Source organism: Sulfitobacter sp. M368 (assembly GCF_025141875.1).
Taxonomy (GTDB): Bacteria; Pseudomonadota; Alphaproteobacteria; order Rhodobacterales; family Rhodobacteraceae; genus Sulfitobacter; species Sulfitobacter mediterraneus_A.
The window spans coordinates 734,865-792,535 of the sequence record NZ_CP081113.1 but is presented as its reverse complement, the minus strand read 5'-3'; the positions used below and the strand labels follow the sequence as shown (position 1 = coordinate 792,535).

The following is a 57,671-nucleotide window of genomic DNA, read 5'->3' as shown; positions in this document are numbered from 1 at the left end:
ATGCCAATTCAATGACCTGGGCCGAAGTGCAGGCGGACGGGCTGCAAGTCACGCTTTCGGGTATTGCCCCAACAGAGGCGATCCGCTTTCACGCGCTGACCACAGCGGGATCCATTGTCGATGCAGCACGCGTCATCGACGAGATGGAGGTCGAAGCGCAAGCCGCCATCGCGCCTCCGCGCTTTTCTGCCGAAGTCCTGCGCAACGACAGCGGTATTTCAATCATCGGCCTGGTGCCCACAAGCACGGACCGCGCCGCCACGGTCAAGCGGTTTACCAAAGTGGCCGGGGACGCCGAAGTCACCGATCTGCTTGAGGCGGCTGATTACCCTGCCCCGCCCGGTTGGGAAGAGGCATTGGCCTTTGCGATCAACGCCATTGCCCAATTGCCCCGCGCCAAGGCGTCAGTAGAGGCCGGTCATGTGTCGATCACCGCCATTTCCGACAGCCCGGAGGCCAAAGCCGCAATCGAGGCCAAGCTGCGCCGTGCCGCGCCGCCAAGTTTGACCCTGGTCTTGGACATCGCCGCGCCGCGCCCGGTGATCACGCCTTTTGCCCTGCGCTTTGGCATTGACGAAAACGGCGCCCGTTTTGATGCCTGTTCTGCCGACACCGAAGAGGCCCGGATCCGCATTCTGGCGGCAGGCACCCGCGCGGGTGTCAGCGGCACCGCCCGTTGCACCGTTGGCCTTGGCGTGCCGAGCCCCAATTGGGCCAAGGCCGTTACGCAGGCCATCGACGCCGTGCAGCGGCTTGAGGGCGGCTCAGTCACATTTGCCGACGCTGACATCACACTTGTTGCCTTGCCCGGCTCCGATCAGGCCCAATTCGACCGCGTGGTCGGAGAGCTTGAAAACAGCCTGCCAGAAGTATTTGCCTTGCGGGCCAAACTGCCCAAATTGGAAGACCCCAATGCCGGCCCGCCCGAATTCACCGCGACCCTCAGCCCCGAGGGCCAAGTACAACTGCGCGGCCGGGTCAGCGATCAAACCCTGCGTGAACTGGCCGACAGCTATGCCAAGGCGCGGTTCGGCTCTGACAAAGTTTACACAGCGGCCCGGATCGCCGAAAACCTGCCTGGCGATTGGACGCCGCGCGTCCTGACCGGCCTTGAGGCGCTTGCCGCGCTTAACAACGGTGCAGTGACGGTCACGCCGGATAGCCTTTCGGTGACGGGCAATACCGGCAACCCGGATGCAAGCACCGAGATTGCCTCGCTCTTGTCGGACAAACTTGGCGAAGGGGCGGATTACAAGATTGACGTGACCTATCAGGAAAAACTTGACCCGGTGCTGGGCCTGCCCACTCCGGATGAGTGCGAGGCCGAGATTGGCGAAGTGCTGAAGGTTGGTAAGATCAACTTTGAGCCTGGCAGCGCGACCATTGACGCCTCCGCCCTTGGCACGATGGATGATATCGCAGAAATTCTGAAACGCTGCGGCGATCTGCCATTGGAAATCCAAGGACACACGGACAGCCAGGGCCGCGAAAGCATGAACCTCGCCCTGAGCCAAAGCCGGGCGGAATCGGTCCTGAACGAATTGCGCGCGCGCCGTGTTTTGACCGGCTCTTTCACCGCCAAGGGCTATGGTGAGGCCACTCCCATCGCCGACAACAAGACCGAGGCGGGCCGTGAAGAGAACCGGCGCATTGAATTCAAGCTGATCCGCCCCGATACCGTCGCCATTCCCGAAGAAACAACGCTGGAAAGTGTCGCGGAATCGGGCGATACACCGGAAGCATCCGACGCAGAAGGCACATCCGATGAGCAGAACTGAATTTGTCCTCGCCACCGCGATTATTCTTTTTGTTGCGTTTTGTCTGGGCTGGTTTGCCAATTGGCTTTTGCACCGCTTCACCCGCGTGGCCGCCGGTGATGTCGAACAGCTAGACCGGATGAGCCAGGAACTGCACGAAGCCGAAGAGACCCGCGATCAGGCGATCACGTATCTGCAGCAACGTGAGGCAGAACTGACCAACCAACTGTCACAGACAGAGGCCGAATTGCGGGCCGCAATGGACGGATTGCGCGATGCCCGGCACGAAGCAGAAGAAATGCGCGCCTATATAGATCGCCAGAAGGGCGCCTGAGCGCAGCACCGCTGACGCGCACCACAGCCATCCGATCAGAGCAGTTTCACTTGATCAGTCTTTTCTGCACTTCCGGGTCAGGAACAAAACACAGGTTCGCCGTTCCGAACCAGCGATACCGGTTGCGCGCTACAAATCGGTAAAGGACGTTCCGCACTGGACGGGGAAGAATCAGAACAACGCTTAAGCTGCGCCAAATACCACCGAGTCGCCGTCCAACACGCGCCAGCGCTTCCAACGAGGAATAGGCGCGCCCGTCTTCCAGAAAAAGCCATGAATTTGGATCTTCCGGGTCGAGGCCATAATGCCGCATCAATGCAGCGCCCAGATCCGATTGCAGAGGGATAATGCGAAATGCGCCTTGATGATCATTGTGCGCAATCCACATAGCACCACGTGCGCAAAGGGCACAGTTTGCGTCCATGACACAGACTGGCCCCTCATCAGAAAACGCCGGGATTTCCGGCGCATCCCGATAGGAAATTTGAGTGTTTCTTAATGTCATGGCCGCACATGTGCCGTGCATGATCGCAAAAATCAACAACTTTTGGTTGTTTTCTATTTGACAACTGCAAGACTAACGGTTGGCGGGCTCAAGCGACCGTCAAACAGGCACATTTCGCATGATGTGCCACATGGGCCGATGTGCTGCCCATCATCAGAGCGGTCAAATTGCCCAAGCCGCGGCGCCCAGTCACAATCAGGTCTGCGCCAACCGCATTGGCGCAATCCAGCATATCATGGGCCGGATCACCGCCGCCCACATGTGGCGTCAGCTTGGGACCACCCGCCGCGTCAGCAACGGCTTGCGCCTGCGCGAACACTTTGTCAGAGGCTTCTTTGATCTCTTCGGGTTTGGGCATGGTCGTCGCCACATGATAGCCCGCCACAGCACCCAGTGCGAAAGCAACCGTTTCATGTACCGGCGTATGCGACAGATGCACTACTGAGCCGTATTTCTGCGCGAGGTCGCAGGCCACTTTCAATGCATTTTTCGACGGCTCGGACCCGTCAAAACCGACTACGATATTGCTAAACATATCTCATCTCCCTTTTGATCTGTTGTCATAAGTATGCCGCAAGAAAGGCCGCATCACCTTGATCCACATCAACAGAGATTTACCATATATATTTCAGGTACTTGCGCCTTACCAACGACCAAGTGCGTCCTCGTCTTCATCCTTTGACGCAACCCAATCAGCCCCCTGCGCGGTGACTTCACGCTTCCAGAACGGGGCGCGCGATTTGAGGTAATCCATCAAGAACTCCGCCGCCTCAAATGCATCCTTGCGATGCCGCGCGGCGGTTGCAACCATCATGATCATTTCACCGGGGTACAGTGGCCCGTAGCGGTGGATCACCAGAACATCCCCCAGCGAAAACCGTTCAACAGCCGTCTGGGCCATCTCGCGCAGGGCGCTTTCGGTCATTCCGGGGTAATGTTCGATTTCCATGACCTTGAGCGGATCATCCGGCAGGTCACGCACAACACCGGTAAAGGTCACAATCGCGCCCATATCGGTGCGGCCCTGCGCAAAGTCCGTGCTTTCCTTGCCCAGATCAAACGGCGCTTCCTGAACCGAGATACGCATCCGTCAGCCGCCTGTCATCGGCGGGAAAAAGGCCACTTCGCGCACACCATCCAGCGGGGCGTCAAAATCTGCCAAGGTCTGATCGACCGCAACGCGCAGCGCGGTCAGATCAGAGAACGCCAGATCATATCGGTCTTCACGGGCCCGCAGTTCGGCGACGAGATCCGCAACCGTCCGGGCCTCGGTTTCGATCTTTTCGCGCGGCAGGCCAATGCGTTCGCGGACCCATGCGAAATACAAAACGTCCATTATTGCCCCTCCCGAAGATGCGGCAGCGCCTTACGCAGATAGTCAAATCCAGTGATCGCCGTCAGCGCCGCAGCGATCCACAGCAGCCAAAGACCAAGCCATCCGGCCCACTCCATGCCTTCCAGCTTCCAGCGCAGGCCGAGTACATCCTCTTCTTCACCGTTCAGCACCGCATCTATCATCGTTTCATCCATGCCAAATACGGACATGCCGAGGTAATGCTCAAACACCCCTTGGGCAAAGAGCACGGTGATCGCGGTCATCTGAAAGGTCGTCTTCCATTTGGCCAACTGCGTGACCTTCAGCGTCCCCGCCACATCGCCAAGGAATTCGCGCAGGCCCGAGACAAAAACCTCCCTAAACAAGATCACGGTGGAGGGCAGGATCAGCCAGGGCGACCAGCTTGAGAATGCAATGATCACCATCAGCGCGATGACCACCATCGCTTTGTCCGCGATCGGGTCAAGCATTGCGCCCAGTTTGGTTTCCTGTTTCCACGCCCGCGCCAGATAGCCGTCAAACCAATCTGTGATCGCCGCAGACAGGAACAGGATCAGCGCGAACCAATCCGCATAGGGCCGGGTGAAATACAAAAACATCACCGCGACGCCGGGCGCAGCGACCAGACGCAAGACAGTCAGGATATTGGGCAGATTCCACTTCATGTCGGCACCCTACAGTGACCTTTCGGGACGTAAAAGCATCAAGATTGCCGCAAAGGCAGCCAATGGCCCCGCGCCGCTACCCGCGTTCATGGAAATAGGCGTAAATCGTTTCGGCCAAAGCGTCAGAAACACCATCAACGGCCTTGAGATCGCTTAACGCTGCGCGGCCAACCGCCTTGGCAGAGCCAAAATGCGCAAGCAGCGCCCGTTTGCGGGCCGCACCCACGCCGGGCACATCATCAAGCGGTGTCGCGCCAACGGCCTTGGCCCGTTTGGCGCGGTGCGTGCCAATAGCGAAACGGTGCGCTTCATCCCGCATCCGCTGCACAAAGTACAACACCGGATCATTATGGCGCAGGGCCATCGGGCGTTTGCCGACACGGTGGAATTCTTCCTTGCCTGCGTCCCGGTCCACACCTTTCGCCACGCCCACCATCGGAATATCCTCAACCCCGTATTCACGCATGATCGAGGCAACCGCACTGACCTGTCCGGCGCCGCCATCAATCAAAAGCAGATCCGGCCACATGCCCTGACTGCGATCGGGGTCTTCCTTGATCAGCCGCTTGAACCGGCGGGTCAGAACCTCTTTCATCATGCCAAAATCATCACCGGGGGTCAGTTCATCACCGCGAATGTTGAATTTGCGGTATTGGTTTTTCATGAAGCCGTCCGGCCCCGCCACGATCATGCCGCCGACCGCATTGGTCCCTTGGATGTGCGAGTTATCATAGACCTCAATCCGCTGTGGCGGCTCGGGCAGATCAAAGGCATCCATCAATCCTTGCAAGAGTTTCGTTTGCGTCGCTGTCTCCGCCATCTTGCGGGCCAGCGATTCTCGCGCGTTGCGCAATGCACCATCAACCAGCTCTGCCTTTTCCCCGCGTTTGGGCACGAGCAACTCAACCTTGCGGCCAAGCTTACCTGTCAGGGCATCCGCCATGAGATCGGGATTCTCAATTTCGTTGCTGAGGATCAATTGGCGCGGTGGCTCGCGGGTGTCGTAAAACTGACCAATGAATGCTTCCAACACCTCAGCTGCATCGACATCAGCGCCAACGCGCGGATAATAATCACGGTTGCCCCAGTTTTGATTGGCGCGAATGAAAAACACCTGAACACAGGCCTGTCCGCTGTCCATATGCAGCGCAATGATATCAGCCTCAGACACACCTTTGGGGTTGATGCCCTGCGCAGTCTGCACCTGCGTCAACGCTTTGATCCGGTCCCGGAGCGCGGCCGCCCGTTCAAACTCCATTGCCTCGGAGGCCGCGGACATCTCTGAAGCCAGCCGCGCCTGAATATCGGTGGTCTTGCCGGACAGAAACCTTTCTGCATCCCGCACCGTCTGGCGGTATTCCTCTGGGCTGATCTTACCCACGCACGGGGCCGAACACCGCTTGATCTGATGTTGCAGGCAGGGGCGTGTCCGGCTTTCAAACATCGCGTTGGAACAATCGCGCAGCAAGAATACCCGCTGCAACTGGTTCAGGGTACGATTGACCGCGCCGGCGCTGGCAAAGGGACCATAATAACTGCCCTTCTCCTTTTTCGCACCCCGATGCTTTTTGATCTGCGGATAGTCGTGATCCGCTGTTACCAGAATATTGGGGAAGCTTTTGTCATCGCGCAACAGCACGTTGAATTTCGGTTTAAGCTGTTTGATCAGGTTCTGCTCAAGCAGCAGCGCTTCGGTTTCTGTCTTGGTGGTCAGAAACATCATCGAGGCGGTATTGGCGATCATCCGCGAAATGCGCCCCGAATGGCCAGTGGGCCGGGCATAACTGCTGACCCGCGCCCGCAGATTTCGGGCTTTGCCAACATAAAGAACACGGCTTTCGCTATCGAGCATGCGGTAAACGCCGGGCGATGCGTCGATGGTCTTCAGATACCCCTGAATGACCTCATTTCCAGTTTTTGGAATGTCCGATTCGCTGTTCATTGGTTCCGCCTGATTCTTAGCCTTTGCTGCAACACGGAGCCACAGTTAACAAGTGTGAACATACCCACGGAACTTGTGGATAAGTCTGATGATAACTTCTGATCAACGTGGTTTTCTCTTTGTTTTCGGCACGGTTCGTTGATTTGCCTAAAAAATAGGCACTATAATAAAGCACTGTTTTTATTGATTATTTTTTTGACCACTCGTCCAAATTATTGAAATCGCTTGATTTTCGCAACAAAACTGCAATCTTTGCGTGTCCGGTGCAGAACTTTGCCGCCGCTGCGGTCACTCGACCCCAAGAACATCCGGCGTTTTCCAGCCCAGATGCTGCCCGCCATCCACACAAAGCAGCTGACCGGTGACCGCAGGCGCGTTCAAGAAGTAGCTCAGCGCCGACGTGATTCCTTGGGCATCCGCGCCGCGCTGCAAAACCGTATTGCGCCGCTGCGCCGCGAAATGCGCGTCGCTTTGGCGGCTGCCTTGCAAGGTTGGTCCCGGCCCGATGGCATTGACCCGGATCGCAGGGGCAAGCGCCTGCGCCGTGGTCTGGGTCATCGCCCAGAGGCCCATCTTGGCCAGCGTATAGGTCATGAATTCAGGGGTCAGCTTGCGCACCCGTTGATCCACCATATTGACGATCAGGCCGGTTGCCTGCGGCTCTCCATTCTCATCTGTTTCCGGGGCGAGCCCCTGCGCAGCCATGGCCTGTGTCAGGACAAAAGGTGCCCGCAGGTTGCTGTCCAGATGTCGGTTCCAGCTCTCGCGCGTGGCAGATTGCACGGTGTCATACTCAAAGATCGAGGCATTGTTGATCAGGCAAGTGATGGGTCCCCCCAAAGCCTCAAGCGCCTGTGGAAACAGCGATTGCGTCTGCTCCTCCTCCAGCAAATCGGCCTGCAGCGCCACGGCCCGCCCGCCTGCTGCCTCGATCATGCGAACGGTTTCATTGGCACCATCGGCAGAACTGGCAAAATGCACGGCGACATCAAAGCCTTGCCCGGCAAGTTCCAGCGCCATAGCGCGGCCCAAACGATGCCCCGCCCCTGTTACCAATGCGCCTTTCATGGCGGCCTCCTCAGATCAATACAACAATCAGGTAGAGGGCATATAGGGCGCTTAGAATAATTCCCCAGATCCGGGTGATATCCATTTTCAGATAGACAAAGGGGATCAACAGCAACGACGCGCCCAGCATCACCCACAGATCAAATCGCAGGAACTCAGGATCAACCGAGATCGGCCCGACCAGCGAGGCAATCCCGATAATGGCCAGCAGGTTGAACATGTTCGATCCGATGACGTTGCCCAGCGCCACATCTGCCTGACGGCGCAGGGCCGCCATCACGGTTGTGGCAAGCTCCGGCAGGGAAGTACCGATGGCAACCAGCGTGAGGCCAATGACCGTATCGCTCACGCCGTAGGCCTGCGCAATCACGGTGGCATTGTCCACCAACAGCCCGGCTCCGACCGGCAGGCCAATCAGGCCAAGCACCAGAAAAACCGCAATTTGCCAGCCCGGCATATCCGGATCTGCGCCTTCAGGCTCTTCTTCCTCGTCCGGCTCTCCCTTGCAGGCATTGCGGTGCGCCTTGGCATCGCGGAACGCATCGACCAGCACATAGGCCAGCCCCCCAAGCAGCACCAAACCGGCCAACCAGTCAAAAACCCCGCGAAACGCCAATGCGATAAACAGGATCGAAGCGGCGATCATGAAATTGTAGGTCTTTCGTGTCCGGCATTCGGACGTGTGCATCGTCGCCAAAAGCGCAGGAATACCCAGGACCAGCAGGATATTAGCAGTGTTCGATCCCACCACATTGCCCAGCGCGATACCGGGGGCATTATCCAGAACGGCCTTGATGGAGATCAGCAATTCAGGCGCAGAGGTGCCAAAGGCCACAATCGTCAAGCTGACGATCAAGGCGGGGACGCCCAAACGCAGTGACAGGTTCACCGCGCCTTTAACAAGCGCATCGCCTGCAAGCAGAAGGATCAGCAGACCCAAACCGGACAGCAGCCATGGCATCACCATCAGCTTTTCCCTCCGCAGCTACAGGCGCCTTTGCCGATGCGATAACGCCCGCAAGACCGGCATTTGGTCTGCGAGAACCGCTTGCCACCAATCCAGTGCATTTTGCCAAACCACGCCAGCACGCCCATGAAGACGAGAAAGAGAAGGACGATTTTGAAAACCATGAATTACAGTCCAAACCGCGCAAATGCGGCGCGTTCCTCAATGCCGTGAACGGCGTCCTGCACCATCTGCATGCCGAACCGTGACATTAAACCGCGCCGAACGCCATAGCGGCGCAGCTTTACCTTGTCACCAAAGCGGTCTTTCAGGACGGGGAGCAGATGACCGATGCCATCAAGCAAACCCAACTCCTGTGCCCGCCGCGCCAGCCAGATCTCACCGGTGAACAGATCAAGATCCTCAGGCAGCTTATCGCCGCGGCGGTCTTTGATGTGGTCAATGAAATTGGTGTGAATGTCCTCAAGCAGCGTTTTCAGCCGCGCGACATCTTCGGGGTTTTCAGGGCGGAAAGGGTCCAGCATGGATTTGGATTTGCCAGCGGTATAAACGCGCCGCTCAACCCCGTGTTCCTTGATAAACTCATGCACACCGAACGAGGCAGAAATCACCCCGATGGAGCCGACAACGGAACTGGCATCGGCGTAAATCTCATCAGCCGCCGCCGCCAGCCAATATCCGCCAGAGGCCGCGACATCTTCGACGAAGGCTATGACGGGAATGTCTTTTTCCGCCGCCAGCCGCCGGATGCGCGCGCCGATCAGTGACGATTGGACCGGACTGCCGCCTGGCGAATTCAGCTCAAGCGCAACCGCGGCAGGCTTGCCCTTGGCAAAAGCTTTTTCAATGACAGGCCCAAGTGTTGCATCGTTCAATGCACCACGGCCCTGTGTGCCAATCACGCCAGAGAGGCGGATCACGGCAACAGTCGGATCAGATTTAAGGAAAGGCAGCCATCGTTTCATGTCACCTCATGTAGAGCGGCCAGCCGCCGCAAACAAGGCGGCTGGCAAAAGGTTTATTGCCGGATGCGCCAACCGGTGCGGAATATCCACCAAATCACGGTCAAACAAACCCCGGTGAAAAACCCGATCGCCAGCAGAGAAGTCAGGATGGGAACGTCCGCACTGCCGTAAAACGACCAGCGGAATCCCGAGATCAGGTAAACCACCGGATTGAACATCGAGACCGATTGCCAAACCGGCGGCAGCATCGAGATCGAATAGAAGGATCCACCCAGAAAGATCAACGGCGTGATCACCAGCAATGGCACAATCTGCAACTGTTCAAAGTTACCTGCCCAGACACCGAGGATAAAACCAAACAGCGAAAAGCTCACACTGGTCAGCACCAGAAACGCGATCATCGCCAATGGGTTCTGGATGGTGAAATCCACAAAGAAGAACGCGGTGACAAGGATGATCGTGCCAATGATCAGCGCCTTGGTCGCGGCCGCGCCAACATAGCCAAGAACAATCTCGATAAAGCTGATCGGGGCGGACAGAATTTCGGAAAACGTACCCAAGAACTTGGGGAAGTATATCCCGAAAGAGGCGTTTGAAATAGACTGTGTGATCACTGTCAGCATGATCAGACCCGGCACGATAAAGGCTGCATAGGTGATCCCGTCCACCTCTTGAATGCGGCTGCCGATGGCCCCGCCAAACACGACAAAATACAGTGAGGTAGAGATCACCGGCGCGAGGAAGCTTTGCGCGATTGTGCGGAAAAAGCGATACATCTCAAAGACGTAAATGGATTTGATCGCGGTCCAGTTCATGCCGCATCCTCCTTGACCAGACCCACAAAGATATCTTCAAGGCTGGATTGCCGGGTTTGTACATCGCGCAGAACAAGACCCGCCGCCGCGACATCGGCCAGCAGTTTGGTGATGCCCGTGCGTTCGGATCTGGTGTCGTAGGTGTAGATCAAGGTTGTGCCATCCTCTGACAGCTCAAGCGCATCTGATTGCAACGCCTTTGGTATCTCCGAAATCGGATCGGTCAACAGCACATCAAGCTGTTTCTGCCCCATCCGCGCCATCAGCGTGTCTTTCTCCTCCACCAGCATCAATTCACCATTTGCAATCACGCCCACACGGTCGGCAATGGCTTCGGCCTCTTCGATGTAATGGGTGGTCAGGATGATGGTCACGCCGTCTGCCTTGAGCTTGGCCACGATGTCCCACATGTCTTTGCGCAACTCGACATCGACCCCGGCTGTGGGTTCGTCCAGAAACAACACGCGCGGATCATGGGCCAAGGCCTTGGCGATCAGCACCCGGCGTTTCATCCCGCCGGACAATTCCCGCACCTGGTTGTCTTTCTTGTCCCAGAGCGACAGCTGGCGAAGCACTTTTTCGATGGCGGCATCGTCGCTTGGCTTGCCAAACAAACCACGTGAGAATCGCACGGTATTGATCACCCGCTCAAAGGGTTCCAGATTGATCTCTTGTGGCACCAGACCAATGATCGACCGCGCGGCGCGGTAATCGGTGACAATGTCATGCCCGGCAACTGTGACAGACCCGGACGTTGCAGTTGTGATTCCGCAAATCGTTGAAATCAGGGTTGTTTTACCCGCACCATTCGGGCCGAGCAGCGCCAGAATTTCCCCCCTGCGAATGGCAAGGTCGATGCCCTTCAAGGCCTGAAAGCCACCCTTGTAGGATTTGCGCAAATCCTTGATCTGGACAATGTCCGTCATGCTCTTCTCCGCTTGTTGTGGCGGGGAACCTAGACCGGATAAATTAAAGTGAACAGACCTGTTTAGTTTTTCTTCAGCCCGAACCAGCCTTTTTTGCCGCCCTCTTCCGCATCTGGCGCGTCGGTCTCTTCTGCCGGCCCCTCCAATGCGATCTGAAGATTGTCAAAAAACTGATCGGCCATCTTCTTGGCAAAGCCGTCGATGATCCGGCTGCCAAGCTGCGCCAGCTTGCCGCCCACCTTGGCGTCCACATCATAGCTCAGCTCTGTGCCGCCATCCTTGGCCGCAAACCGCACATCGGCGCCGCCCTTGGCAAACCCTGCCGCGCCCCCTTTGCCCGATCCGTCGATTTTCATCGCCTCGCCCGGCACCATGTCCGAAATGGTCACTTCGCCTTTAAAGGTCGCCTTTACGGGGCCAACTTTCTGCACAACGGTCGCCTGGAACCCGTCTTCTACAGTACCAGTTACCTCTTGTGCGCCGGGCACGCATTGCTTGAGCACCTCAGGGTCAAGCAACGCGGCATAAACCTCGGCCGGAGGGACAGCGATCTGGCGGGTGTCGGACATATGCATGAGGCGGCTCCTTTTGGTGTTGGTCTCACGCTACGCATTTCTCTGGACAGGGGCAACGGGGCTGATAGGTCAAACCTATGACAGCAGGATTTCAGAACCGGGCCGGACTGGCCATTGCATTCGTATTGGGCGGGGTCGCGGCGATCTCGATCAATGATATGCTGATCAAACAATTGTCAGGCGGCTATCCCCTGCACCAGATCGTGTTTTCCCGTTCTGCAATCGGCATTCTGTTCAGTTTGATTTTCGTCAAGATCGAAGGCGGCTGGCATCTGCTCAAGACCGATCAACCTGCCTTGCATATTCTGCGGGGGCTTCTGGTGGTCGTGGCCAATATGACTTTCTTTGTGGCGCTGGCCGCCCTGCCACTTGCGGATGCGACCGCCCTGTTCTTTGCCGCACCTTTGTTCATCACCCTTCTGTCCATTCCGATGCTGGGCGAAAAGGTTGGCCCGATACGGATGGCGGCGGTGTTTGTCGGCTTCATTGGCGTGGTGATCATGCAGCGGCCCTGGGCAGGCACAGAGACGCTGCAAGCCTCGCGGCTGGTGCTGCTAATGCCGATCATTGCCGCACTCACCTATGCATTGAACCAGCTTCTGACCCGCAAGTTGGGCGTCAAAGCCAAGGCCTCCGTGCTGTCGGTTTACATTCAAGCGGTGTTTATCGTGGTCTCTGTAGGATTTTTTGTCGTGGCCGGGGATGGTCGGTTTGCCGCCGAAACCGCCAATCCTTCTGTGCAATTTCTTCTACGGGCCTGGGTCTGGCCCCCGCAGGAGGACTGGCTGATTTTTGGCGGGCTCGGCTTCAACGCCGCAATCATCGGGTATGCGCTGAGCCAGGCCTACAGGCTGGCCGACGCTGCCACTGTCGCTCCGTTTGAATATGTTGGCCTGCCTCTGGCCGTATTCTGGGGCTTGGTGATCTTTGGCGATTTGCCCGAATGGGAGGTCTGGGTCGGCATATCCCTGATCATGGGATCGGGCCTGTTTGTTTTCCTGCGCGAGCGACAAAAGGCGCGGCAGGTCGAAGGGCGGGTGCGAGGCCGGTTCTGAGCGCTAGGCCACCTGCACCACAACTTTTCCCGTGGCCTTGCGACTGCGCAACAATTCCAACGCCTCATTGGCCTGCTCCAAAGGCGCGACATGGCTGACATGAGGTTTCAACTTGCCCGCCACATACCAACCAAACAGGGTTTTGAAACTGTCGGTTAGCACCGCAGGATTGATCCGCGCATAGCCGCCCCAATAAAACCCAAGCACAGTTAGGTTTTTCACCAGCAGGATGTTGGCCGGAATCTGCGGCACTTCGCCAGAGGCAAAGCCAAGCGGCAGGATACGCGCCTCAGGGTTACAGGCCCGCATCGCCGCCTTGAATTGATCGCCGCCGATGGGGTCATAAACCACATCCGCGCCGCCCAGTGATTTCACGATTTCACGAATGTCACCGGTCTCCGAGTTGATAAGATGATCCGCACCGGCTTTGCGGCAAATCTCAAGCTTGGCTTCTCCACGCGCACAGGCGATCACCTCCGCCCCCATAAGCTTGCCCAGTTCCACCGCCGTAAGGCCAACGCCGCCCGATGCCCCCAGAACCAACAAGCGTTCTCCCGGCTTCAGGTGCGCCTTGTAGTCCAGACCCACGTGGCTGGTGCCATAGGCAATGAGGAAAGCCGCCGCATCAACCGCGTTCATCTCATCGGGGATCGGCACGCAAATCTCGGCGGGGATCGCCACATATTCCCCCAGACCGCCCTGCCCGGTGTAGGCCGCAATCCGTTGCCCCACCGCCAGATGGTCCACCCCCGCGCCCAATGCGGTGATCTCACCGGCCAGTTCCATACCCGGCGCATAGGGCAGCTCGGGCTTTTCCTGATAAGTGCCCTTGATCGACAGCAGATCAGCAAAATTCAATCCGCAGGTTTCAACCTTGACCAAGACCTCGCCCGCCTTTGGTTGAGGGACAGGCACGTTCTGAAGGCTAAGCGGGGCGTTATAGGCGGTGATTTGCATTGCGCGCATGTCTGGTCCTTCCGATTTTGCCCGCAAAAGGCCAGAGCGTGTCATCTTTGGCAAGAGTTCACCCCGCCCCTGATACGCAAAATCCTGCGACAGATCGCGGCAGATCGCCCGCCAAACGGGTCAAATGATGGTTTTGTGACAATTCTGTTCGGTTTCCCTTGAGAAAACCCTTAAACTGAACCAGATAAAGGCAATCTTTCAGGCCCCAAGATCAGGAGTTCGCGTGTCCCTCTTCCTTGTCGTTGCCCTCCCATTTCTGGGGGCCTTGCTACCCGGTTTGATGAATTCCGCCGGCCGTCAGGCCTGTGCGGGCGTGACCTTTACCGTCACTTTGGCAGCCCTCGTCGGCCTCATGACCAACCTGCCTGCGGTTCTGGCCGGAGAGGTCGTGACCACCGGCGTTAATTGGCTGCCGATGCTGGGTCTCAACGTGAACCTGATGTTGGACGGACTCGGCTTTTTCTTTGCCAGCCTGATCCTGGGTATTGGTCTGCTGATTATTGCCTATGCGCGGTATTATCTGGCCCGCGACGACAATATGGGCGAGTTTTTTACCTATCTGCTGCTGTTCCAAGGCGCGATGGTCGGCATTGTCCTAAGCGATAACATCCTGCTTTTGCTGGTGTTCTGGGAGCTTACATCCCTGTCCTCCTTCCTGTTGATCGGCTACTGGAAACATCTTCCCGAGGGACGACAGGGCGCACGTATGGCGCTGACCGTGACGGGGATGGGCGGCCTGGCGATGATCGGTGGCATGCTGATCCTTGGCCAGATTGTCGGCAGCTATGATCTCAGCGTGATCTTGCAAAACCGCGAGTTGATCCAAAGCTCACCGCTGTACTTGCCCGCCTTGCTGTTGATCCTTTTGGGGTGCTTTACCAAATCGGCGCAATTTCCGTTCCATTTCTGGCTGCCGCACGCCATGGCGGCCCCCACCCCTGTGTCGGCCTATCTCCACTCGGCCACCATGGTCAAAGCCGGGATTTTCCTGATGGCCCGCATGTGGCCGGTCCTGTCTGGTACGCCGGAATGGTTCTTGATTGTCACCACGGCTGGATTGATCACTATGGTATTGGGCGCGGTGATCGCGCTCTTTAAACACGACCTCAAAGCCTTGCTGGCCTTTTCCACCGTCAGCCATCTGGGGCTGATAACAATGCTTCTTGGCACGGGCACAGCCTTTGGCGCGATGGCGGCGGTGTTTCACATTCTCAACCATGCCACGTTCAAAGCGGCGCTGTTCATGTCCGCCGGTATCATCGACCACGAAACCCACACCCGCGACATCCGCAGGCTTGGCGGCCTGCGTCACCTGATGCCCGTGACATTCGTGATCGCGACACTGGCCGCACTGTCGATGGCGGGTATTCCCCTGCTCAACGGGTTCCTGTCCAAGGAAATGATGCTGGAAGAGGCCACCCATACCGCATTGTTCAGCACACCCTGGCTCGTGCCTGCGCTGGCGACTGTGGGGTCGCTGTTTTCGGCCGCCTACTGCTTCCGTCTGATTGGCCACACTTTCCTTGGTCCCAAACGCGACGATTATCCAAGTGCACCCCATGATCCCGGCCCCGGCTTGTGGCTGCCGCCTGCCATCTTGGTGGTGCTGGTTGTAGCCATCGGGGTTGCACCGTTTCTGGCAGAGCCGCTGGTCAAGCTTGTGACCTCTGCCGTTCTGGGTGAGACCGCGGCGCTGCCCAAGGCGCATTTGAAAATCTGGCACGGGCTGACGCCGCCGCTTTATATGTCAATTGTCGCGGTGCTGGGTGGTCTGCTGCTGTTGATGGTCTATCGTCCGGCACTGCGCCTGTGGGATGCCGCCCCCCGACCCGAGGCCAAAACGATCTTTGACGCGACAATTGAGGCCGCAGTTGCCTTAACTCGGGGCATCATCCATCCACTGCACAATGGTGCCTTCTCGCGCTACGCCGCCTTTATGGTCGTGACTGTCATTGCTGCGGGCTATCATGCCTGGTCTACGGGCACTTTGGCGGCGGCCACCCGCACGTTGCAACCCGCCGGAGCGGTCGAGATCGCCGCCTGGTTGATGCTGGTCGCCGCGACCGGCGGCTTGGTTTTTTTGCATCGCAACCGTCTGCTGGCGCTGATCCTGATCGGTATTGTCGGGCTGATGGTCTCTGTCGGTTTTGTCTTCTTCAGTGCACCTGATCTGGCAATGACGCAGATCACGGTTGAGGTTGTCTCCATTATCTTGCTGTTGTTGGCGCTGAATTTCCTGCCCAACCGCACCCCGGTTGAAAGCACTGTCCTGCGCCGCACCCGCGACGCGCTTGTGGCCATTGCGGGCGGTCTGGCGACATTGGCGATGTCCTATCATTTCCTGCTGCGCGAGGCGGTTACCTCGCCCATTTCCGAATACCACCTCGCCAATTCCTACAAGGGTGGCGGCGGCACCAATGTGGTGAACGTGATCTTGGTGGATTTCCGGGGCTTTGACACCTTTGGCGAGATTATCGTTCTGGGGATCGCCGCCTTGCTGATCTATGCCTTGACCGAAACATTGCTCGACGGTCCGGTGCGGGCGCGGCTGTTGAACCGCAAGCCTGATCAACCGCGCGCGGGCGACATGCATCCCACGATGATGGTGGTCCTGACCCGGGTGATGATGCCCGTGGTCCTGATGGTTGGCTTCTACATCTTCTGGCGCGGCCACAATGAGCCGGGCGGCGGGTTTATTGCCGGGCTCGTGGTCTCCATCGCGGTGGTGATGCAATATATGGCCAGCGGCTTTTCCTGGACCTCGGCGCGGCTGCGCTATCCCTACCACGGGGTGATCGGCGCGGGTGTATTGACGGCGGGCCTGACCGGGATCGGATCATGGTTTGTGGGCAAGCCGTTCCTGACCTCCGATTTCACCTATGTGCGCATCCCGCCTTTCGAAAAGTTTGAACTGGCCACAGCGGCCCTTTTCGATCTGGGTGTGTTCCTTGCGGTTGTCGGCGCGGTGATGCTGTCGCTTGAAAGCTTCTCGCGCTTGGCGCGGCGCAGGGATGTCCAAGACAGCGAACACCCGATGGATATCGACCCCTCACGCGATCCCGCCGATGTCACCAACCCCGCGAAAGAAGGAGCATAACATGGAACTTCTTGTTGCCTCCGCCATTGGCATCCTGACCGCTGCGGGTATCTATCTGGTGCTGCGCTTGCGCAGTTTTCCAGTGATCATTGGCATGTCTTTGCTGACCTATGCTGTGAACGTCTTTCTGTTCGCCTCGGGCCGTTTGACCGTTGGCGCACCGCCAATCCTAGGCGATGCGGCGACCTACACCGACCCGCTGCCCCAGGCGCTTGTTTTGACCGCGATTGTGATCTCCTTCGGGATGACCGCTGTTGTGGTAATGATCGCGCTGGGGGCCTATCTGGGCGCTGATGACGATCATGTAGACGATCAAGCCCCGCCCGAAGCGAACCTCAAAGCGGAGGATGCGACATGACCCATTGGATCATTGCCCCCGTTGTCCTACCCGCGCTGCTGGCTCCGTTTATCGTGCTGGCGGCCCGCTACCACATCGGCATCCAGCGGGTGTTTTCCGTGGCTGGTGTTCTGTCCCTGATCGCAATTGCCGCCGGGTTGGCATGGCAGGCCTCTGACGGGACGATCATCCTTTATCAGCTCAGCGATTGGGCCGCGCCGTTTGGCATTGTCTTGGTCGGGGATCGCCTGTCGACCTTGATGATCTTGCTGACTGCGGTGCTCGCCCTGTTTGTGATCCTTTATGCGATCGGATCGGGCTGGGACAAACGCGGCTGGCATTTCCATGCGCTGTTCCAGTTTCAGTTGATGGGGATCATGGGCGCCTTTCTGACTGGCGACGTCTTCAACCTGTTTGTGTTTTTCGAAGTGCTGCTCATCGCCTCCTACGGGCTTATGATCCACGGCGGCGGCAATCTGCGCCTGCGGGCGGGGGTGCAATATGTGCTGTTCAACCTGCTTGGTTCAACCCTGTTCTTGTTTGCCCTCGGCGCGATCTATGCCGAAACCGGAACCCTGAATATGGCCGATCTGGCCCAACGTGTTGCACTGATTGATCCCGCAGAGTCGGTGGGCATTCGCATCGCTTCCGTCATGCTGCTGCTCGTGTTTGCGATCAAGGCAGCGGTGGTGCCGTTGCATTTCTGGCTCCCGTCCAGCTATGCCGAAGCGCCCGCACCCGTAGCCGCGCTCTTTGCAATCATGACCAAGGTCGGCGCCTACGCAATTATCCGTGTCTACACGATGGTCTTTGCGCCTGATCTGGATGTGACTGCGGGCCTGCACGGGCTGTGGCTTCTGCCTGCTGCGCTGGCCTCGCTGGCACTGGGAATGATTGGCGTGCTGGCCGCACGCAAACTGGACCGTCTGGTCGCCTTTGCGGTGATAGGGTCCATGGGGATGGTGATGATCTCTATCTCGCTGTTCACGCAGGCGGGGATTGCCGCCGCGCTATACTACATCGTTCATTCGACACTGGCGGCGGCGGCACTGTTCCTGATCTCTGATCTGGTCCGGGCCGGACGGGCCCATTTGAACCTGACCGCGGCGCCGCCCGTTTCAGGCGCGGCCCTGACGGCGGCACTGTTCTTTGTTGCGGCGATAGCCATGACCGGCCTGCCACCGCTGTCAGGTTTTATCGGCAAACTGATGATCCTCGATGCTGCCTTTGGCACTCCGCTGGCGGTCTGGACCTGGGCGATCATTCTGTCCGCGAGCCTGATAAGCGTGGTTGGTTTTGCCCGCGCGGGCAGCGTTCTGTTCTGGAAAGCCAGCGCCGAACCCCTGCCGGAGGAAGAAGGCCAACTGCCCGTCCCCCGGCCAAGCATTTTGTCCTATTCCGCGGTTGGCGGGTTGCTGGCATTGCTGATTTTGCACACGGTTTTTGCAGGACCGGCCTATCGCTATGCCGATGCCACCGCCAAACAGTTGTTTGATCCAGCGCCCTATATCAGCAAAGTGTTGGGCACGCCGGGCAAGCTGAGCACACCGAAGGAGGGCCATTGATATGCTGATGCGCGCCTATCGCTGGCTGTTTCCACATCCGTTGCTGACACTGCTTCTGGCGTTGGTCTGGATTCTGCTACAAAATAATTTCTCTGCTGGTATGGCCGTCTTTGGCTTGATCCTTGGTATTCTGATCCCGCGCCTGACCGTTGTGTGGTGGCCTGACCGCCCTGTGCGGCTTCATCTGGGCCAAATGGTCGGCTATATGCTCGTCGTACTGTGGGATATCCTGGTCGCCAATGTGCAGGTGGCCTGGATTGTGTTGACAAAGCCGAACTCAAAACTGCGACCCGCCTGGATCGTTGTCCCGCTGGATCTTCGCCAACCCGAGGCGATCACAATCCTGGCCGGTACAATCACGCTGACCCCCGGCACCGTGTCTGCGGACCTGTCTGACGAGGGGCACAGCCTGCTGGTGCATGTGCTGCACACCGACGATCCGGACAGTGTCCGGGACGAGATCAAAGACCGCTATGAGCGCCGCCTGAAGGAGATTTTCTGATGGAAACCGCGATGCAATTCATGAATGCCGCCTTGGTTATCGCCTTTGCGCTGGTGGCGCTGTCTCAGGTTTTATCGATGGTGCGTCTTGTGATCGGGCCCAGCACGGGAGATCGGATTCTGGCACTGGATACCATGGTGGTGAACGCGATCGGATTGATCATCCTTTTGGGAATTTCCCAAGGCAGTCGGATTTACTTTGAGGTCGCCTTGATCATCGCCATGCTGGGATTTGTCTCAACCGTGGCCTATGCACGGTTTGTCCTGCGGGGGGATATCATCGAATGACACTCCAACTGATCGGAATTTATGCCGTTGGCATCTGCCTGTTGGTCGGGGCGGCCTTTGCCCTGATCGGAACCATTGGCCTGCTCAAGTTCAACGATTCCATGACCCGCCTACATGCGCCGACCAAGGTTGGTACCATTGGCATCGGGGCGTTGCTTCTGGCGTCGATGATCCACAGCTATGTCTTTGCCGATGGGTCGCTACATGAGTTGCTGATCATGGCGTTTCTGTTTGTGACCGCGCCAATCTCGGCCAATTTCATCGCCAAGGTGAACATCCACAAACGCACATGCGACACGCCCCCTTCGCCGCCGAAGGATGATATGTGGGCAACCCTGAACGTGCCCGAAGCAGATCGCGAGATTGCAAAGGCGGACTGATTTTTAGGCCGGGCATCTGCCCGGCCAACGCTTTTCCTGCTGATTACCGCGGTGCCATGCGGATCGCACCATCAAGACGGATCACCTCACCGTTCAGCATTGGATTGTCGAGAATGTGACAGACAAGTTTGGCGTATTCCGCAGGCTGCCCCAATCGGGACGGGAACGGCACCTGCGCGCCCAGAGAATCCTGAACCTCTTGTGGCAACCCTTCGAGAAGGGGCGTCAGGAACAGCCCCGGGGCAATGGTGCAGACCCGTACGCCCTTGTCCGCCAGATCACGTGCCATAGGCAGGGTCATCCCCACGATGCCGCCTTTGGACGCGGCATAAGCCACCTGCCCAACCTGGCCTTCATAGGCCGCAACGGACGCCGTGTTGATGATCACGCCGCGCTGGCCGTCCGGGGCCATCGGTTCGGTCCCGACCATGCCCGCCGCCGCCTCGGAGGCGCAATGGAACGATCCGATCAGGTTGATGCCGATCACCTTGGAAAACAGCCCCGCGTCATGGGCTTCGCCGCGCGACACCGTCTTGGCCGCAGGGCCGATGCCCGCGCAATTGACCAACACGCGTGGTGCGCCCAATTGTTCCGTCACGGCGGCAAAGCCGGCCTTGACGCTGGCCGCATCCGAGACATCGACCTTTTGAAAAATCCCGCCCAGTTCGGCTGCTTTGGCCTGCCCCTGCTCTTCGTTCAAATCAAAGATCGCGACCTTCAGACCAGCCTCGGTCAGACCTATTGCGCTGGCCGCGCCCAAACCTGACGCGCCTCCGGTGACAACCGCCACTGCATTTGCCCAGTTTTCCATATCCATACTCTCCTTGCTTTGCCGATGTTGTGTGGCCCTGTGCCGCCAAAAGCAAGGCCCAGCCCTACCGCCGCGACAATAAGGACGCCAAGCCAAGGATCGCAGAGACCACGATCAACAGCAGCGAGACCGCGTTCAGCACCGGCGTTGACCCTTGTTTGAGCCTGTCAAACATTGTCACCGTCAGCGGCGCATCCGAGCCCACCAGCATCAGCGTTGTGTTGAAATTCTCAAAGCTCATCAGCACCGCAACAACCGCCGCCGCAATCATCGCAGGCAGCAAGAATGGCAGCGTCACCTGCCGGATCGCGCCCCATTTGGTCGCGCCAAGGTTCAGCGCGGCCTCCTCCAGCGAACGATCAAATTTTTGCAGACGGGCAGAAATCACCAGCGTTGCAAAGGTGGTGATAAAGGAAAACTGCCCAAGGATCACAAGGATCAAACCGGGGCGCAGCCCGTCAAACCACAGGCCCGTCGCCTCTTCCAACGTGTTGGCGATGGTGCTGGAGAACACGAGAATCGAAATCCCAAGGATGATCCCCGGAATGATCAGCGGCAACAGCATCAGGATATAAAGGAAATCCTTGCCCGCAAAATCGTGCCGGACAAACAAGAAGGCATTGCAGGTGCCCACCAGCACGGCCAGCCCCGAAACCCAGACCGCAACAAAGGCCGAGGTGCCGATGGAGCGCAAGATGGGCCGTTCATGAAACACCCCCAGCCGCGGCGCTTCGGTGCCAAAGAACCAGTCCCATGTGAACCCGTCCCACGGCAGCGAGGGAAAGACACTGTCATTGAAAGCAAAGACACAGACTGTCACCAATGGCAGTGCCAGATAAATAAAGAACAGCGTCACATAGGCCCGATAGGTCCATTTGAAGCCCGACGATTGTGGAATACCCGTGATCATCTCAGCGCCCCATCGTCTTGCCCAGCGATTGGCCGGACAGTTTCAGTGCCAGAAAGACGATCAGCGAGGACAACCCCAGCAAAAGGAAGCCAAAGGCCGATCCCAGCTCCCAGTTAAAGCGGGTGATAAACTGATCATAAATCAGCCCGGTGAACCAAAGGCTGTCTTTCCCGCCCAGCAGGATGGGCGTCAGGTAATTGCCCAGCGACAGCATGAACACCACGATACAGCCCGACACAATGCCTGGCATGGCATGGGGGATCACGATCTCGCGCAGGATGCTAAAGCTGCTGCCACCAAGGTCATAGCCGGCCTCGATCAGGCTGTCATCGAGGCTGTCCAGCGTGGTCACCAGCGGCACCACCATGAACAGCATCGATGTGTAAACCAGCCCCGTCATGATCGCCGCATCGTTATAAAGAAACTCAACCGGACCAGCCAGCACCCCGATATATTGCAGGAAGGAAGAGATCACACCGGTCTCGCGCAGCAGGATCATCCAGCCGAACGTGCGCACCAGCTCGCTCACCCAAAAGGGGATCAGGCACATCAGGAACAGGGTTGTCTTGGTCCGGCCCCGTGTCAGCTTGGCGATGTAATAGGCCACCGGAAAACCGATCAGCAGGGTCAAAACCGTTGCCGTGATCGACATATAGGCGGTGCGCGCAAAGGTGTTCCAATAGAGCGGCTCGTTAAAGAACACGGCATAATTGGCAAGGCTGGTCTCATATTGCCGGATGCCAATCTTTTCCTGCAAAGACACCAGAAACATCCCAACATGCGGCAAAACGATCAGCGTCATCAGCCAGATCGCCAGCGGGGCCATCAGCAGGATCAGCCCAAGTCGGGATTTGTCAGAGGCCATCATCCGGCAGCCTGTCTGTAGCAACGTGTCTGGTCTGGCTCCCACCCGAAAAAGATCGGATCGCCCTTGGTCAGATCACGGAATTCACTGGTTTGCGGCAAGGCCACGCTCATCTCGCTGCCCGTGGCGCTGTCTCGCAGGATCAGCTGGCTGTTGGCGCCGTTGAACAACACGCTTTCCACTTTGCCATTGCCGGTATTGCCCAGATTGGCAACGTCCTCTTGGCGGCGGGACAATCGCACCGCTTCGGGGCGCACAAACACTTGCGTCATCTCCCCTTCTTTCAATCCTTCACCCGCATCGACGCCTTGCAACGCGACACCGTCACGGGTCAGCAGTTGCAAGCTGCCTGCACCTGCCACCTGCACCTTGGCCTGATACTTGTTTGCCTCACCGACAAACCCGGCGACGAAGGCCGTGGAGGGTTGGTAATAGAGATCCCGCGCGGTGCCGACCTGTTCAAACACACCATGATTCATCACCGCAATCTGATCGCTCATCACCAGGGCTTCGGATTGGTCGTGGGTGATATAGACAAAGGTTGTGTTGAACTCTGATTGCAGTTTTTTCAGCTCAATCTTCATATGTTCGCGCAGTTTCAGATCCAAGGCGCCCAATGGTTCATCCAAGAGCAGCACATCGGGCTCCAGCACCATGCAGCGGGCAATCGCCACACGCTGTTTCTGGCCGCCAGACAGGGAATCCACCGGCCTGTCCGCCACGCCGCCAAGGCCGACGCGTTCCAAAACACGTTCAACCTGTTTCTTGATATCCACCTTGTTCACGCCGCGTTGGCGCAGGCCAAAGCCGACATTCGCGCCGATGCTCATCATCGGGAACAGCGCCAGATGTTGAAACACCATGGACACGGGCCGCTTGTTTGGCGGCACGTTCAGCATGCTCTTGCCCTTGATCAACAGATCGCCGCCGCTGGGCGCCTGAAACCCCGCGATCATCCGCAACAGCGTGGTCTTGCCACATCCGGACGGGCCAAGAATGGAGAAAAACGTGCCCGGCGGCACGTCAAAGCTCACCTCTTTGACAGCCTGAAAATCATCAAAACTCTTTGAGATCGCACGGCATTCAAGATCAGCAGTATCAGGCATCAGAGGGGTCTTTCACACAAAGAGGCGGAGCGCGAAGATCGCGCTCCAACCGTAGTTTTGTCAAACTGGCTTACTTGGCCGCGTTGATCCGGTCCAAGGTGGCACCTTCCAGCGCCTCAAGGCCCGCAGGCACTGCAGGATACCATTTGATGTTGTCGATCGCCTCTTGCGGGAAGCTGGCCTGATACTTTGCCTTCAGCGCGTCGTCTACGCCAGCATCACCACCTTGCGAGGCGGTAAAGTTGCCTGCTGCTGTGGTGATCATCGCCGCGATTTCGGGCTGCATCACAAAGTTGATCCAAGCGTAAGCGGCATCATCCGCGCGACCACGTGCAGGCATGGCAAATGTGTCGATCCAACCCAGCGCGCCGGACTTGGGCGCAACAAAGGTGATGTCGGCATTGTCATCGTTCAACTGCCAGCCACCGGTGTCCCATGCCATTGACGCCGTCACTTCGCCAGAGCGCAGCAGGTTCTTGATCTCGTCACCGCCGCCCCAATAGGTTTTGACGTTGGATTTACAATCGATCAACTGCGCCTCGACCTTGTCCAGGATCGCCTGATAGGCATCTGGGTCCGCGTAGGCGGCAAAGGGGTCCATGCCCATGGAGAAGGCAAATCCAATCAGCGTGGGACGCTTCAAACGATAAGACACCTTGCCCGCGACGGAGGGATCACACAGATCCATATAGTCTTGCACCTGACCTGCTTCGGCAGTGTTCACCACCAAACCGGAAGTGCCCCAAACATGCGGCACGCCATAGACCTCGCCATCGACCATGGTGTTGCCCTTGGTCGCGGCCAGCATTGACGGAATGAACAGGCTGGTGTCGATCTTGGACATGTCCAGCGGCTTGTAGATCCCAAACTCGGCCTGAGCCCCGGCGATCCGGTCTTGGCTTGGCTGTGCCAGATCAAAGCCGCCGCCGTTTGTCGCACGCAGCTTGGCAACCATTTCTTCGTTGTTGGACTTTGTCACCTCAACGGTGTGGCCGGTTTCCGCCTCGAACTTGGCCACCACGTCTTCGGGCGCATATCCGCCCCATGTCAGCAGGCGCAGGGTGTCTGCCTGCGCCGAAAATGTCGTCAGCGCCAGCGCAGCGCCGGTCGCAAATAATACAGTCGATTTCATGTCACTCTCCCGTGGACGCAAATTGATTTTGCATTGGATGTTGGTGCATCAGCCCCACATGGTCGCCACCAACATGGCATATTGGTAGGGACAGTCCGGGCAAAGAACAACTCTTTTCGAGTTGTTTTTTTGTCCCGAAGGTCAAATTTTTTGTTACAGATTCATGACAGTAAGCATTTTAAAATCAATGACTTACTACATCATTCGCACACCAACGGTCATTGCTACAGAAACTTCTGACGGGTGACTTACTGGCCTGCGCAACGTGAAATTGCGGGCCAAATGGCACAAGACGCTGGGCCCGCTTGATCCGGCAACGGCTTCAAATATCAGATCAAATCCGGGCTGCCGGCCATCACCAATGTCGCAAAGCGACAATAGCGCGGATCAAAGCGCTTTTTTCTGGCGCAGGATCGCATCGTGGTTCTTACAAAAGCTGGGCGGCGCATCGGCAATCGGATGCCGCGCCAGCCAAGCCTGGCAGTCAACTTCGCTATCGCAGGCGCAACAATTCTGAACGCTGGCGCGAATGTCTTGTTCGGTGGTCGGCCAGGCAGACCCTTTGCCGAGGTCTGCCCCGGTGGATTGCAGCATCCTGCGGCGCAGGCGCATCCGTTCCTCGAATTTCTCGATTGTCATCTGTGAAAACGTCAATGCCATCACGGTTCCTCCATGCGCCCCAAAGGGACTGTAACATAGCCATCAGACCTCGCATTTGATCTGGGACAAATCCGATGTGGCTCTGAACGTGACCTATTTACCGTCCTCAGGCGACTTCGGCGGTCTTTTTGTTGGTGCCGGTTAACCAAGCGGCCAGCGCCGGAACATCCGGCGCGACCTGCACCGCCAAGCCTTCGGAAAACTCCAAGAATGCTTCGCGGTTCAGGGCATTCACCCCGGCAATCACCGGAATATCCTGCGCCAGCGCGGTTGCGATGACGCTGCGCATGCCGCGGCCCGAGGCCTCGTGCTTGCCGAATTTGTTGATGATCAACACATCCACATCCGCATCCAAACGTGCCGATACTTCGCCCACTGCCGTTTCCAACGCCGCAGGATCCAACCGGCAGCCCTTGGCTTCGGCGCCCAGCGATTGCGAAATGCGGATCACGGGGCCATCGGGCAATACCTGCACATCCATATCGCAGGGATGGCAGGTTTCGCGCTCCGAGTTGATTTGCACGATCCCGGCGGTCTTCATTCCCTTTGCCGCCAATTCATCGGCCAAGCTGGCCAACAGCAGGTCAAGGTCGCCTTTGTGTTCAGTTATTGTATAGGCAAGGTTCATCTTCATTAGCCTTCAAATGGTAAGAATTCCAACATGCTGCCCAAGGGCAGCTCTCTCACATCGCCGGGCAGGCGCACCAACCCGTCACAGCCGACAAGCGGCGCCAGTTGCGCAGAATGCACCTGCGGCCCCAAGTGTACAACCTCACGGCCCCGATCATCCCGGCCAACAATCGTCGCGGGGCGGTATTCGCAACGTCCGGTTTTGTGTCGCAATGGCGTATCGGCCCGCACCAATCGCGCAGTGCACAGGCCATCCGCAGCCCCGGACAAACGCTGGCACAGCGGTTTTGCAAACAATGTCCAGGTCACAAAGGCCGCCACGGGATTGCCCGGCAAGCCAAGAAAAGCGGCTTGCCTGATGCGCCCAAAGGACAGCGGCTTGCCCGGTTTGATCGCAACGCCCGCAAATTTAAGGTCTCCGCCCGCAAGGGCGATTGCCCCATGCACATGGTCCTCTTCGCCCACCGATACCCCGCCCGTGGTGATCACAAGATCGGCAATCTCCGATGCGGCGGCTGTGGCCGCGGCCAGCGCCTGTTTGTCGTCAGGGCATTCGGATTGATGGACCAAATCCGCGCCAATGGCCGCAACGGCAGATTTCAACATTGGCCCGTTCACATCATAGATCTGACCCGGGTCGAGGGTCTCTCCGGCGCGGGCCAGCTCTGATCCGGTGCAGATCACAGCGATACGCAGCTTGCGGAACACCTGCACCTTGGCCAATCCAGCGCCGGTGATCGCGGCCAATTCGCGGGTGGTGATCACCTGCCCTGCAGGCACGATTACATCGCCCAATGCCACGTCCTCCCCGGCGCGGCGGATGTTCTGACCCTCGGTGGGCGCGCGATCAAAAACGGCCATCCCACCGGCCAGCTGCACTTGTTCCTGCATCACCACCGTATCAGCACCCGCCGGGATCGGCGCACCCGTAAAAATGCGCGTGCATGTGCCCGGCTCAAGCGGTGTTTGCCCCGCCTGCCCCGCCGCGATCCGCTGCGCCACGGGCAAACGGAAAGGTCCGTCCTCTGGGCAGTCGCACCGCCGCAGGGCATAGCCATCCATCGCCGAATTGTCGAAAGGCGGCATCATGATCTGTGCCTGCACATCGCGGCCCAAAACCCGGCCAAGCGTTTCCCCAACCGGCCATTCTTCAGTGTCGGAAACGCGGCCCGTTGCCTGCCGGATTTGCCGCAGCGCCTCTTGCACAGACAACAAAGGCTTGACCTCCGGCGCGTCCGCGCAGCCGCAACCGGGCAATTCGAGTATTTCGTGTTTTGTCATGTCGCGCCCTTTCGGTATCGCCCAAACGACCCATCAAGTTCCCAAAGATCAGCCCGCATGATACCCTCCTCCGGGCAAGCCGCGCCGATCCAGCATATGCTCAAGCATCTGGCGCAGATCGGTTGTCATCAATCGCGCCCGTGCCAGCGGCAGCAGGATCGCGTTCTCCAGGATCAGATGGCGGCGCTTCTTGTCTGCAAAGCCGCGCAGCACAGCCCGCTCATCCATTGTCAGCTCAGGCCGTCGGGAGCGCAGGCCATCCAGAATGGCGAGACAGGATTTGGCCCCCTTCAAATGGTCTGAATGGTCTTTGCTCAGCCGGTCCAGCGTCCGCTCCACCTGATCTTCAGGTTCACATCTTTTGCGCAGCATCGGAAACAGGTCTTCTTCTTCGTCAGCAATATGGGCCGAAAGCTCCATCCGCAGAAACCCGCGGGTTTGTTCCAGATCCACAGGTTCCCGCGAGGGCTTGCCGGACAAGCGGTCCAGCACGGCACAAATGTGCCGTAGCCGGTAGTGATCTTCATTGATCAGGTCGAGCGGACTGCCAAGCCGCGCCATTTCAGCCGGGCTGAGCCAGTCTCCCCTTTGGGAAGGATTGAGGCGCATATTCATCTCCCTTCCAACCGTCAAAATGCCTTTAAGTCGATCCCCACGATTTCGGCCGCATCGGTCAGACGTTGGGTCAGAGCTTGCACTTCGTGTACCCAGGCGTTCTTTTCCATCGCTGCGCGCAGCTTGGGGGCAACCGCTTCAAAGGGCAGCACGGCACCTTCGGCAACCGCATCCATCCGAACGATGTGAAAACCAAACCGCGAGGCCACGGGGTCTGCGGTGATCTCACCTTCGTTCAGATCACGCAATGCGGCCTCGAATTCTGGCACGGTATCGCCTGGTGACAACTGCCCCAAAAGCCCGCCGTTCTGGGCGGAGGAACAATCGCTGTCGTTCTTGGCGATGCGGCCAAAACATTTGGGATCGGCCAAGACCTGTTCGGTCAAAGCCGCCGCTTTGGTCAAAGCCTTGCCACGGGCTTCATCATCTGACGGATCTGCCGCGACCAGAATATGCGACACCTCCCAAAGGGGCGGGGCACGGTAGCGATCGGGGTCTTTGCTCCAGACCGCGCGCACTTCTTCATCGGTGGGCGGTGCGACCTTGATCGCGGCATCAATGACACCGCGTATCAATGCCTCTTCTTGGGTTTCCACAAGCCCGTCGCCCATACGGCGCGGCGGCTCTACCACGCCAAGCTTGCCCGCTTCTTGCAGCAGCACCTCGCGGACGATCAACGCCCGCGCCGCCTGCCGCCATGCCAGACCCGGCTTGTTCTTTGGCGCGTTGTGGTTTTGTGCCTCCGCCGCGATTGCGGCAGAAGCGATTGTGACGCCGTTCACGATCACATCAGGGAAAAGCGCTTTGGTCATCACTTCGCCCCTTCATTGCGTGCAGGCAACGGTGTCTGACGGCGCGACCGCACCACCTGATAACCGGGACGCCACAGGTAACGGATCGGGGCAGACACCATGTGAACCAACCGTGTGAACGGGAACAGCAAGGTGATCAGCAGGCCAAGGAAGATATGCGCCTTGTAGAGCCAGTGCACATCCACAACCATCGCCCAGGCGTTGAGGTTCAACAGAACCACACTTTGCGACCAGGTCATAAAGCGCACCATTTCCGCGCCATCCATGTGTTGCAGCGTCAGGAAGATGGTGCCGATACCGATCAGCAATTGCAGCCAGATCAGCGCCAGAATGCCAATGTCAGCAAAACTGGAGTGGCGGCGAATGCGGGGATCGGTCAAGCGGCGGTGCAACAGAATGGTCGCGCCGATCAGTGCGGTCACACCTGCAATGCCGCCGATGACAACCGCCATCCATTGTTTGAGCGCATAGGGAATGCCCAGCGCGTCGAGGATCCAGACCGGGGTAAACAGACCCGCAAGATGGCCAAAGAACACCGTCAGAATGCCGACGTGAAACAGCACAGACCCGAGAATTAACTGTTTGCGCCGCAAAAGCTGGCTGGAAGACGATTTCCAAGTGAACGGATCACGCTCATACCGGGCGATACACCCCACAATCAGCACGGTCAGCGCGATATAGGGCATGATCCCAAAGATGAAGTAGTCGATGTCAAAGTTGGTAAACATATCTGTGATCCCCTTACTTGGCCGCGGCTTGCGGCGCTGGGTTTATCGGTGTGTCCATCTGCGCAAGCATATCGCGCACCTGGGGGCAGCCCGCGTTTGGATCAGGGCCAAAGGTCACTTCGGATTCTTCCCAAACCTCGTCCAGCGCCTTGAGATCGGTTGGATCGTCGTCAGGCTGTGCGAGCATCGCCTCGACCACGTCTTTATTGGCCTTGGCCCCCGCGATCTGGATCAGCGCTGCAAATACCGCCGCATAGGGGCTTTCCCGCCGCTCAAGGCGGGTTTGCAGGGCCTCAAAGATATGCGCGGCATCGGTCAATGTGTCGCGCACTTCACGTGATGGACGGGTCGACAGAAATTCCAACAACACCGGCAAGTGGTCCGGCAGTTCCGATGTGGCCGGATCAAACCCTGCGTCTCTGTAGGTTTCGATCAGCGACACCATCGCGCCACCCCGGTCGCGGCTCTCGCCGTGAACATGTTCAAACAGGTTCAACGACAAGGTCCGCGAGCGGTCGAAGAGCAGGACAAACTGCTCTTCGAGGTCATAGATGTCGCGCCCGGCTAGCCCCTCAACCAGCGGGCGCAACGCCCGACGTGCTGCTGCTGTCAAACGGGTATCCGAGGCAAGGACGCCTCCGATCTCGGACATCGCATGCTGCAGCTCGCGCGTCGGGTAGCTCAGAAGTAGGGAAAAGGATTTCAGTGTACGGTCCATGTTACTGCACCTCCTGTGGCATTTTCAGAGGTTTCTTGGAGCCGCCAAAAAGCGATCCTTTGGAGATACCAGTGGAACAGCCGTTGCCGTCGGTGAACCCGCACCCGCCCTTGAGGTCATAGGCCTCTTCGACCTGCTCACGGTGGGTTGTCGGGATCACGAAACGATCTTCGTAATCGGCCAAAGCCATGATTTTATACATGTCCTCGATCATTCGCGGCTCGAGGCCCACACGTTGTGCGATGCCTTCATCGATCACGCCATCCACAGTTTTGGACCGCATGTAAGACCGCATGGCCATCATCCGCTCCAACGCTGTGACAACCGGGGCTTCGTCCCCTGCCGTCAGCATGTTGGCGAGGTATTTGACCGGGATGCGCAGGGATTGAACGTCAGGCATTGCGCCGTCCATGCCAATCTTGCCTGCTTCGGCAGCGTTCTGGATCGGTGACAATGGCGGGATGTACCAGACCATTGGCAGGGTGCGATATTCGGGGTGCAGCGGGAACGCCACTTTCCATTCCATCGCCATCTTCCAGATCGGGCTTTCCTGCGCGCCTTTGATCCAGTCCTCCGGCACGCCGTCGCGACGGGCCGCTTCGATGACGGCGGGATCATTTGGATCGAGGAAAACATCCAACTGCGCATCATAAAGATCGGTCTCAGCAGGCACATTGGCCGCATCTTCGATCTTGTCCGCATCATAAAGCATCACGCCCAGATACCGGATACGTCCAACGCAGGTTTCCGAACAAACGGTCGGGTTGCCGCTTTCGATCCGGGGATAGCACAGAGTGCATTTCTCGGATTTGCCGGACTGCCAGTTGTAGTAGATCTTTTTGTAGGGGCAGCCGGACACACACATCCGCCAGCCGCGACATTTTTCCTGGTCGATTAGAACAATGCCGTCTTCTTCGCGTTTGTAGATCGCGCCGGACGGGCAGGATGCCGCGCAAGCCGGGTTCAGACAGTGTTCGCACAGGCGGGGCAAATACATCATGAATGTATTTTCATATTCCCCGTAGATCTCCTTCTGGATGCCTTCGAAGTTGTAGTCTTCGCTGCGCTTGGCGAATTCACCGCCAAGGATCTCTTCCCAGTTCGGACCTTTTTCGATCTTCTCCATCCGCTCGCCGGTGATCTTGGACCTTGGACGTGCAGTCGGGAAGGCCGTCATTTCGGGCGCCGATTTCAGGTGGTCATAATCGAAATCAAACGGCTCATAATAGTCGTCAATTTCAGGCAGGTCCGGGTTGCCAAAGATATTGGCCAGAATCCGCCATTTGCTGCCCTGCTTGGGCTGTAACTTGCCAGATCGTGTCCGTTCCCAGCCACCTTTCCAACGCGCCTGGTTTTCCCAGTCGGTCGGATAGCCGGTGCCCGGTTTGGTTTCGACGTTGTTGAACCATGCGTATTCAACACCATCGCGGCTGGTCCAGACGTTTTTACAGGTGACAGAGCATGTGTGGCACCCGATACATTTGTCCAGGTTCAGCACCATGCCGATTTGTGCGCGAACTCTCATTCTGCTGCCTCCACTTTGGCGGGTGTATCGAGCCAGTCGACCTTCCGCATTTTTCTGACGATGACGAATTCATCCCGGTTCGATCCGACGGTGCCGTAGTAGTTAAAGCCGTAGGATTGATGGGCATAACCGCCGATCATATGGGTTGGTTTGAGCGTGGTGCGGGTCACCGAGTTGTGGATGCCCCCGCGGTTGCCGGTCTTTTCAGAACCGGGCGTGTTCACGATCTTTTCCTGCGCGTGGTACATAAACAGCGTGCCGTCTTTCATGCGCTGGCTGACAACCGCACGGGCCGTAAGCGCCCCGTTGGTGTTGTAAACCTCGACCCAATCGTTGTCCGCAATCCCCGCCTTGGCCGCATCGACCTCGGACAGCCAGACCACCGGACCACCCCGGTTGAGCGTGAGCATCAACAGGTTGTCCGAATAGGTGGAGTGGATGCCCCATTTCTGGTGGGGAGTGATGAAGTTGAGCACCAGGCTGTCGCCATCGTCCATCACGTCGCTGTTGATGGTCTTCAGATCGACAGGTGGGCGGTAGGTTGTGAACCCTTCGCCAAAAGCGCGCATCCACAGGTGATCTTGATACAGCTGCTGACGGCCTGTCAGGGTGCGCCATGGGATCAGCTCATGCACGTTGGTGTAGCCTGCGTTGTAGCAGACATGTTCACTTTCGATACCGGACCATGTGGGCGAGCTGATGATCTTGCGCGGCTGTGCGGCAATATCACGGAAGCGGATCTTTTCGTCTTCCTTCGGCAGCGCCAGATGTCTGTGGTCAATGCCGGTGGCTTTGCCCAACTGTTCCCATGCTTTCACAGCCACTTCGCCATTGGTTTCCGGGGCCAGCATCAAGATGACCTCGGTGGCGTCGATGTCTGTCACCAGTTTCGGGCAACCCTTGGCAGGGCCATCCTCCCACTCGCCGTTGAGGTCGCGCAGATGCTGCACCTCAACTTCGGTGTTCCAGGTGATACCTTTGCCGCCATTGCCCAGCTTATCAAGCAGCGGACCAACAGCCACAAACCGGTCATAGATTGCGGTATAGTCCCGCTCAACCGGCACGTAGTTCGGTGCGGTCTTTCCGGGGATCAGTTCGCATTCGCCTTTCTTCCAGTCGCGGACCTGATCCTGTGCAATCTCTGCCGGTGTGTCGTGCAGGATCGGCAGGGCAACCACATCGGTTTCCTTGCCCAGCACCTCGGGTGCAACCTCTTGGAATTTCTTGGCAATCGCCTTGAAGATTTCCCAGTCCGATTTGCTCTCATAGGCAGGATCAACAGCCGCCTGAAGCGGGTGGATGAACGGGTGCATGTCCGATGTGTTCAGGTCGTTCTTCTCGTACCAGCTTGCTGTTGGCAGAACGATATCGGAATAGACTGCTGTGGTGCTCATCCGGAAGTCAATGCAGACCAAAAGGTCCAGTTTGCCTTCTGGCGCTTCTTCATGCCATTTGGCTTCTGATGGCATTTGGCCGCCCTCAACACCGAGGTCATGACCGAGCACGCCGTGGTCGGTTCCCAGCAAGTGTTTGAGGAAATACTCGTGGCCTTTGCCCGAAGAACCCAACAGGTTGGACCGCCAGATAAACAGGTTGCGCGGCCAGTTTTCGGGTGCGTCAGGATCTTCGCAAGACATTTCCAGATCGCCGGATTTCAGTTGCTCTGCGATGTAGTCTTTGATCTCCTTGCCAGCCGCCTTGGCCGCTTTGGTCACTTCAAGCGGGTTGGTTTTCAACTGCGGTGCCGATGGCAACCAGCCCATGCGTTCAGCCCGGATGTTGTAGTCAATCAGATTGACGTTCCAATCACCCTCTGGCGCCGTTGGCGACAGGATCTCATCCGCCGTCAGGGTCTCATAGCGCCACTGATCGGTATGCGCATACCATGCCGAGGTTGAGTTCATGTGACGTGGTGGACGGTTCCAATCCAGCGCAAAGGCCAGCGGCTGCCAGCCGGTTTGCGGGCGCAGCTTTTCCTGGCCCACGTAGTGGCTCCAGCCACCGCCCGACTGACCGATACAGCCACACATCACCAACATGTTGATGATGCCGCGATAGTTCATGTCCATGTGGTACCAGTGGTTCAGACCGGCACCCAGAATGACCATGGATTTACCATTGGTCTTTTCGGCATTGGTGGCAAACTCACGGGCAACCGCGATAATCTTGTCGGCAGGAACACCGGTGATCCGTTCAGCCCATGCAGGCGTATAAGGTTTGTCTTCAGCAAAGTCCTTGGTGACCCAATCGCCGCCCAGGCCGCGATCAAGGCCATAGTTGGCGCAGAAGAGGTCAAACACAGTGGCAACCTGTACATCGCCGTCTGCCGTTTTCACGGTTTTTACAGGGATGTTGTGGGTCATGACATCAGGGAAATCGCACTGCGCAAAGTTCTTGGTGGATTGACCGCCGAAGTAGGGGAAATCGACACCGACAACTTTGTCATGGTCCTCTTCAAGAACCAGCGAGGTCATCAAGTCGGTGTCTTTGCCGCTTGCACGTTCCTCAAGGTTCCATTCACCGTCTTCACCCCAGCGATAGCCAACCGAACCGTTTGGCGCGACCAGGCCCGCCTTGCGGTCAAGGGCGACAGTTTTCCATTCGGGGTTGTTGTCTTCGCCCAGTTTGCCGTCCAGATCATCGGCCCGCAGGAAGCGGCCCGGCACGTACCGGCCGTCTTTTTCCTCAAGCTTTACCAGCATTGGGAAGTCGGAATATTTGCGGGTGTAATCCTCGAAGTACTCGGCCTGACGGTCGAGATGGTATTCGCGCAGGATCACGTGGCCCATGGCCATTGCCAAGGCGCTGTCGGTGCCCTGTTTCGGGGCCAACCAGACGTCGCCAAACTTGGCCGCTTCGGAATAGTCCGGGCAAATCACAGCGGATTTGGTGCCGCGATAGCGTGCCTCGGTGTAGAAGTGCGCATCCGGTGTCCGTGTCTGCGGCACGTTGGAGCCCCAAAGCAGCAAGAAGCCCGCGTTGTACCAATCGGCGCTTTCCGGCACGTCGGTCTGTTCGCCCCATGTCATTGGAGAGGCCGGTGGCAAGTCGCAATACCAGTCATAGAAGGACATGCAGACGCCGCCCATCAGGCTCAGATACCGCGATCCGGCGGCATAGCTGACCATCGACATCGCCGGAATGGGCGAGAAGCCGAAGACGCGGTCCGGACCGTATGTCTTGGCCGTATAGGCATTGGCGGTCGCGATGATTTCGGTGCTTTCATCCCATGTCGCGCGGACAAAGCCGCCCTTGCCACGGGATTTGACATAGTTGGCCCGCAGGATCGGGTCATTCTGAAGCTTGGTCCAAGCCTCGATCGGGGTCATGGTCTTGCGCATCTCGCGCCAGACTTTCAAAAGTTTGCCGCGGATCAGCGGGTTCTTCACCCGGTTCGCGGAATACAGATACCAGCTGTAGGATGCGCCACGTGCACAGCCACGCGGTTCGTGGTTGGGCAGGCCCGCACGGGTGCGCGGATAGTCCGTCTGCTGGGTTTCCCAGGTGACGATCCCGGATTTGACGTAGATCTTCCAGCTACATGAGCCGGTGCAGTTCACACCATGGGTCGAGCGCACGATCTTGTCGTGGCGCCAGCGGTTGCGATAGGTCTCTTCCCAATCGCGGTTCTCGCGGGTCACTTGCCCGTGGCCGTTCGAGAATTTTTCCAGTTCTTTTGACTGGAGAAAGTTCAATCTGTCGAGCAGGTGGCTCATCTTGCTAGCTCCTCTCCTGAGGTATCGTTAAGGGGGTGGGCCTGCGCCGAAACGGCGGCGCAGGCCGTAAATGGCGTGGAATTATGGGTTTTTGACGTAGGCGCCGCGGCGCAGGTAGAACCACCAGTTGATGACGATGCAGACCCCGTAGAAGATCGCGAAACCGTAAAGCGCCAGTTCGGGGGTGCCGGCCTTCAACTGCTCACCAAAGACTTTGGGGATGATGAAGGCACCGTAGGCAGCCACAGCAGCCGTCCAACCCAGTGCAGGGCCAGCCTGCTCTTTGTCGAACACCACACCGATTGTCCGGAAGGTCGATCCGTTGCCGATGCCGGTGGCGGCGAACAGGATCAGGAACAGGCCCAGGAACGGGTAGAAGTACTGTTCCGGCGTGGCCGAGTTGTAGGCCGCCTGGATGAAGTAAGCGACGCCCAGGGCAGATGCGACCATGACGATCGAGATGATCTGCGTCACTTTCGCGCCACCGGCCTTGTCAGCCCAGATACCACCGATCGGACGGATCAGCGCGCCGATGAAAGGCCCCATCCATGCGAACATCAGGGCCGAGGGGCCGTTGGGGTTCACGGTGTCGTGGGTCATCAGCCCGTCCACTTCGATGTGGCTGAAACCAAAGACCACCTTGATGGTCAGTGCCAGTGCGGCCGAGAAGCCGATGAACGAACCGAAGGTCATTGTGTAGATCACGGTCATGGCCCAAGTGTGCTTGTTGCCAAATATCCGATACTGACGTGTCAGGTTCTGGCCAACGGCACCGGGGATCAACTTCAACAGACCGACGGTCAGAGCGATGACGATGGGCAGCACGATCCATTTGGACACGCCCATACCGGATGTTGGCAACCCACCTTCGGTTTGCGGCAGCAGCAGCCAAAGGCCGAATGCAGCGGCGCCAAGGCCCAGCAACAGCATACCGGTGATGATGGCAAAGCCGCCAAGCGGGTTGGGGATGTCAGGCGAGACATGTTCGTCTCGGATGTTGTTCATGCCCATCCAGCCGATGATGGCCAACGGGATCAGGAACACCAGCCAGATCAGGCCCGCGTTGTGGATATAGGTCTCTGTGCCGGCAGGAATCTTGCCGATCAGCGTGCCGGATGTGTTGACCAGCGTGCGGCTTTCGCCACCAAAGATACCAACCGTCATCACCAGCGGGATGAGGATTTGCATGGTGGTCACACCAAAGTTGCCCAGACCGGCGTTCATGCCCAGCGCATAGCCCAGCTTTTTCTTCGGATAGAAGAAGCTGATGTTGGACATCGAGGACGAGAAATTACCGCCACCGATACCCGACAGGAAGGCGAGAATCTGGAAATACCACAGCGGCGTATCAGGGTCTTGCAGTGCAATACCCGCACCCGCAGCGGGGATCATCAGCAATGCTGTGGTGAACACGATGGTGTTCTTGCCGCCCGCGATACGGATGAAGAATGTTGACGGAATGCGCAGGGTCGCACCGGTCAGACCGGCAATGGCGCCCAGCGTGAACAGCTGCGACTGGTCAAAGGCAAAGCCGAGGTTGATCATCTGAACGGTGATGATGCCCCAGTACAGCCAGACCGCGAAGCCGCAGAGCAGGCTGGGGATCGAAATCCACAGGTTGCGTGTGGCAATCGCCTTGCCGGTAGAGGACCAATAGCCTTCGTCCTCAATGTTCCAGTTTCTTAGATCTTGTCCCACTTGATACCTCCAAGATGAGCGTGATGGCGGGCCGATCCTGGCCCCCCGTGTTCAGTGATTAATCGGCTGCAGGTGCCTGCCCGTCCTTGCGGGCAATGGCCTGAATGCCTTCTTCCAGCGCGGCATTGGCCTTGGCGGCACGGGCGCGCAGTGTTTCGATATTGGCGGCGGCAAAGTTGGCCCGCTCTTCATCTTCCTGCCGGGTCGAGAACCGGACAAAGAAAGCCATGAAGGATGCGCAGGTCACGATAATGCCAAGGATGAAGAACGCTTCGGACCAGTCGATTGTGTTCTTGAACAGGAAACCCGCCAGAACCGCACCGGCGTTACCGCCCGCGCCCACAACACCGGCCACAGCGCCCAATGCCTTCTTGTTGATGAATGGCACCACCGAATAGGTCGCCCCTTCGGCCATCTGAGTGAACAGCGAGAAGACGATCAGCGCAGGCAAAGCCAGGAACAGAACGCTCATCTGGCTGAACAACATCAGCGCCAGACCTTCACAGAAGATACAGACGAACAGCCAGAACGCGCGGCCACGCAGGCCCCAGAGCGAACCGAAGTTGTCACCGAAGATCCCGCCAAGGGTCCGGGCGAACATGTTCATCAGACCAAAGGACGCAGCCACCAGACCTGCGGTGACAAGGGTCAGGTCAAAGTAATCCATGAAGTAGAGCGCGGCGACGTTGTTGACGGTCAACTCGATCCCGAAACAGGCACCGTAGATGACAAACAGAACCCAAACGCGCGGGTCAGCCAATGCGGCCATATAGTTGCCGGTGACTTTCTTTTTCTCACCCATGCGGCCTTGCGCACGCAGCTCATCAAAGTTGCCGTCAGGGGCATCCTGAGTGAGGAAGTAATACGCGATCCCGGTGACAAAGATGATCGAGCCAACAACCATCATCGACGCACGCCAGCCGACAGCCTCCGAAAAGCCAAAGCCAACGACGAACACCGAGAACAACAGCGGCATCACAAACTGTGTCACACCACCGCCGAGGTTCCCCCAGCCCGCCGAGGTGGCGTTGGCCTGTCCGACCACGTTGGGCGCGAACATAACGGATGTGTGGTATTGGGTGATCACAAAGGATGCACCGATACAGCCAATCAGAACCCGGAACAGCAAAAAGGTCTCAAAGGATTGCGCCAGACCAATCCCCATTACGGGCAGCGACCCGAGGATCAGCAACCATGTGTAGGATTTCCTTGGCCCGATCCGATCACAGAGCCAGCCGATGAACAGCCGCGCAAAGATGGTTGCGGACACCGAGCCAATGATGGCCCAGCCGATCTGATCCTTTGTCAGCTGCAACTCATCGCGCACAACAGACATCAGCGGCGCGATACCAAACCATGCAAAGAAGCACGAGAAGAACGCAAACCACGTCATGTGGAACGTTCTGATCTGCACCATCTTTACGTTAAAGAAATTGCCCCAAAGACTTGTGGCCTTGTTCTGAAGCTCCATTGGTCTCTCCTTCCGATCCCCAGACAGGCCCGTATTGGCCGTCCTGAGCTGCTTTTGGAGGAACCTGTGCCGTTTCAAGTTGGCCGGTTTTGATCTGGATCAAGTCTTTAAGAAATTGGGCCAAAACAAGGCTTTCTCAGAAATTTGTCATCTGCGGGTTTGAGGCGCGCAAATCCAGAGATCAAAGAATTTCCCAAATTGGTTTGACATATATCAAGCAGACATATGATAACTGTCCGAACTTCGCTTGGGTGAACATTGAGCATGAATGAGTCGGAAACCACGAATATTCGGGCATTGCCGATCTTTGCCGAGATGGCCGACGACAATTTTGAATCGCTTATGCGCGGTTCCTACGTCCAGAACTTCCCGCCGCAGATCGAGCTGATTTCAGAAGGTGAGCCAAGCGATTTTCTGCATGTGATCATTTCTGGAGCGGTTGAGCTGTTTGCCACCTGGAATGGCCGCGAATCCACAATGGCCATTGTCAGACCGGTTTCGACCTTCATCCTTGCAGCAACGATCAAAGATGCTCCGTACCTGATGTCAGCCCGCACCTTGGAGAAAAGCCGCATTGTCTTGCTGCCTTCTACGGACGTGCGGCAGATCTACGATATCGACAACGGATTTTCGCGTGCCTTGGTGACCGAACTGGCCCAATGTTATCGCGGGGTCGTCAAGAACAGCAAAGATCTCAAACTGCGCACGTCGATCGAACGCCTGGCGAACTACCTTCTCAAGCATCACAACCGCGCCAATGGTAATGGCAACGGCAACGGCACTTTCGAGTTGAACATCGAAAAACGCAAAATCGCATCACAAATGGGTATGACGCCGGAAAACCTGTCCCGCGCGATCAAGGCGCTCAAGCCTTATGGTGTGACCGTGAATGGAACCAGTGTTCATATCGCAGATGCCGATGATCTGGCCTCATTGGCCAAGCCGGACCCGTTGATAGACGATCCACTGAGCTAAGCCTTTCGGTTAGGACGTTGCCTTGCGGGCAAGTTCCTCCTCACGCATTTCTTGCAGCCGCGCCAGCCTCGCCCTTACCGTCTTTACCCCGCCCCTGCCGCCGTTCTTTGCCGGTTTCCAACTGGCAAACTGAGGCTTGATCGTTGAAAGTTGCAGTATCTCGGCTTGTTCTTTTCGTTTGAGTGGGTCGACGAAAAAGGCTGCGAATGCGGCGCCATGCGTGCGATTGATGAACACTGGCCGCACATTTCCCCCGATTGAGATCGAAAAATCGACAAAGTCGGGCGTGTCCAATAGCCGGTCGATCTTGCCAAAATCATCAGCGGCAAATCGGCACCCCAGCTTGCCCAAGATCAGGATAGTCCCGGGAAACTCGTCATTGATTGTCAACAAGACCGCCTCAATTCTGCAATTTCTCCGGCGAAAGAAGAACCCCAAAGCCAGTTGGAACAGCGTTTTTGACACCAAAACCAGCGCAATGCCCAAAACAGCGACAAGCCCGTACCGAAAAACCGCGGATTGCAAGAAATCCTCTATGGATTTCATGAGTGAAATATCCTTGGCGCTTGGCAGGGTTTCACCGGCCTTTTGGTTGCGCCCGCCTGCACTTTCGGATTGGTTCTCCGTGCCTTGGCCTTCCTGGGTCCGGTTGGTAACTTTGCCGGTGTATGTGACCATTATCTCGTTTTCGGGGTCCAGACCCGGTGCCATCCGCTCAGCGTCCCACTCATCCAGTGCGCAGCCCTCGGTGGTTTCTGTTATCGTCTCCGGCTCCGGTGGCGCGGTCTTTTGCTTGGATGCGCCGTCTGTGTTGAACTGCTCCAAAACGCGGCGCTCGTACTCCGCCCAATCTGCCTTGGTCGGATCGACGACCTCCATGCGCAACGGGTTTTTCACCTGACGTTCAATGGTGGTTGAGTTTTCGCCGCAATCAATCGGGAGGGTTTGGTGTGCTGCGCCGTTTGCCGTGTCGCTTGCGGATGCGGCTATCGGTGCGGTCTTTGGCGCCGAAACTTCGGCTTCTTGAGCCAATGCGCCGTCATTCCCAAAAAACGCGCAAAGACCTATGGCAAGAGCGCTTGCCTTTTGTTGACGCCAAAAAACTGAACTTCGCTTTGATCGTACCTGACTTTTTAACTTGCCGTGCACCACATACATAGACCTCAAAACATGTCCCAACTTTACGGTTTCACCGCAGTTGGCTGATACTACCCTAACGGTACCACAAAATAATATTTCACGAAAACGGTATTTGGCTTGCCGAAAAGTACTTTGGCAAAAATGCCACGAATTGCATCGGCTGCATCGGCAAAGTAGGGTTTTGCCATGATCCGTTTTCCAATCAGTACGCACTGTTGAAGTCCGTCCGGCTGCGCCTTTTGACCTTGGCCTTGTTGCCGATGGTCGTGTTGATGCCGCTGATGCTGCTATTGGGCATGAACCGTTGGACATCGGAATATGACAACATCCTGATTGCCAATGTCGCCAGTGATTTGCGGATCGCAGAGCAATATCTGGGCCGCATCCTGGATGGCACCGGAACCCACATGACGGGGATCACCGAATCCGCCGAGTTTCTCGCAGAGCTGGATCAAAACCGGGCCGAATTGGCAACCTTTCTGAAGGCCAAGCAGCGGGCGTATCAACTGGATTTTCTGTACTACCTTCCACCTGATCAGACCGCCGGACCAGCACATCAATGGCCTGTGATCGCATCGGCCAAACGCGGGCGGCCAGCCACCGCCATCGACATTTTCTCAGCCGCCGATCTCGCTGCCCTGCCCGGCGATCTGGCCACGCGGGCGCGCGTCCCCTTGATCGAGACCCAAGCTGCCGTACCCACCACCCGCACGGTCGAAGACCGCGGCATGGTGGTTCACACCGCTAGCCCCGTGGGCCAAGGCGGCAATCGCGGTGTTCTGGTGGGCGGCATCCTGTTGAACCGCAATCTGGGTTTCATCGATACGATCAACGCGCTGGTCTATCTCAACGCTGCCACGGGGGGCGACCGGCAAGGCACGGCGACCCTGTTTCTTGAGGATGTCCGGGTCTCGACCAACGTGCGCCTGTTCGAGGATGTCCGCGCCCTGGGCACCCGGGTTTCTGCCGTCGTGCGCGGCAAAGTGCTGGATGACGGCAAAACATGGCTCGACCGCGCCTTTGTGGTGAATGATTGGTACATCTCGGGATATCTGCCCATCTCCGACAGCTTTGGTGAACGTGTCGGCATGCTTTATGTCGGGTTTCTCGAAGCGCCCTTTGTCGCCGCAAAACAACAAGCCTATCTGGCGCTGTTTATCGCGTTTCTGCTGATGCTTGCGGTGTCGATCCCGTTTTTTCTGCGCATGGCCAAGGGCATCTTTTCGCCGCTCGAACGCATGATCCAGACCATGACCCGTGTGGAGAAGGGTGATCTGAATGCCCGTAATGGCGATGTGGGGTCAAACGATGAAATTGGCCTTGTCGCCAGCCACCTCGATACATTGCTCGATCAGGTACAGGAGCGGGACCAGGCGTTGCGGTCTTGGGCGGATGAGCTGAATGAACGGGTTGAAGATCGCACAGCGGAGCTAAAAGAAGCCAATTACAAGCTGGAAGAGACCTTCAAACAACTGGTCATGTCAGAGAAGCTGGCCTCGATTGGCGAGATCACCGCAGGTGTCGCCCATGAGATCAACAACCCCGTTGCGGTGATCCAAGGCAACGTTGACGTGATCCGCCAAACCCTCGACACCCGCGCCGAAGAGGTGGCAACCGAACTGTCCCTGATCGACCGACAGGTGCAGAGGATCGGGGCCATCGTTGGCAAGCTCTTGCAATTTGCCCGCCCCAGTGAATTCAGCAGCTCTGAGGAAACTGTGGACATTGGCCGCGTGACCGAAGACAGCCTTGTTCTGATTGGCCACACGTTATCCAACACCCAGATCACGGTTGAAACGGACCTTGCGCCCGCCCCTCCCGTCCGGATTGACGAGGGGGAGTTGCAGCAGGTGATCGTGAACCTGCTGGTGAATGCGGTACAAGCGATGGAGCAGGATGGCAGGCTGACTGTTTCTCTGTTTCCAGAGGAACTTGAAGGCAAGGCCGGAACATGCCTGCAAATTGCCGATACCGGGCCGGGCATTCCGGATGAGAATCTCAATACCCTGTTTGATCCGTTTTTTACGACCAAACTGGCAGAAGGCACCGGGCTGGGTCTGTCTATCAGCCAGACATTGATTCAGCGGGCGGGTGGTCTGATCCGGGTGCGCAACCGGCGCAAGCGGGGCGCGGCCTTTTCAATCTGGCTGCCCGAAGCGCCAGACAGTTTTTGACAATCAGACACCCCAAGCCGCGCATTTTCGATCCACGGTCTTGCGCGAAACGCCCAGCCGCCGCGCGGCCTCTGCCCGGTTGCCATCGCATTCATCCAGTATGTGCATGATGTGCCGTTGCATCACCAGATCAAGCGATTCAATGGCACGGGTTCCGGTGATCTGCCCCCCCCCGGCGAACTTGTCCGGAAAGGTGCCAAGGATCACCGAACGTTCAATCAGATTGCGCAATTCCCGCACGTTTCCGGGCCAATCGTAGCGGGCAAATTTCAGCAAGGTTTCTTCGTCCAGCTCAATCGCGGGCAGACCCAGCGTCTTGGAAAATTGCCGCAAGAACAGCGCCGCAAGTTCCGATATATCGCCTGCGCGATCACGCAAGGGGGGCATCTCGACCTTCATCACGTTGATACGGTGATAGAGATCAGCCCGGAACCGCCCTTCGGCGACGGCCTGATCCAGATCGGCGTTGGTGGCGAACAGGAACCGCAGGTTCAGCGGAATTTCCCGCTCTGCCCCGACAGGGCGAATGCGTTGTTCTTCCAGCACCCGCAACAGGGCGGCCTGCACCTGTTCGGGCATTTGCACCACCTCATCAAGGAAAAGCGTCCCACCCTCGGCATGCAGGAACAGCCCATCACTGCGGCGGTCCTGATTGTCGACCAAACCAAACAGTTCCTGCGCAATCCGGTCAGGAGAAATTACCGCGCAATTCACCGCAACAAAGGGTTTGTCGGCCCGGTCTGACAGCGAATGCAAGGTCCGCGCGGCCACCTCTTTGCCCGTGCCGGTGGCGCCCGTAAACAAGACCGAGGTTGGCAATGGAGCAAGCCGTTCCAGAATATCGCGCACTTCGCTGATTGCGGCAGAATTGCCCAATAGCCGCCCCCGCGCATGGCTGCCTTCGCCAGCAAGCTCATGTTTGAGCAGGAAATTCTCGCGCCGCAGATTCTGGCGGTCCAGCGCCCGTGCGGCGGCATTGAGGATCTGATTGGCGCGAAACGGCTTGAGTACAAAGTCTGCAACACCTGTCCGCACCGCTTTGATCGCGGTTTCCAGATCCGCATAGGCGGTGATCAGGATCGTATCGGAAAACAGCCCGACATTGCGTTGCTCGCGCACCCAGTCCAGCCCGGTTTTCCCCGGCATGATATTGTCGAGGATCACCAGATCGAAGAAACTGCGATCCAGCAGGGCTGTAGCCTCGACGGTTGAGGCCGCTTGCTCCACCCGTTTGCAACGCGGCTTGAGGATCTTCATCAGAAAGTTGCGCATGCCAGGCTCATCGTCGATCACAAGGATCGAAGCATGGGCTAGGCTTTCGCCGTATTCGTCCGGTGCGGCAGGTTTCATTGGCTGCCTTTGCCCAATCTCACGGACGGGCCCGCGTTGACTTCTTCAGACGAAAATCCCGCCCTTTCCAGCCCGAAGCTGGCAACAACCGCAATAACAATGATGGCGGCGAAACTGGTGAACATCGCTTTCATGGCTTTGTCTCCTTTGTCTGGGAATGGATCTTTAGAAACTCTATCAAATCCCGCCGGTCCTGCGGCGCGGCAATGACCTGCATCGGCATTTTCGATCCGGGGATATAGTGATCTGGTCCCAGATCGAACAATTGGTCGATTGTCGCATCTGTCCAAACGATATCCGATCCTGCCAGCGTTGGCGAATAGGGATAGCCCGGCAGGCGGCCCGCAGTGCGGCCAAAGACCCCGTACAGGGTCGGACCGGCCTTGCGCGAGGCACCGGCGTCAAGCGCGTGGCAGATCGAACATTTACGCATGAATTGCCGCTCTCCATTGGTCATCTCGCTGGCCTCTTTGAGAAAGGATCGCTCCTGCCCAATCGCAGGATCAAACTGGTCCATCAAAGCAATCGGCCAGCCATAGGCCAGGTCATCAAGCCCGCCCGCCCAGACCATCGCCCCATCCGGTGAAAACGCCAGCGCCCAGATCGGGCCTTGCCGCGTGGCACGAAAATCCTGTCGGATGCGCCAGGATCGGGTGTCCACCAGCATGATGTAGCCCTGCCCGTCACCCACCGCCAACAAGCCAGCGCCGTCATGATACACCATGGACAGGATCGGCTTTCGGTCCAGGGTAAAGTCAGCCAAAGCTGCGCCGGTGACAGCATCCAGAATGCGCGTGCCGCCGTCAACCGCGCCGTAAGCCAGCCAGCGCCCCTGCGGCCCGAGCGCCAGCTCATTCACACCAAACCCGTGTTTCACCAATGGCCGCGGCGGCGCATCGCTCGTCAGATCAAACAACAGCACTTCGCCCTTCGTGGTCGCAGCAAACAGGCTGTCGCCACCATCCCCGAACACGATATCGTTCACACCGCTGTCCCGCAATTTCATGACACTACCACTGCCCTCTGCTAGCGGCCAAAGGCCAATGGTCCCGTCCCAACTGGCCGAGGCAATGAGCCCTCCATCGGGCGCAATTGCCAGAGCGGTCACTTTTCCTTTGTGCTGTCCGATGATCCGGCTCTGCGCGTCCTCCCAAAGCCGCACCGTAAAGTCATCCCCGGCCGAGACCACCCGCCCGTCTGGCAGGAACACAACAGCGTTCACCGCCGCCTCATGCCCCTCCAGCCATTGCGGAGTGCGTCCGTCCCAAAGGCCCACAGAATTGTCGAAACTGGCAGTGGCGACTTGCCCCCTGCCGGATACGGCCAGCCCCATAATCGGGCCGCCGTGCCCCTTGAGCGTAGTAAAGCTTTGCGCCAAGGCCGCGCCAGCGCAAAGCGTCACAATCAAAGACATCGTCGCAAAAAGCCGCATCGCCTATTCTGCCGGATGGGCCTTTTGCGGGCCATCTTTGCCCGCCTCTTTCATCTCATCCAACCAGATCGAATGGTGCTGATGCGCCCAGGCTTCATCCACCTCGCCGCTGCCCATGGCGTCATAGGCACCCTCCATCCCGACCGAGCCGATATAGATATGCGCCAGAATGATCGCCATCAGAACAAATGCCATGATCGCGTGCCAACCTTGGGCAAACTGCATTTCTTCCTGCGGTGACAACATCACGGGCAAGGGCTCCATACCGACCAACCCTGGCAACCCAAGATCGTTGAGAATGGCAAAGGTCTTGGCAAACAGCGGCAGCTCATAGGGAAACAGAAGCGACACACCCGAAACGGCGATGGATGTACCGAACAGGATCACCGACCAAAAGATCAACTTCTGTCCGGCGTTGAACTTCTTCGCCGGCGGATGGTACTTGCCGATGATGCCGCCAAACTGACGCAGCCAAACAAGGTCAGTCCGGTTCGGGATGTTGTGAACCACCCACATCACAAAGATCATCACCAGTCCGATGATGAACGCCCAAGCCACATTGTTGTGAATCCATTTCGATGCGTTCAGCAAGGTCGCATTCACCTCGCGGCCCAGATAGGGCGCGATAAAGATCCGCCCGAACAGGGACACCAGCCCGGTCAGCCCCAGCAGGACAAACGATCCCGCCAGCAACCAGTGACCAAAGCGTTCAATCGCCTTGAACCGGGTCACTGTGCGGCCTGTCATCTCTTCGTCGATGCGGATGCGACCGCGCAGCAGATAGAACAGCACCAGCGCCCCCAGCGTGCCGATCAAAAGCCAGCCGCCGTAGGTCCGCAGTGGCCCGTCGCGCCAGCTCAGCCATTTCATGCCGCCATCCTGCACCAGAACGCTGGCCACCTCACCACCCGCAGACACGCGGGTCTCGGCAGAGCCATAGCGGATCGCCCGCCAGACCTCTGGATCAGAGGTGCCCCCGATCGGGCCAAGCTGCGCCGCGCCCGCGACATCCGCCGGATTGCCCGTATCGCTGCGCATTGCGCTGTCATCCACAGGCTCGCCACGTTGACGGGCCAGAATATCGGCAAGGGTCTGTGCCCCGCCGGTGGCGCTGCGGTCAGGGGTTGTCTGTGCTTGCGCCGTCAGGCCAAGCATCAGGGAAAGGACGAGTGCGAGTGCCACGCGAAGCATGGGCCCACCTCCCAAATCTGAAAGGGTTAAAATCAAGGTCGGGTGGCCCGGCAGGTAACAAGACCACGGGCCACCCTGTTGGTTCAAAACCAAAGGAGCGGCTTAGCCACCCTTTTGGTCATAGGCCGTGCCCCAGCCCCATGCACCCGAGCCAAAGCCGCGTGCGACAACGCGCTCACGGTAGATCGCTGACACAACATCGCCGTCCCCAGCCAAAAGCGCCTTGGTCGAACACATCTCGGCGCAGATCGGCAATTTGCCCTCTGCGATCCGGTTGCGGCCGTATTTGGCGAATTCGGCGGTGGAGTGGGTCTCTTCGGGACCACCCGCGCAGAAGGTACATTTGTCCATCTTGCCACGGCTGCCAAAGTTGCCCGCCTGCGGATACTGCGGCGCGCCAAACGGGCACGCATAGAAGCAATAGCCGCAACCGATGCACAGATCTTTGGAATGCAACACGACGCCTTCTTCGTTCTGGTAGAAGCAATCCACCGGACAGACGGCCATACATGGTGCGTCCGAACAATGCATACAGGCCACCGACAGCGAACGTTCGCCCGGTTTGCCGTCATTGAGGGTCACCACGCGGCGGCGGTTGATCCCCCAGGGCACCTCATGCTCGTTCTTACAGGCGGTGACACAGGCGTTGCATTCAATGCAGCGTTCGGCGTCACAGAGGAACTTAGCTCTTGCCATTTCTCGTTCTCCTTATGCTGCGCTGATTTTGCAAAGAGTGGTCTTGGTCTCTTGCATTTGCGTTACGGAATCATAGCCATAGGTCTGGGCTGTGTTTGAACTTTCACCCAGGACATAGGGGTCTGCACCGTCGGGGTATTTGTCCCGCAGATCCTGACCCTGGAAATGTCCGCCAAAGTGGAACGGCATAAAGGCAACGCCTTCACCGACCCGCTCTGTGACCATCGCCATAACCTTGACCTTGCCGCCCTCTGGCCCTTCGACCCAGACCTGTGCGCCATCCCGCAGCCCGATGTTGTTGGCATCACGCGGGTTGATCTCGACAAACATGTCTTGCTGAAGCTCGGCCAGCCAGGGATTGGAACGGCTTTCCTCGCCCCCGCCCTCATATTCGACCAAACGGCCGGAGGTGAGGACAATCGGATACTCCTTGGAAAAGTCGTTTTTCTGGATCGAGGCATAGAGCGTCGGCAGGCGGTAGTCCTGACGATCCTCATAGGTCGGATAATCCGCCACCAGATCGCGCCGCGGCGTATAGAGCGGCTCGCGGTGCAATGGCACCGGATCGGGGAAGGTCCACACAACCGCACGCGCCTTGGCATTCCCGAAGGGCGCACATTCATGCTTGATCGCGACCCGCTGAATCCCGCCCGAAAGGTCGGTTTTCCAGTTGGTCTTGGGACCGGCCACCGCGTCAATGGCAGCGCGTTCATCATCCGTCAGATCACTGTCCCAGCCCAGATCCATCAGCATCTGCATCGTGAATTCGGGATAGCCGTCCTGAATTTCCGAGTTCTTGCTGTAGACCCCTTCGGCCAGAAGGTTATCGCCATCGCGTTCCACACCAAAGCGGGCGCGGAATGTCAGACCGCCCTCAGACAAGGGTTTGGACATGTCATACAGGTTCGGCGTGCCGGGATGGTTCATCTCGGCGGTGCCCCAACACGGCCATGGCAGACCATAGTAATCGCCATCTGCCGGACCACCGATGGCCTGCAAGGTGGTGCGGTCAAAGGTATGCTGATTTGCCATGTGCATCTTGAGCCGTTCCGGGCTTTGTCCGGTGTAACCGATGGTCCAAAGACCGCGGTTAAACTCGCGCGTGACACTTTCGACATTGGGAGTCACATCGTCTTCCATTTCGATATTGCGGAAGAAACGATCGGACCAGCCGAACTTCTTGGCGAACAGGCCTATGATCTCATGGTCGGTTTTGGATTCGAACAGCGGGTCCACAACCTTGTCGCGCCACTGGAACGACCGGTTTGATGCGGTGACCGAGCCACGCGTTTCAAACTGGGTTGCAGCAGGCAACAGGTAAACACCGTCCGTGCGATCATGCAAAACAGCAGAAACCGTTGGATAGGGGTCAATCACGACCAGCATATCCAGCTTTTCCATCGCTGTTTTCATCTCAGGACCGCGCGTCTGGCTGTTCGGGGCGTGGCCCCACAGAACCATGGCCCGCACCTTGTTGGGCTGGTCCATGTTGCCTTCGTCCTCAAGGACGCCGTCAATCCAGCGCGAGACCGGAATGCCTTTGAGATTTTGCAGGCTCTTATCCTTGCCATCTGCGCCAGTGATCTTGTCGAACTGACCGGCCAGCCATTCGGGATCTTCCTCCCAAACGCGTGCCCAGTGATCCCAAGCGCCTTTGGACAGGCCATAATAGCCCGGCAAAGTGTGGGACAGAACACCAAGGTCGGTCGCACCCTGTACGTTGTCGTGGCCGCGGAAGATATTGGTGCCGCCACCGCTTGTGCCCATGTTCCCCAGCGCCAGCTGAAGGATGCAATAGGCACGGGTGTTGTTGTTGCCATTGGTGTGCTGTGTGCCGCCCATGCACCAGATCACAGTGCCGGGGCGGTTGTTGACCATGGTCCGCGCCACACGGCGCAGCTGAGAACCCGGCGCGCCCGTGACACGTTCGACTTCTTCGGGGTTCCATTTGGCCACTTCTTCGCGAATCTGGTCCATGCCCCAGACACGGGTGCGGATAAACTCTTTGTCCTCCCAACCGTTTTCGAAGATGTGATAGAGAATACCCCAAACCAGCGCCACATCCGTACCGGGACGGAACCGCACATATTCGTCGGCATGGGCCGCTGTGCGGGTGAACCGTGGATCGCAGACGATCAGCGGTGCGTTGTTCTGTTCCTTGGCTTTCAACACGTGCAGCAGCGAGACAGGATGCGCCTCGGCCGGGTTGCCGCCGATAATGAAGATCGCCTTGGAATTGTGGATGTCATTGTAGGAATTGGTCATCGCGCCATAGCCCCAGGTGTTTGCAACACCGGCAACTGTGGTCGAGTGACAGATCCGGGCCTGGTGGTCCACGTTGTTGGTGCCCCAATAGGCAGCAAACTTGCGGAACAAATAGGCCTGTTCGTTGCTGTGCTTGGCCGAACCCAGCCAATAGACACTGTCAGGGCCGCTTTCTTCGCGGATGTTCATCATGCCGTCGCCGATCTCGTTGATCGCCTGTTCCCAGCTGATGCGCTTCCACTCACCGCCCTCTTTTTTCATCGGGTACTTCAGACGGCGTTCGCCGTGCGCGTGTTCGCGCACCGATGCCCCCTTGGCGCAATGGGCCCCCAGGTTAAACGGGCTGTCCCAGCCGGGCTCTTGCCCAACCCAAACGCCGTTTTGCACCTCTGCCACAACTGTACAGCCGACCGAACAATGGGTGCAGACCGATTTGATCGTTTCAACAGCCGCGCTCGCAGCTGATGCCGCGCTGGCTTGCGTCACCGTACCGCCGGTGGCGCTGATTGCGGCAAGACCACCAATGGCCAGACCGCTGCCGCGCAGGAACGCACGGCGGTCGACGGATTTCTCCGCGACGTCAGACAGGATACTTGTCCGCTGGGGGCGTCTCGCTACCCCGTTGGTCTTTTTCCTAAGCATTTAAACCTCCCTTGCTGTCCATCTTTGGACTGAGCTGGGTTAACGAAATCCGCAGGCAGTCGGGCCAATCGCAACCAGTCGCCTGTGGCAGTTCACATCGTCCGGTTCCGGTCAGAAACGGGCGCTGTCGTAATAGGCGCGGGTGTGCGCGGTATCCTGCATCTTTTCCAAGGACAGGTCGGGTTCTGCGGCCTCGGCCGTGCCCCCGGTGGCAACAACGGCAACTGCCGCAGCAGGTGCGCCGGTCGCCGCCAGCTTGAGAAAATCGCGTCGGCTTGTTGCCTCCTCGTTTTTCTTGGTCATGAGAGTCCTCCTCTCTGGTGGGTGACGGTTGCCCGCCAAAAATGCGGGGGTTAGCCCGCGCTCATCCGAAAGCCTTCGCTCTCGATTTCCATGAACACCCGGCCAACAGCGCCGACCGCAGCATAGAAAACCGAGTTCTTTGCAGCTTCCAAATCCGAATAGAAATGCCCCGCCCAAGGGGTGATGTGTCTGTTAAAAAACACTTTTTGATCGTCCAGCGGCGCGGGCGCGCCAAAACGGCCAACGATCATCGCGCCCATCAACTCCATCAAGGAGGCGATGTTGTCCTCCGGCTCATAGACATTTGGCGCACGGCGCATCCCCCGCGCTGCCATATCGCGGCGCAGGCTGGCCAGTGGCTTTTCATTGAGAAAACCGGTCAAATAGTAGCTTGCGTAGGGCAAAAGCTCGCCCCGGCCCAAACCGATGAACAGCTTGTTAAATTCGCGTTCCACCTGCGCGGGCTTGGACAGCTTGGCAATCTTTGCCAGCGCATTGATTGCTGTGCCAAGCGGGCCATCATCACCGCCAAGATCGGCGCATTGTTCCAGCAGCATCTCATTGGGTGGTTCGGCCAGAAGCAGACCTAGGAAATTGTACAGATCGGCCCGCTGCCGGTCTTCGGGCGCAATGGTGATCTGCTCTGCGGTGGCGGTCATATCGGTCTCCTTGGTCACGCAGACACCTGCTGGGGCGTGTCGAATACAAAACGCATCCGCCGGGGCGCGGCGGCCAACTCAGGCTCGTGTGTTTCTTCGGTTGCACTTGGCTGCGCCTCGGCCACGGCAATCAGATCATCCTCTGGCATCGTGTCTTGCGCAGGCTCTTGAGGTGCGGTCTCGGTTTCGTCTTCAAGCGGCACAGGCTCTTCGCTGGCGGTTTGTTCTGCCTCCGCTTGGCGGGCCAATTCCTCAACATGGGCGGTCATGCCTTTGCCGACCTGATAGGCCGTCTGCAGATTGCCCAGCAGGAAAGACGCATCGGTGAAATCCTCACCATAATCGACCAGCCCATCGACATTGGCCAAAACCGGATTGCTGATCCAAAGGCGGCGCAGGGCACGGTCACGAATGCGGGCAGGAACACTTTGGGTCAGGAAGACTTTGAAATCGTCGCCTTCGCTCAAGGTATCCGGGTCAGGCAGGCCCAACTCTTCAAGGATCTCTGCGTCGGTCTTTTCCGCCAAAGCGGCTTCTTGCACCTCGACTTCAACCTCCAACAATGCCTGCGCATCCCCTTCAGCTTCCGCCTCCACCGCGGCCTTGCGCCTCGACCAGAAATCACTGCGGCTCATTGCAGGCGCTCCTTCTTGGCCTTGCTCGGGGCGCGGTAAACATCCGCCATCTGGGCAATCCGCACATCGCCGATCCCGTCTTCAACAAGACCGATATCTTTCTTGTCGCGGCGCCGTTTCTTGAAGACCTCTTCGGTGTGGAAACGCCGCGCGAAGGCTTCGACCCAACCAATCACAACCGGCGGCATCGCGATCTTTTCGACCACGTCCTCTCCGTTGTCGGCGTAATCCTGCGCCTCATAGGGCGAAGCGGTGATCAGAACCAAATCAAAGGGCCGCGCCGCATCGTCGGTTTCGCGCATGACCACATACAGACAAGGCACCTGCGCGGCGAGCCCGTGCAGATATGCATCCGTTTCAGCGCCATGCAGCTCAAGCATCAGTGTCGCGGCATGAAATTCGGTGATCTCGCCATCCTTGCGCAGGGCGGCCCAATTGGCCTCTGCTGCGCCGGGCAACACACCAACAGCCCGCCATGACCACTTCGCCCAACGGGTCACGCCCGGTGTGCGGCGCAGCACAACGCCCATCGGCATCGTCTCATATTGTTGCGGATTGTGGATCACTTGGCCCCGGAGTTTTCGTATTGCCGGTAAAGCCTGCCCTAACGTCGCTCTTGGACAAAGCGCGAATTGGGGCTGGCACAGGCTTTGATCAGATTGCGGACAATTTGGGCAATTGTAAAAGTCGGACAGGGCCGGTTCGGACTTATTGTCTATCTCGACCAAAATGATCGGAAATCTACCTCGTCGCAGAACTGCCGAATCATCCCAACTGATTCGCCCCCGATCCGGCAGAGGCACCACCAAAAAGCCGGTTTACGGGCCACAGGAATCATGCCTACTTAGATTGGCTTCGGGACGCAAAATGCGCCCCGAAACAGGCAAGAAATGGGGCGGCAAATACATGTCTAAATCATTGATTTTATGCAATTGTGCGGGCACCCAAACCATAGACGCGGAGGGCCTCACATCGGCGTCCGGCCTGCCCTGCTCAAAGGTGCATTCCGCCCTTTGCACCACCCAGTCAAACGCCGCTGCAGAGGCGATCTCGACCGGGGATGCAATTTTTTGCTGTGCCCAAGAATCGGCTCTTTTTGCAGAGCTTGCAGACAGTCTGGACGCCCCTGCCCCCGCCACTCTGGACCTGCGCGACAGGGCAGGTTGGAGCGCAGATGACGCCCCAAAACTACCCAAAATGGCCGCGCTGGTGGCCGAGGCGACCTTACCCGCCGCCACCGCCAAGACCCTTGATGTCGTTTCTGAGGGGCTTTGCCTGATCCTCGCGCGGGACGAAACGGCCCTGCAAGTTGCCGCGCAGCTTTGCCAATATCTGAGCGTGACAGTCCTGTTGCCGACCCCTCCCGATGGATTGGATAGCCGCAATTTCGATGTTGTTGTGGGCCGCTTGAAAGCCGCAAAAGGATCGCTGGGACAATTTGATGTCACCATCGACGGGCTGCAAATTCCCGATCCTGCCAGTCGCGGCGATATGGTGTTCTCTGATCCGCGAAATGGCGGGCGTTCGCAATGCGATATCCTGCTGGATCTGCGCGGTGAGACACCCCTGTTTCCGGCCCATGAGAAACGCGAGGGTTATCTCCGCCCCGACCCCGGCAACCCATTGGACGTGGCCGCATCGGTGCTCGAAGCATCGCATCTGACCGGCACCTTTGAGCAGCCGCTTTACATAAAGGCCGAACCTCTGCTTTGCGCCCATTCGCGGGCGGAGCAGACCGGTTGCACACGCTGTCTGGATGTCTGCCCAACCGGGGCGATCACGCCGGATGGCGACCATGTGACGGTTGATCCGCTGATCTGCGCGGGCTGCGGCGCTTGCGCATCGCTTTGTCCCTCCGGCGCGATCAGCTATGACGCCCCGCCCGCAGATCTGACCTTCCGCCGCATTCAGACATTGGCCAAAGCCTATCTGGATGCGGGCGGTCAAAATCCGCGCCTGTTGACCGTGAATGAAACCGGCGCCGAGATGATCCGCCTTGCCGCGCGATACGGCAACGGCCTGCCTGCCAATGTGATCCCTCTGGAGGTCGACGCCCTCGCCACCATTGGCCATGCTGAAATGCTGGCCGCATTGGCCGCAGGGTTCTCAGAGGTGACTGTCCTGCTCACCCCGAAATCAGACCGCGATGTTATCATCAGCGAAGCAGCCCTTGCCCGCGCCATGGGCGGTGATCGGATCACCCTGCTGGACACCAGTGACCCTGATGTTTTGTCCGATCAATTGTTCGCGGCACAAACCACCCCTACCGACGCAACCCCCCAGCGCCCGATGGGCACGCGGAGGCAAATTGCCCGTACCGCCGCCAAAGCGTTGAACCCGGATGCATCACAGATCGCATTGCCGGACGATGCCCCCTATGGCGCGGTTTTGGTGGACACTGATGCCTGCACGCTTTGCCTCTCGTGCATTTCGCTGTGCCCTTCTGGTGCGTTGGGCGACAACCCCGACCTGCCGCAACTGCGTTTTCAGGAGGACGCATGCCTGCAATGCGGGCTTTGCGCCAATGTCTGCCCCGAAGACGCCATCACCTATGAACCACGCATGAATTCGGACAACAGCGCTCTGGAACAGGTGATCCTGAACGAGGAAGAACCCTTTGCCTGCGTTGAATGTGGTGCGCTGTTTGGTGTGAAATCCACCATCGAGAAAATTACGGAAAAGCTGGCGGGCAAACATTCCATGTTCAAGACCGGCGATGCGGCACGGATGATCCAGATGTGCGACAATTGCAGGGTCAACGCGCAGTATCACGCCGAAAACAGCCCCTTTGCAGGCGCTGAGCGACCCCGACCCAGAACCACGGCGGACTACCTCAGCAAGCGCAAGGATCACTGATGATCAAGCGGTGCCCCAAGATCGGCTGGCTCCAGCGCGGCGACATAAGCGATGATTGCCTCCAGATCGTCCAAAGTCATCGCGACCGGAACGATGGGCGACGGGCGGTCCACCGGAAAAGGGTCGGTGACATCCTTAACCTGCGTGAAAGCGGGATGCGGATTAAGAGCAAAAAACGCGGCAAAGCGGTCTTCCCAATTTCCCAAGCTGCGCAGCGCAAAGAAGGACGGTGTCGATCCGATGGCATTCATCGGGTCCGCCGCAACCACCACATGACAGCGCCCACACAATCCCCGCGCCTTGACGCGGCCCGCCACGGCGTCCCCGTTATAGGTCATCACGGTTTCAGCACTGACTTGTGCCTGCGTCGGCAGGCTGAACAAGGCGGCACCGTCTATTTGAAACCCTGTCACAGTCCTGCGTCCGACCTCAGAGTCAATCCAGTCGCCAAACCGCGCAGCCCCCGCGTGGCCGCCTTCCGGCACTGCAAAATGCCAGCGCTGCCCCAACCCGTCAAAGACCGGATTGCCCTCCGGGCCAAAACTGGCCTCGGCCTGCGCGGGATCTTCGACCAGTTCGATCCGTACCTGCGTTTTGAGAGAAAACCGTGGAAGCAGATATTTCAGCAGCCCGCTTTCGATCAGATCGGGCGGCGCATAGAGGCGAAAATTTCTTTCATCTGCAACGGCTTGTCCGGCCCATATGGCAATGGAAACCAGACCCGGAACGAGATGACGCAGGCGTAAAAACATATAAGATGTTAGGAACTCCTGACTTCTTTCGTCAACACCAACAGGAAAGAGCAAAAGATGAGCGATGATTTCAACATGTCGATGCGCAAGTTTCTCAAACAGGTCGGAGTGACCTCGCAGCAAGCCATTGAAGAGGCAATGCGCAGCGCTGAAACCAGCGGCAAGGAATTCACGGCGCGGGCCGTCGTCACCATCGATGGGCTGGACATGGAACATGTCGTGACCGGCACCATCAAAGGTCAGGACTGACCCTTGAGCGTGACACGTGAGGCCGTTCTTGAGGCCCTGAAAACCATCGAAGATCCCACCGGCAAGGGCGACATTGTCTCAGCCGGAGTGGTGCGGGCATTGAACGTGGATGGCGGTAATGTCCGTTTTGTGCTTGAGATTGATCCAAGCCGCGCTGACGCCTATGGGCCGACCCGCGATCAGGCCGAGGAATTGGTCAAAGGTGTCGCAGGTGTTGAAAACCTGTCGGTGGTTCTAACCGGACACAGCGCCCAACCGGCACCGCCTGATCTGAAACTGGGTCACAAATCCGAACCCAAGGGCCCCGACAAAATCCCCGGTGTGAACCACATCATCGCCGTGGCCAGCGGCAAGGGCGGCGTAGGCAAATCCACGGTTTCGGCCAATCTGGCCTGTGCATTGGCCGCGCAGGGCCGTCGCGTTGGCCTCTTGGATGCAGATGTCTACGGCCCAAGCCAGCCGCGCATGTTGGGCGTGTCGGGCCGCCCCGCCAGCCCGGATGGCAAGACCATTCTGCCGATGCGCAATCACGGGGTCACGATGATGTCGATCGGCCTGATGACCAACGACGATCAGGCGGTGGTCTGGCGCGGGCCAATGTTGATGGGCGCTTTGCAACAAATGATGATGCAGGTGCAATGGGGCGCCTTGGATGTGCTGCTTGTGGATCTGCCACCCGGCACCGGTGACGTGCAGATGACCCTGGCCCAAAAGGCGCAGGTGGACGGCGCAATCATTGTCTCGACACCGCAGGATATCGCCCTGATCGACGCCCGCAAAGGCATTGATATGTTCCAGCAATTGAACGTGCCGATTGTGGGAATGATTGAAAACATGTCCACGCATATCTGTTCCAACTGCGGACATGAGGAGCATGTCTTCGGACATGGCGGCGTTGCTGACGAGGCGGCCAAGCTCAATGTGCCCTTGCTGGCGGAAATCCCTCTGCATCTTGATATCCGGCTGGCCGCAGACGGCGGTGCGCCGATTGTTGTTTCCGCACCGGACAGTGCGCAGGCCAAGGGCTTTGTCGATGTGGCGCAGGCGCTTATTGCCAAAGGTATCGCATGACCGAGGTGATTTTCCCTCCATTAATGTCCGGTCTTGCCGTCACCGGGCGCGAAGATCCGTTTCACACCGCCTGTCTGCAAGCGGCGGTAGGCTGTGACGCTGGTCTAGTGGTGTACAACCTGTCACCCGATAGCTTGAGGGCGGCCATTGTATTTGCCCCCGAAGTGCCCCTGCAGGATGCTTTGGCGATGTTGCCGGTCTGCGGCGTTGGTTTTCAAAACGCGCTTGGGGCGCTGGCCCCGCCGGAGGTTGCCGTACATCTGGAATGGGGCGGCGGCCTTCGGATCAACGGTGCGAAATGCGGCCAGTTGCGTGTCGCTGCCGGTACGAAAGCACCGGGTGAAGTGCCCGATTGGCTGGTTGTCGGGCTTTCCCTGCCGCTTTGGCCCAAGGGCGATGAAACCGGCCACACCCCGGATCAGACCGCCCTATATGCCGAAGGCTGCGCAGATGTGGAGGCGCCAAGGCTACTGGAAAGTTGGGCGCGGCACACGCTGAACTGGATCGCCCGCTGGGACGAAGAAGGCGTCAAACCTGTGCATGGGGAATGGCGCGGTTT

56 protein-coding genes (2 of these 56 cut by a window edge) are annotated in these 57,671 nt (G+C 58.1%); 15 read left to right on the top strand and 41 right to left on the bottom strand.

Features of this window, described 5'->3' with window-relative positions:
- Positions 1-1,778 carry the 3' portion of an OmpA family protein gene (locus tag K3754_RS04055; RefSeq protein ID WP_259941240.1) on the top strand. It extends 130 nt beyond the left edge of the window, so only the last 1,778 of its 1,908 coding nucleotides appear in the window; the start codon falls outside the window, past its left edge; it ends in the stop codon at positions 1,776-1,778.
- On the top strand, positions 1,765-2,091 hold the full coding sequence (locus K3754_RS04050) for a hypothetical protein (protein WP_025047970.1): 327 nt from the start codon (positions 1,765-1,767) through the stop codon (positions 2,089-2,091). The genes K3754_RS04055 and K3754_RS04050 overlap by 14 nt, the downstream gene beginning before the upstream one ends.
- 46 nt (positions 2,092-2,137) lie before the next feature.
- Here K3754_RS04050 and K3754_RS04045 read toward each other — a convergent pair whose 3' ends face one another.
- The 12 genes from K3754_RS04045 to K3754_RS03990 form a co-directional block, all read right to left on the bottom strand.
- Positions 2,138-2,632 (bottom strand): thiol-disulfide oxidoreductase DCC family protein, encoded by a 495-nt coding sequence (locus K3754_RS04045; RefSeq protein WP_259941237.1) that lies wholly within the window; start codon positions 2,630-2,632, stop codon positions 2,138-2,140.
- A gap of 52 nt (positions 2,633-2,684) precedes the next feature.
- On the bottom strand, positions 2,685-3,131 hold the full coding sequence (locus K3754_RS04040) for a universal stress protein (protein WP_259941235.1): 447 nt from the start codon (positions 3,129-3,131) through the stop codon (positions 2,685-2,687).
- Positions 3,132-3,239: 108 nt separating this feature from the next.
- A complete protein-coding gene (locus K3754_RS04035; protein WP_259941232.1) occupies positions 3,240-3,683 on the bottom strand; it encodes a molybdenum cofactor biosynthesis protein MoaE in 444 nt (147 codons plus the stop codon).
- 3 nt (positions 3,684-3,686) lie between these two features.
- Positions 3,687-3,932: a molybdopterin converting factor subunit 1 gene (gene moaD / locus K3754_RS04030; protein WP_203208938.1), complete on the bottom strand. Its 246-nt coding sequence runs from the start codon at positions 3,930-3,932 to the stop codon at positions 3,687-3,689.
- On the bottom strand, positions 3,932-4,597 hold the full coding sequence (gene pgsA, locus K3754_RS04025; protein ID WP_259941229.1) for a CDP-diacylglycerol--glycerol-3-phosphate 3-phosphatidyltransferase: 666 nt from the start codon (positions 4,595-4,597) through the stop codon (positions 3,932-3,934). Before pgsA ends, moaD begins: the two co-directional genes overlap by 1 nt.
- Positions 4,598-4,673: 76 nt before the next feature.
- Entirely contained in the window at positions 4,674-6,539 is a 1,866-nt protein-coding gene (gene uvrC, locus K3754_RS04020; RefSeq protein ID WP_203208940.1) for an excinuclease ABC subunit UvrC, read from the bottom strand.
- Between the two features lie 288 nt (positions 6,540-6,827).
- Positions 6,828-7,607 carry an SDR family oxidoreductase gene (locus K3754_RS04015; RefSeq protein ID WP_259941226.1) on the bottom strand — a complete coding sequence of 260 codons (780 nt, stop codon included), beginning with the start codon at positions 7,605-7,607 and terminating at the stop codon, positions 6,828-6,830.
- Between the two features lie 10 nt (positions 7,608-7,617).
- A complete protein-coding gene (locus tag K3754_RS04010; RefSeq protein WP_231024250.1) occupies positions 7,618-8,574 on the bottom strand; it encodes a calcium/sodium antiporter in 957 nt (318 codons plus the stop codon).
- A gap of 167 nt (positions 8,575-8,741) precedes the next feature.
- Positions 8,742-9,539, bottom strand: a complete 798-nt coding sequence (locus tag K3754_RS04005; protein ID WP_259941223.1) for a S49 family peptidase — start codon at positions 9,537-9,539, stop codon at positions 8,742-8,744.
- A 53-nt stretch (positions 9,540-9,592) separates the two neighbouring features.
- Positions 9,593-10,354 carry an ABC transporter permease gene (locus tag K3754_RS04000; protein ID WP_203208943.1) on the bottom strand — a complete coding sequence of 254 codons (762 nt, stop codon included), beginning with the start codon at positions 10,352-10,354 and terminating at the stop codon, positions 9,593-9,595.
- Positions 10,351-11,280: an ABC transporter ATP-binding protein gene (locus K3754_RS03995; RefSeq protein ID WP_203208944.1), complete on the bottom strand. Its 930-nt coding sequence runs from the start codon at positions 11,278-11,280 to the stop codon at positions 10,351-10,353. The genes K3754_RS04000 and K3754_RS03995 overlap by 4 nt, the downstream gene beginning before the upstream one ends.
- A gap of 62 nt (positions 11,281-11,342) precedes the next feature.
- Positions 11,343-11,855, bottom strand: a complete 513-nt coding sequence (locus K3754_RS03990; RefSeq protein WP_259941220.1) for a CoxG family protein — start codon at positions 11,853-11,855, stop codon at positions 11,343-11,345.
- Between the two features lie 77 nt (positions 11,856-11,932).
- On the opposite strand from K3754_RS03990, the gene K3754_RS03985 reads away from it, so the two are divergent.
- Positions 11,933-12,910 carry a DMT family transporter gene (locus K3754_RS03985; protein ID WP_259941218.1) on the top strand — a complete coding sequence of 326 codons (978 nt, stop codon included), beginning with the start codon at positions 11,933-11,935 and terminating at the stop codon, positions 12,908-12,910.
- Between the two features lie 3 nt (positions 12,911-12,913).
- On the opposite strand, the gene K3754_RS03980 is transcribed toward K3754_RS03985, so the two are convergent.
- On the bottom strand, positions 12,914-13,876 hold the full coding sequence (locus K3754_RS03980; protein WP_259941216.1) for an NADPH:quinone oxidoreductase family protein: 963 nt from the start codon (positions 13,874-13,876) through the stop codon (positions 12,914-12,916).
- 223 nt (positions 13,877-14,099) lie between these two features.
- On the opposite strand from K3754_RS03980, the gene K3754_RS03975 reads away from it, so the two are divergent.
- From K3754_RS03975 to K3754_RS03950, 6 genes are read left to right on the top strand one after another with little or no spacing between them, the layout of a single operon-like run.
- Positions 14,100-16,973, top strand: a complete 2,874-nt coding sequence (locus K3754_RS03975; RefSeq protein ID WP_259941214.1) for a monovalent cation/H+ antiporter subunit A — start codon at positions 14,100-14,102, stop codon at positions 16,971-16,973.
- 1 nt (position 16,974) lies between these two features.
- Positions 16,975-17,331, top strand: coding sequence for a Na+/H+ antiporter subunit C (locus K3754_RS03970; protein ID WP_259941212.1), 357 nt, complete (start codon positions 16,975-16,977; stop codon positions 17,329-17,331).
- Complete coding sequence (locus K3754_RS03965) at positions 17,328-18,875, top strand: monovalent cation/H+ antiporter subunit D (RefSeq protein WP_259941210.1); 1,548 nt, start codon at positions 17,328-17,330, stop codon at positions 18,873-18,875. The genes K3754_RS03970 and K3754_RS03965 overlap by 4 nt, the downstream gene beginning before the upstream one ends.
- A 4-nt stretch (positions 18,876-18,879) precedes the next feature.
- Positions 18,880-19,377, top strand: a complete 498-nt coding sequence (locus K3754_RS03960) for a Na+/H+ antiporter subunit E (RefSeq protein WP_203212212.1) — start codon at positions 18,880-18,882, stop codon at positions 19,375-19,377.
- Positions 19,377-19,664 carry a K+/H+ antiporter subunit F gene (locus tag K3754_RS03955; protein ID WP_259941208.1) on the top strand — a complete coding sequence of 96 codons (288 nt, stop codon included), beginning with the start codon at positions 19,377-19,379 and terminating at the stop codon, positions 19,662-19,664. Before K3754_RS03960 ends, K3754_RS03955 begins: the two co-directional genes overlap by 1 nt.
- Positions 19,661-20,044 carry a Na+/H+ antiporter subunit G gene (locus K3754_RS03950; RefSeq protein ID WP_203208952.1) on the top strand — a complete coding sequence of 128 codons (384 nt, stop codon included), beginning with the start codon at positions 19,661-19,663 and terminating at the stop codon, positions 20,042-20,044. The genes K3754_RS03955 and K3754_RS03950 overlap by 4 nt, the downstream gene beginning before the upstream one ends.
- A 43-nt stretch (positions 20,045-20,087) precedes the next feature.
- Here the strand turns inward: K3754_RS03950 and K3754_RS03945 are convergent, their stop codons facing one another.
- The 16 genes from K3754_RS03945 to K3754_RS03870 form a co-directional block, all read right to left on the bottom strand.
- Positions 20,088-20,855, bottom strand: a complete 768-nt coding sequence (locus K3754_RS03945; protein WP_259941205.1) for an SDR family NAD(P)-dependent oxidoreductase — start codon at positions 20,853-20,855, stop codon at positions 20,088-20,090.
- Positions 20,856-20,919: 64 nt separating this feature from the next.
- Positions 20,920-21,765 carry an ABC transporter permease gene (locus K3754_RS03940; protein ID WP_203208954.1) on the bottom strand — a complete coding sequence of 282 codons (846 nt, stop codon included), beginning with the start codon at positions 21,763-21,765 and terminating at the stop codon, positions 20,920-20,922.
- Position 21,766: 1 nt separating this feature from the next.
- Positions 21,767-22,630, bottom strand: a complete 864-nt coding sequence (locus K3754_RS03935) for an ABC transporter permease (protein ID WP_259943229.1) — start codon at positions 22,628-22,630, stop codon at positions 21,767-21,769.
- Complete coding sequence (locus K3754_RS03930) at positions 22,630-23,736, bottom strand: ABC transporter ATP-binding protein (protein WP_259941202.1); 1,107 nt, start codon at positions 23,734-23,736, stop codon at positions 22,630-22,632. The genes K3754_RS03935 and K3754_RS03930 overlap by 1 nt, the downstream gene beginning before the upstream one ends.
- Before the next feature lie 70 nt (positions 23,737-23,806).
- Positions 23,807-24,868 carry an extracellular solute-binding protein gene (locus K3754_RS03925; RefSeq protein ID WP_259941199.1) on the bottom strand — a complete coding sequence of 354 codons (1,062 nt, stop codon included), beginning with the start codon at positions 24,866-24,868 and terminating at the stop codon, positions 23,807-23,809.
- Positions 24,869-25,255: 387 nt separating this feature from the next.
- Entirely contained in the window at positions 25,256-25,528 is a 273-nt protein-coding gene (locus K3754_RS03920; RefSeq protein ID WP_259941196.1) for a DUF6455 family protein, read from the bottom strand.
- A gap of 106 nt (positions 25,529-25,634) precedes the next feature.
- Positions 25,635-26,156 (bottom strand): DUF2478 domain-containing protein, encoded by a 522-nt coding sequence (locus K3754_RS03915; protein WP_259941193.1) that lies wholly within the window; start codon positions 26,154-26,156, stop codon positions 25,635-25,637.
- A 5-nt stretch (positions 26,157-26,161) separates the two neighbouring features.
- On the bottom strand, positions 26,162-27,439 hold the full coding sequence (gene glp / locus K3754_RS03910; RefSeq protein ID WP_259941190.1) for a gephyrin-like molybdotransferase Glp: 1,278 nt from the start codon (positions 27,437-27,439) through the stop codon (positions 26,162-26,164).
- 48 nt (positions 27,440-27,487) lie between these two features.
- The gene (locus tag K3754_RS03905) at positions 27,488-28,048 is read right to left on the bottom strand and encodes a hemerythrin domain-containing protein (protein ID WP_259941187.1); all 561 of its coding nucleotides are present in this window, start codon (positions 28,046-28,048) and stop codon (positions 27,488-27,490) included.
- Between the two features lie 20 nt (positions 28,049-28,068).
- Positions 28,069-28,866: a peptidylprolyl isomerase gene (locus K3754_RS03900; protein ID WP_203208960.1), complete on the bottom strand. Its 798-nt coding sequence runs from the start codon at positions 28,864-28,866 to the stop codon at positions 28,069-28,071.
- Entirely contained in the window at positions 28,866-29,594 is a 729-nt protein-coding gene (gene narI, locus K3754_RS03895) for a respiratory nitrate reductase subunit gamma (protein ID WP_203208961.1), read from the bottom strand. The genes K3754_RS03900 and narI overlap by 1 nt, the downstream gene beginning before the upstream one ends.
- Positions 29,595-29,607: 13 nt before the next feature.
- Complete coding sequence (gene narJ / locus K3754_RS03890) at positions 29,608-30,312, bottom strand: nitrate reductase molybdenum cofactor assembly chaperone (RefSeq protein WP_259941183.1); 705 nt, start codon at positions 30,310-30,312, stop codon at positions 29,608-29,610.
- Between the two features lies 1 nt (position 30,313).
- Complete coding sequence (narH, locus tag K3754_RS03885) at positions 30,314-31,837, bottom strand: nitrate reductase subunit beta (protein ID WP_203208963.1); 1,524 nt, start codon at positions 31,835-31,837, stop codon at positions 30,314-30,316.
- On the bottom strand, positions 31,834-35,553 hold the full coding sequence (locus K3754_RS03880; protein WP_259941181.1) for a nitrate reductase subunit alpha: 3,720 nt from the start codon (positions 35,551-35,553) through the stop codon (positions 31,834-31,836). Before K3754_RS03880 ends, narH begins: the two co-directional genes overlap by 4 nt.
- Positions 35,554-35,634: 81 nt before the next feature.
- On the bottom strand, positions 35,635-37,251 hold the full coding sequence (locus tag K3754_RS03875) for an MFS transporter (protein WP_259941179.1): 1,617 nt from the start codon (positions 37,249-37,251) through the stop codon (positions 35,635-35,637).
- Positions 37,252-37,309: 58 nt separating this feature from the next.
- Entirely contained in the window at positions 37,310-38,722 is a 1,413-nt protein-coding gene (locus tag K3754_RS03870; RefSeq protein WP_203208966.1) for an MFS transporter, read from the bottom strand.
- A gap of 264 nt (positions 38,723-38,986) precedes the next feature.
- On the opposite strand from K3754_RS03870, the gene K3754_RS03865 reads away from it, so the two are divergent.
- On the top strand, positions 38,987-39,697 hold the full coding sequence (locus K3754_RS03865) for a cyclic nucleotide-binding domain-containing protein (RefSeq protein ID WP_203208967.1): 711 nt from the start codon (positions 38,987-38,989) through the stop codon (positions 39,695-39,697).
- Between the two features lie 9 nt (positions 39,698-39,706).
- On the opposite strand, the gene K3754_RS03860 is transcribed toward K3754_RS03865, so the two are convergent.
- Positions 39,707-41,050 carry a hypothetical protein gene (locus K3754_RS03860; protein WP_259941176.1) on the bottom strand — a complete coding sequence of 448 codons (1,344 nt, stop codon included), beginning with the start codon at positions 41,048-41,050 and terminating at the stop codon, positions 39,707-39,709.
- Positions 41,051-41,052: 2 nt separating this feature from the next.
- On the opposite strand from K3754_RS03860, the gene K3754_RS03855 reads away from it, so the two are divergent.
- On the top strand, positions 41,053-43,011 hold the full coding sequence (locus K3754_RS03855; RefSeq protein ID WP_259941174.1) for a cache domain-containing protein: 1,959 nt from the start codon (positions 41,053-41,055) through the stop codon (positions 43,009-43,011).
- 3 nt (positions 43,012-43,014) lie between these two features.
- Here K3754_RS03855 and K3754_RS03850 read toward each other — a convergent pair whose 3' ends face one another.
- The 10 genes from K3754_RS03850 to K3754_RS03805 form a co-directional block, all read right to left on the bottom strand.
- Positions 43,015-44,361 (bottom strand): sigma-54 dependent transcriptional regulator, encoded by a 1,347-nt coding sequence (locus K3754_RS03850; RefSeq protein ID WP_203208970.1) that lies wholly within the window; start codon positions 44,359-44,361, stop codon positions 43,015-43,017.
- Positions 44,358-44,495 carry a hypothetical protein gene (locus K3754_RS03845; protein WP_203208971.1) on the bottom strand — a complete coding sequence of 46 codons (138 nt, stop codon included), beginning with the start codon at positions 44,493-44,495 and terminating at the stop codon, positions 44,358-44,360. The genes K3754_RS03850 and K3754_RS03845 overlap by 4 nt, the downstream gene beginning before the upstream one ends.
- Positions 44,492-45,793, bottom strand: a complete 1,302-nt coding sequence (locus K3754_RS03840; RefSeq protein ID WP_259941170.1) for a c-type cytochrome — start codon at positions 45,791-45,793, stop codon at positions 44,492-44,494. Before K3754_RS03840 ends, K3754_RS03845 begins: the two co-directional genes overlap by 4 nt.
- 3 nt (positions 45,794-45,796) lie before the next feature.
- Positions 45,797-46,984, bottom strand: coding sequence for a formate dehydrogenase subunit gamma (locus tag K3754_RS03835; protein ID WP_259941168.1), 1,188 nt, complete (start codon positions 46,982-46,984; stop codon positions 45,797-45,799).
- Between the two features lie 102 nt (positions 46,985-47,086).
- A complete protein-coding gene (gene fdh3B / locus K3754_RS03830) occupies positions 47,087-47,680 on the bottom strand; it encodes a formate dehydrogenase FDH3 subunit beta (RefSeq protein ID WP_203208974.1) in 594 nt (197 codons plus the stop codon).
- 12 nt (positions 47,681-47,692) lie between these two features.
- Complete coding sequence (locus K3754_RS03825; RefSeq protein WP_259941165.1) at positions 47,693-50,587, bottom strand: formate dehydrogenase subunit alpha; 2,895 nt, start codon at positions 50,585-50,587, stop codon at positions 47,693-47,695.
- A 111-nt stretch (positions 50,588-50,698) separates the two neighbouring features.
- Complete coding sequence (locus tag K3754_RS03820) at positions 50,699-50,890, bottom strand: twin-arginine translocation signal domain-containing protein (protein WP_203208976.1); 192 nt, start codon at positions 50,888-50,890, stop codon at positions 50,699-50,701.
- A 50-nt stretch (positions 50,891-50,940) separates the two neighbouring features.
- Positions 50,941-51,549, bottom strand: coding sequence for a molecular chaperone (locus K3754_RS03815; protein WP_259941162.1), 609 nt, complete (start codon positions 51,547-51,549; stop codon positions 50,941-50,943).
- Positions 51,550-51,563: 14 nt separating this feature from the next.
- On the bottom strand, positions 51,564-52,184 hold the full coding sequence (locus K3754_RS03810; protein ID WP_259941160.1) for a DUF3306 domain-containing protein: 621 nt from the start codon (positions 52,182-52,184) through the stop codon (positions 51,564-51,566).
- On the bottom strand, positions 52,181-52,720 hold the full coding sequence (locus K3754_RS03805; protein ID WP_259943227.1) for a DUF3305 domain-containing protein: 540 nt from the start codon (positions 52,718-52,720) through the stop codon (positions 52,181-52,183). Before K3754_RS03805 ends, K3754_RS03810 begins: the two co-directional genes overlap by 4 nt.
- Positions 52,721-53,090: 370 nt before the next feature.
- On the opposite strand from K3754_RS03805, the gene K3754_RS03800 reads away from it, so the two are divergent.
- A complete protein-coding gene (locus K3754_RS03800) occupies positions 53,091-55,040 on the top strand; it encodes a 4Fe-4S binding protein (RefSeq protein ID WP_259943225.1) in 1,950 nt (649 codons plus the stop codon).
- Here K3754_RS03800 and K3754_RS03795 read toward each other — a convergent pair.
- Positions 55,034-55,792, bottom strand: a complete 759-nt coding sequence (locus K3754_RS03795; protein WP_259941158.1) for a hypothetical protein — start codon at positions 55,790-55,792, stop codon at positions 55,034-55,036. The genes K3754_RS03800 and K3754_RS03795 overlap by 7 nt on opposite strands.
- A gap of 57 nt (positions 55,793-55,849) precedes the next feature.
- Between K3754_RS03795 and K3754_RS03790 the strand changes: the two genes are divergently transcribed.
- The 3 genes in view from K3754_RS03790 to K3754_RS03780 are tightly spaced (at most 3 nt apart) and all read left to right on the top strand, a layout consistent with a single transcriptional unit that may run on beyond the window.
- Positions 55,850-56,041: a DUF6494 family protein gene (locus tag K3754_RS03790; protein ID WP_259941156.1), complete on the top strand. Its 192-nt coding sequence runs from the start codon at positions 55,850-55,852 to the stop codon at positions 56,039-56,041.
- Positions 56,042-56,044: 3 nt separating this feature from the next.
- Entirely contained in the window at positions 56,045-57,112 is a 1,068-nt protein-coding gene (locus K3754_RS03785) for an Mrp/NBP35 family ATP-binding protein (RefSeq protein WP_259941154.1), read from the top strand.
- A protein-coding gene (locus tag K3754_RS03780; protein ID WP_259941152.1) for a biotin/lipoate--protein ligase family protein crosses the window boundary here: on the top strand, positions 57,109-57,671 show its 5' portion. The gene runs 142 nt beyond the window's last position; the window shows 563 of its 705 coding nt (coding positions 1-563); it begins with the start codon at positions 57,109-57,111; its stop codon lies beyond the right edge, outside the window. The genes K3754_RS03785 and K3754_RS03780 overlap by 4 nt, the downstream gene beginning before the upstream one ends.

Coding starts and splice junctions, on each gene's coding strand:
- K3754_RS04050 (WP_025047970.1), top strand. CDS start 1,765: ATGAGCAGAACTGAATTTGTCCTCGCCACCGCGATTATTCTTTTTGTT.
- K3754_RS04040 (WP_259941235.1), bottom strand. CDS start 3,131: ATGTTTAGCAATATCGTAGTCGGTTTTGACGGGTCCGAGCCGTCGAAA.
- K3754_RS04035 (WP_259941232.1), bottom strand. CDS start 3,683: ATGCGTATCTCGGTTCAGGAAGCGCCGTTTGATCTGGGCAAGGAAAGC.
- moaD (WP_203208938.1), bottom strand. CDS start 3,932: ATGGACGTTTTGTATTTCGCATGGGTCCGCGAACGCATTGGCCTGCCG.
- pgsA (WP_259941229.1), bottom strand. CDS start 4,597: ATGAAGTGGAATCTGCCCAATATCCTGACTGTCTTGCGTCTGGTCGCT.
- uvrC (WP_203208940.1), bottom strand. CDS start 6,539: ATGAACAGCGAATCGGACATTCCAAAAACTGGAAATGAGGTCATTCAG.
- K3754_RS04015 (WP_259941226.1), bottom strand. CDS start 7,607: ATGAAAGGCGCATTGGTAACAGGGGCGGGGCATCGTTTGGGCCGCGCT.
- K3754_RS04010 (WP_231024250.1), bottom strand. CDS start 8,574: ATGGTGATGCCATGGCTGCTGTCCGGTTTGGGTCTGCTGATCCTTCTG.
- K3754_RS04005 (WP_259941223.1), bottom strand. CDS start 9,539: ATGAAACGATGGCTGCCTTTCCTTAAATCTGATCCGACTGTTGCCGTG.
- K3754_RS04000 (WP_203208943.1), bottom strand. CDS start 10,354: ATGAACTGGACCGCGATCAAATCCATTTACGTCTTTGAGATGTATCGC.
- K3754_RS03995 (WP_203208944.1), bottom strand. CDS start 11,280: ATGACGGACATTGTCCAGATCAAGGATTTGCGCAAATCCTACAAGGGT.
- K3754_RS03990 (WP_259941220.1), bottom strand. CDS start 11,855: ATGCATATGTCCGACACCCGCCAGATCGCTGTCCCTCCGGCCGAGGTT.
- K3754_RS03985 (WP_259941218.1), top strand. CDS start 11,933: ATGACAGCAGGATTTCAGAACCGGGCCGGACTGGCCATTGCATTCGTA.
- K3754_RS03980 (WP_259941216.1), bottom strand. CDS start 13,876: ATGCGCGCAATGCAAATCACCGCCTATAACGCCCCGCTTAGCCTTCAG.
- K3754_RS03970 (WP_259941212.1), top strand. CDS start 16,975: ATGGAACTTCTTGTTGCCTCCGCCATTGGCATCCTGACCGCTGCGGGT.
- K3754_RS03965 (WP_259941210.1), top strand. CDS start 17,328: ATGACCCATTGGATCATTGCCCCCGTTGTCCTACCCGCGCTGCTGGCT.
- K3754_RS03955 (WP_259941208.1), top strand. CDS start 19,377: ATGGAAACCGCGATGCAATTCATGAATGCCGCCTTGGTTATCGCCTTT.
- K3754_RS03950 (WP_203208952.1), top strand. CDS start 19,661: ATGACACTCCAACTGATCGGAATTTATGCCGTTGGCATCTGCCTGTTG.
- K3754_RS03945 (WP_259941205.1), bottom strand. CDS start 20,855: ATGGAAAACTGGGCAAATGCAGTGGCGGTTGTCACCGGAGGCGCGTCA.
- K3754_RS03940 (WP_203208954.1), bottom strand. CDS start 21,765: ATGATCACGGGTATTCCACAATCGTCGGGCTTCAAATGGACCTATCGG.
- K3754_RS03935 (WP_259943229.1), bottom strand. CDS start 22,630: ATGGCCTCTGACAAATCCCGACTTGGGCTGATCCTGCTGATGGCCCCG.
- K3754_RS03930 (WP_259941202.1), bottom strand. CDS start 23,736: ATGCCTGATACTGCTGATCTTGAATGCCGTGCGATCTCAAAGAGTTTT.
- K3754_RS03925 (WP_259941199.1), bottom strand. CDS start 24,868: ATGAAATCGACTGTATTATTTGCGACCGGCGCTGCGCTGGCGCTGACG.
- K3754_RS03920 (WP_259941196.1), bottom strand. CDS start 25,528: ATGGCATTGACGTTTTCACAGATGACAATCGAGAAATTCGAGGAACGG.
- K3754_RS03915 (WP_259941193.1), bottom strand. CDS start 26,156: ATGAACCTTGCCTATACAATAACTGAACACAAAGGCGACCTTGACCTG.
- glp (WP_259941190.1), bottom strand. CDS start 27,439: ATGACAAAACACGAAATACTCGAATTGCCCGGTTGCGGCTGCGCGGAC.
- K3754_RS03905 (WP_259941187.1), bottom strand. CDS start 28,048: ATGCGCCTCAATCCTTCCCAAAGGGGAGACTGGCTCAGCCCGGCTGAA.
- K3754_RS03900 (WP_203208960.1), bottom strand. CDS start 28,866: ATGACCAAAGCGCTTTTCCCTGATGTGATCGTGAACGGCGTCACAATC.
- narI (WP_203208961.1), bottom strand. CDS start 29,594: ATGTTTACCAACTTTGACATCGACTACTTCATCTTTGGGATCATGCCC.
- narJ (WP_259941183.1), bottom strand. CDS start 30,312: ATGGACCGTACACTGAAATCCTTTTCCCTACTTCTGAGCTACCCGACG.
- narH (WP_203208963.1), bottom strand. CDS start 31,837: ATGAGAGTTCGCGCACAAATCGGCATGGTGCTGAACCTGGACAAATGT.
- K3754_RS03880 (WP_259941181.1), bottom strand. CDS start 35,553: ATGAGCCACCTGCTCGACAGATTGAACTTTCTCCAGTCAAAAGAACTG.
- K3754_RS03870 (WP_203208966.1), bottom strand. CDS start 38,722: ATGGAGCTTCAGAACAAGGCCACAAGTCTTTGGGGCAATTTCTTTAAC.
- K3754_RS03865 (WP_203208967.1), top strand. CDS start 38,987: ATGAATGAGTCGGAAACCACGAATATTCGGGCATTGCCGATCTTTGCC.
- K3754_RS03850 (WP_203208970.1), bottom strand. CDS start 44,361: ATGAAACCTGCCGCACCGGACGAATACGGCGAAAGCCTAGCCCATGCT.
- K3754_RS03845 (WP_203208971.1), bottom strand. CDS start 44,495: ATGAAAGCGATGTTCACCAGTTTCGCCGCCATCATTGTTATTGCGGTT.
- K3754_RS03840 (WP_259941170.1), bottom strand. CDS start 45,793: ATGCGGCTTTTTGCGACGATGTCTTTGATTGTGACGCTTTGCGCTGGC.
- K3754_RS03835 (WP_259941168.1), bottom strand. CDS start 46,984: ATGCTTCGCGTGGCACTCGCACTCGTCCTTTCCCTGATGCTTGGCCTG.
- fdh3B (WP_203208974.1), bottom strand. CDS start 47,680: ATGGCAAGAGCTAAGTTCCTCTGTGACGCCGAACGCTGCATTGAATGC.
- K3754_RS03825 (WP_259941165.1), bottom strand. CDS start 50,587: ATGCTTAGGAAAAAGACCAACGGGGTAGCGAGACGCCCCCAGCGGACA.
- K3754_RS03820 (WP_203208976.1), bottom strand. CDS start 50,890: ATGACCAAGAAAAACGAGGAGGCAACAAGCCGACGCGATTTTCTCAAG.
- K3754_RS03815 (WP_259941162.1), bottom strand. CDS start 51,549: ATGACCGCCACCGCAGAGCAGATCACCATTGCGCCCGAAGACCGGCAG.
- K3754_RS03810 (WP_259941160.1), bottom strand. CDS start 52,184: ATGAGCCGCAGTGATTTCTGGTCGAGGCGCAAGGCCGCGGTGGAGGCG.
- K3754_RS03805 (WP_259943227.1), bottom strand. CDS start 52,720: ATGCCGATGGGCGTTGTGCTGCGCCGCACACCGGGCGTGACCCGTTGG.
- K3754_RS03800 (WP_259943225.1), top strand. CDS start 53,091: ATGTCTAAATCATTGATTTTATGCAATTGTGCGGGCACCCAAACCATA.
- K3754_RS03795 (WP_259941158.1), bottom strand. CDS start 55,792: ATGTTTTTACGCCTGCGTCATCTCGTTCCGGGTCTGGTTTCCATTGCC.
- K3754_RS03790 (WP_259941156.1), top strand. CDS start 55,850: ATGAGCGATGATTTCAACATGTCGATGCGCAAGTTTCTCAAACAGGTC.